The sequence below is a fragment of the Phreatobacter aquiterrae genome (genome assembly GCF_053471285.1).
This window is the reverse complement of record NZ_JBJPHW010000013.1, coordinates 1-54,930: the sequence shown is the minus strand read 5'-3', so window position 1 is coordinate 54,930 and position 54,930 is coordinate 1. Positions and strand designations below refer to the sequence as shown.

General features: G+C 67.5%; 55 protein-coding genes and 1 tRNA gene (1 of these 56 only partly in view). 25 read left to right on the top strand and 31 right to left on the bottom strand.

Annotated features, from left to right (window positions below; translation table 11 throughout):
* The 3 genes in view from secF to yajC are tightly spaced (at most 44 nt apart) and all read right to left on the bottom strand, a layout consistent with a single transcriptional unit that may run on beyond the window.
* Positions 1-540, bottom strand: the 5' portion of a protein-coding gene (gene secF, locus ACJ4V0_RS18135) for a protein translocase subunit SecF (protein ID WP_448301007.1). 423 nt of this gene lie to the left of the window's left edge; only the first 540 of its 963 coding nucleotides appear in the window; it begins with the start codon at positions 538-540; the stop codon falls past the left edge of the window.
* A gap of 25 nt (positions 541-565) precedes the next feature.
* Positions 566-2,182: a protein translocase subunit SecD gene (gene secD / locus ACJ4V0_RS18130; RefSeq protein WP_448301006.1), complete on the bottom strand. Its 1,617-nt coding sequence runs from the start codon at positions 2,180-2,182 to the stop codon at positions 566-568.
* Positions 2,183-2,226: 44 nt separating this feature from the next.
* Entirely contained in the window at positions 2,227-2,556 is a 330-nt protein-coding gene (yajC, locus tag ACJ4V0_RS18125) for a preprotein translocase subunit YajC (protein WP_448301005.1), read from the bottom strand.
* On the opposite strand from yajC, the gene ACJ4V0_RS18120 reads away from it, so the two are divergent.
* Entirely contained in the window at positions 2,549-2,758 is a 210-nt protein-coding gene (locus ACJ4V0_RS18120; protein ID WP_448301004.1) for a hypothetical protein, read from the top strand. The genes yajC and ACJ4V0_RS18120 overlap by 8 nt on opposite strands.
* Positions 2,731-3,639 carry an ATP-binding protein gene (locus ACJ4V0_RS18115; RefSeq protein ID WP_448301003.1) on the top strand — a complete coding sequence of 303 codons (909 nt, stop codon included), beginning with the start codon at positions 2,731-2,733 and terminating at the stop codon, positions 3,637-3,639. Before ACJ4V0_RS18120 ends, ACJ4V0_RS18115 begins: the two co-directional genes overlap by 28 nt.
* A 126-nt stretch (positions 3,640-3,765) precedes the next feature.
* On the opposite strand, the gene ACJ4V0_RS18110 is transcribed toward ACJ4V0_RS18115, so the two are convergent.
* The 6 genes from ACJ4V0_RS18110 to ACJ4V0_RS18085 form a co-directional block, all read right to left on the bottom strand.
* Entirely contained in the window at positions 3,766-5,361 is a 1,596-nt protein-coding gene (locus tag ACJ4V0_RS18110; protein WP_448301002.1) for a peptidoglycan DD-metalloendopeptidase family protein, read from the bottom strand.
* Positions 5,362-5,455: 94 nt separating this feature from the next.
* The gene (locus ACJ4V0_RS18105; RefSeq protein WP_448301001.1) at positions 5,456-6,103 is read right to left on the bottom strand and encodes a protein-L-isoaspartate O-methyltransferase family protein; all 648 of its coding nucleotides are present in this window, start codon (positions 6,101-6,103) and stop codon (positions 5,456-5,458) included.
* Positions 6,104-6,112: 9 nt separating this feature from the next.
* Positions 6,113-6,895: a 5'/3'-nucleotidase SurE gene (gene surE, locus ACJ4V0_RS18100; RefSeq protein ID WP_448301000.1), complete on the bottom strand. Its 783-nt coding sequence runs from the start codon at positions 6,893-6,895 to the stop codon at positions 6,113-6,115.
* Complete coding sequence (gene serS, locus ACJ4V0_RS18095) at positions 6,895-8,184, bottom strand: serine--tRNA ligase (protein WP_448301076.1); 1,290 nt, start codon at positions 8,182-8,184, stop codon at positions 6,895-6,897. Before serS ends, surE begins: the two co-directional genes overlap by 1 nt.
* A 117-nt stretch (positions 8,185-8,301) precedes the next feature.
* The gene (locus tag ACJ4V0_RS18090; RefSeq protein WP_448300999.1) at positions 8,302-8,991 is read right to left on the bottom strand and encodes a DUF1045 domain-containing protein; all 690 of its coding nucleotides are present in this window, start codon (positions 8,989-8,991) and stop codon (positions 8,302-8,304) included.
* A gap of 39 nt (positions 8,992-9,030) precedes the next feature.
* Positions 9,031-9,900, bottom strand: a complete 870-nt coding sequence (locus ACJ4V0_RS18085; protein WP_448300998.1) for a lysozyme inhibitor LprI family protein — start codon at positions 9,898-9,900, stop codon at positions 9,031-9,033.
* A gap of 162 nt (positions 9,901-10,062) precedes the next feature.
* On the opposite strand from ACJ4V0_RS18085, the gene mnmA reads away from it, so the two are divergent.
* Both mnmA and ACJ4V0_RS18075 read left to right on the top strand, forming a co-directional pair.
* A complete protein-coding gene (mnmA, locus tag ACJ4V0_RS18080; RefSeq protein ID WP_448300997.1) occupies positions 10,063-11,232 on the top strand; it encodes a tRNA 2-thiouridine(34) synthase MnmA in 1,170 nt (389 codons plus the stop codon).
* An 11-nt stretch (positions 11,233-11,243) separates the two neighbouring features.
* Positions 11,244-11,873, top strand: a complete 630-nt coding sequence (locus ACJ4V0_RS18075) for a class I SAM-dependent methyltransferase (RefSeq protein WP_448300996.1) — start codon at positions 11,244-11,246, stop codon at positions 11,871-11,873.
* A 9-nt stretch (positions 11,874-11,882) separates the two neighbouring features.
* Here ACJ4V0_RS18075 and ACJ4V0_RS18070 read toward each other — a convergent pair whose 3' ends face one another.
* Positions 11,883-12,209 carry a hypothetical protein gene (locus ACJ4V0_RS18070; protein ID WP_448300995.1) on the bottom strand — a complete coding sequence of 109 codons (327 nt, stop codon included), beginning with the start codon at positions 12,207-12,209 and terminating at the stop codon, positions 11,883-11,885.
* A gap of 202 nt (positions 12,210-12,411) precedes the next feature.
* Here ACJ4V0_RS18070 and ACJ4V0_RS18065 point away from each other — a divergent pair.
* Positions 12,412-12,488 (top strand) — tRNA-Met (locus tag ACJ4V0_RS18065).
* 58 nt (positions 12,489-12,546) lie between these two features.
* Here the strand turns inward: ACJ4V0_RS18065 and ACJ4V0_RS18060 are convergent.
* The gene (locus ACJ4V0_RS18060) at positions 12,547-13,809 is read right to left on the bottom strand and encodes a GGDEF domain-containing protein (protein WP_448300994.1); all 1,263 of its coding nucleotides are present in this window, start codon (positions 13,807-13,809) and stop codon (positions 12,547-12,549) included.
* 483 nt (positions 13,810-14,292) lie between these two features.
* On the opposite strand from ACJ4V0_RS18060, the gene ACJ4V0_RS18055 reads away from it, so the two are divergent.
* The 7 genes from ACJ4V0_RS18055 to ACJ4V0_RS18025 all read left to right on the top strand — a co-directional run bounded on the left by ACJ4V0_RS18055 (position 14,293) and on the right by ACJ4V0_RS18025 (position 23,409).
* On the top strand, positions 14,293-14,544 hold the full coding sequence (locus ACJ4V0_RS18055; protein ID WP_448300993.1) for an acyl carrier protein: 252 nt from the start codon (positions 14,293-14,295) through the stop codon (positions 14,542-14,544).
* A gap of 2 nt (positions 14,545-14,546) precedes the next feature.
* Positions 14,547-15,740: an acyl-CoA dehydrogenase family protein gene (locus ACJ4V0_RS18050; protein WP_448300992.1), complete on the top strand. Its 1,194-nt coding sequence runs from the start codon at positions 14,547-14,549 to the stop codon at positions 15,738-15,740.
* A 3-nt stretch (positions 15,741-15,743) separates the two neighbouring features.
* A complete protein-coding gene (locus ACJ4V0_RS18045) occupies positions 15,744-16,661 on the top strand; it encodes an amino acid--[acyl-carrier-protein] ligase (RefSeq protein ID WP_448300991.1) in 918 nt (305 codons plus the stop codon).
* A 2-nt stretch (positions 16,662-16,663) separates the two neighbouring features.
* A complete protein-coding gene (locus ACJ4V0_RS18040; protein ID WP_448300990.1) occupies positions 16,664-17,677 on the top strand; it encodes a DUF1839 family protein in 1,014 nt (337 codons plus the stop codon).
* An 8-nt stretch (positions 17,678-17,685) separates the two neighbouring features.
* On the top strand, positions 17,686-20,151 hold the full coding sequence (locus ACJ4V0_RS18035; RefSeq protein ID WP_448300989.1) for a glycoside hydrolase family 2 protein: 2,466 nt from the start codon (positions 17,686-17,688) through the stop codon (positions 20,149-20,151).
* The gene (locus ACJ4V0_RS18030; protein WP_448300988.1) at positions 20,148-21,857 is read left to right on the top strand and encodes an alpha/beta fold hydrolase; all 1,710 of its coding nucleotides are present in this window, start codon (positions 20,148-20,150) and stop codon (positions 21,855-21,857) included. The genes ACJ4V0_RS18035 and ACJ4V0_RS18030 overlap by 4 nt, the downstream gene beginning before the upstream one ends.
* A gap of 109 nt (positions 21,858-21,966) precedes the next feature.
* On the top strand, positions 21,967-23,409 hold the full coding sequence (locus ACJ4V0_RS18025) for an undecaprenyl-phosphate glucose phosphotransferase (protein WP_448300987.1): 1,443 nt from the start codon (positions 21,967-21,969) through the stop codon (positions 23,407-23,409).
* 134 nt (positions 23,410-23,543) lie between these two features.
* Here ACJ4V0_RS18025 and ACJ4V0_RS18020 read toward each other — a convergent pair whose 3' ends face one another.
* The 3 genes from ACJ4V0_RS18020 to ACJ4V0_RS18010 are packed head-to-tail and all read right to left on the bottom strand — an operon-like array spanning position 23,544 to position 26,909.
* Positions 23,544-24,620, bottom strand: a complete 1,077-nt coding sequence (locus tag ACJ4V0_RS18020; RefSeq protein ID WP_448300986.1) for a glycosyltransferase — start codon at positions 24,618-24,620, stop codon at positions 23,544-23,546.
* Positions 24,607-25,920, bottom strand: coding sequence for an O-antigen ligase family protein (locus tag ACJ4V0_RS18015; protein WP_448300985.1), 1,314 nt, complete (start codon positions 25,918-25,920; stop codon positions 24,607-24,609). Before ACJ4V0_RS18015 ends, ACJ4V0_RS18020 begins: the two co-directional genes overlap by 14 nt.
* Positions 25,917-26,909: a glycosyltransferase family 2 protein gene (locus tag ACJ4V0_RS18010; protein ID WP_448300984.1), complete on the bottom strand. Its 993-nt coding sequence runs from the start codon at positions 26,907-26,909 to the stop codon at positions 25,917-25,919. Before ACJ4V0_RS18010 ends, ACJ4V0_RS18015 begins: the two co-directional genes overlap by 4 nt.
* 187 nt (positions 26,910-27,096) lie before the next feature.
* On the opposite strand from ACJ4V0_RS18010, the gene ACJ4V0_RS18005 reads away from it, so the two are divergent.
* From ACJ4V0_RS18005 to ACJ4V0_RS17990, 4 genes are all read left to right on the top strand, one after another.
* The gene (locus tag ACJ4V0_RS18005; RefSeq protein WP_448300983.1) at positions 27,097-27,939 is read left to right on the top strand and encodes a polysaccharide deacetylase family protein; all 843 of its coding nucleotides are present in this window, start codon (positions 27,097-27,099) and stop codon (positions 27,937-27,939) included.
* A gap of 117 nt (positions 27,940-28,056) precedes the next feature.
* On the top strand, positions 28,057-29,541 hold the full coding sequence (locus ACJ4V0_RS18000) for a GumC family protein (protein WP_448300982.1): 1,485 nt from the start codon (positions 28,057-28,059) through the stop codon (positions 29,539-29,541).
* 4 nt (positions 29,542-29,545) lie between these two features.
* Positions 29,546-30,325, top strand: a complete 780-nt coding sequence (locus tag ACJ4V0_RS17995; RefSeq protein WP_448300981.1) for a WecB/TagA/CpsF family glycosyltransferase — start codon at positions 29,546-29,548, stop codon at positions 30,323-30,325.
* A gap of 74 nt (positions 30,326-30,399) precedes the next feature.
* On the top strand, positions 30,400-31,593 hold the full coding sequence (locus ACJ4V0_RS17990) for a hypothetical protein (RefSeq protein WP_448300980.1): 1,194 nt from the start codon (positions 30,400-30,402) through the stop codon (positions 31,591-31,593).
* A 52-nt stretch (positions 31,594-31,645) separates the two neighbouring features.
* Here the strand turns inward: ACJ4V0_RS17990 and ACJ4V0_RS17985 are convergent, their stop codons facing one another.
* A complete protein-coding gene (locus tag ACJ4V0_RS17985) occupies positions 31,646-33,079 on the bottom strand; it encodes a lipopolysaccharide biosynthesis protein (RefSeq protein WP_448300979.1) in 1,434 nt (477 codons plus the stop codon).
* Entirely contained in the window at positions 33,079-34,176 is a 1,098-nt protein-coding gene (locus ACJ4V0_RS17980) for an endo-1,4-beta-xylanase (protein WP_448300978.1), read from the bottom strand. Before ACJ4V0_RS17980 ends, ACJ4V0_RS17985 begins: the two co-directional genes overlap by 1 nt.
* Before the next feature lie 208 nt (positions 34,177-34,384).
* On the opposite strand from ACJ4V0_RS17980, the gene ACJ4V0_RS17975 reads away from it, so the two are divergent.
* Entirely contained in the window at positions 34,385-35,359 is a 975-nt protein-coding gene (locus ACJ4V0_RS17975) for a quinone oxidoreductase family protein (RefSeq protein ID WP_448300977.1), read from the top strand.
* Between the two features lie 76 nt (positions 35,360-35,435).
* Here ACJ4V0_RS17975 and ACJ4V0_RS17970 read toward each other — a convergent pair whose 3' ends face one another.
* The 3 genes from ACJ4V0_RS17970 to ACJ4V0_RS17960 form a co-directional block, all read right to left on the bottom strand.
* Positions 35,436-36,899 carry a TMEM43 family protein gene (locus ACJ4V0_RS17970; protein ID WP_448300976.1) on the bottom strand — a complete coding sequence of 488 codons (1,464 nt, stop codon included), beginning with the start codon at positions 36,897-36,899 and terminating at the stop codon, positions 35,436-35,438.
* A gap of 92 nt (positions 36,900-36,991) precedes the next feature.
* Entirely contained in the window at positions 36,992-37,714 is a 723-nt protein-coding gene (locus ACJ4V0_RS17965) for a response regulator (protein ID WP_448300975.1), read from the bottom strand.
* A 4-nt stretch (positions 37,715-37,718) separates the two neighbouring features.
* Complete coding sequence (locus ACJ4V0_RS17960; RefSeq protein WP_448300974.1) at positions 37,719-38,168, bottom strand: MarR family winged helix-turn-helix transcriptional regulator; 450 nt, start codon at positions 38,166-38,168, stop codon at positions 37,719-37,721.
* 297 nt (positions 38,169-38,465) lie between these two features.
* On the opposite strand from ACJ4V0_RS17960, the gene ACJ4V0_RS17955 reads away from it, so the two are divergent.
* Positions 38,466-39,353, top strand: coding sequence for a branched-chain amino acid aminotransferase (locus ACJ4V0_RS17955; protein ID WP_448300973.1), 888 nt, complete (start codon positions 38,466-38,468; stop codon positions 39,351-39,353).
* A gap of 190 nt (positions 39,354-39,543) precedes the next feature.
* Complete coding sequence (locus ACJ4V0_RS17950; RefSeq protein WP_448300972.1) at positions 39,544-40,578, top strand: amino acid ABC transporter substrate-binding protein; 1,035 nt, start codon at positions 39,544-39,546, stop codon at positions 40,576-40,578.
* A gap of 21 nt (positions 40,579-40,599) precedes the next feature.
* On the opposite strand, the gene ACJ4V0_RS17945 is transcribed toward ACJ4V0_RS17950, so the two are convergent.
* The 6 genes from ACJ4V0_RS17945 to ACJ4V0_RS17920 form a co-directional block, all read right to left on the bottom strand.
* Complete coding sequence (locus ACJ4V0_RS17945) at positions 40,600-40,956, bottom strand: tRNA-binding protein (RefSeq protein WP_448300971.1); 357 nt, start codon at positions 40,954-40,956, stop codon at positions 40,600-40,602.
* Between the two features lie 104 nt (positions 40,957-41,060).
* Positions 41,061-41,801 (bottom strand): TetR/AcrR family transcriptional regulator, encoded by a 741-nt coding sequence (locus ACJ4V0_RS17940; protein WP_448300970.1) that lies wholly within the window; start codon positions 41,799-41,801, stop codon positions 41,061-41,063.
* A 54-nt stretch (positions 41,802-41,855) separates the two neighbouring features.
* A complete protein-coding gene (proC, locus tag ACJ4V0_RS17935; RefSeq protein ID WP_448300969.1) occupies positions 41,856-42,704 on the bottom strand; it encodes a pyrroline-5-carboxylate reductase in 849 nt (282 codons plus the stop codon).
* A 52-nt stretch (positions 42,705-42,756) separates the two neighbouring features.
* Positions 42,757-43,260, bottom strand: coding sequence for a type III secretion system chaperone family protein (locus tag ACJ4V0_RS17930; RefSeq protein ID WP_448300968.1), 504 nt, complete (start codon positions 43,258-43,260; stop codon positions 42,757-42,759).
* 572 nt (positions 43,261-43,832) lie between these two features.
* Positions 43,833-45,878 carry an elongation factor G gene (locus ACJ4V0_RS17925; protein WP_448300967.1) on the bottom strand — a complete coding sequence of 682 codons (2,046 nt, stop codon included), beginning with the start codon at positions 45,876-45,878 and terminating at the stop codon, positions 43,833-43,835.
* Positions 45,879-46,034: 156 nt separating this feature from the next.
* On the bottom strand, positions 46,035-46,196 hold the full coding sequence (locus ACJ4V0_RS17920) for a hypothetical protein (protein WP_448300966.1): 162 nt from the start codon (positions 46,194-46,196) through the stop codon (positions 46,035-46,037).
* A 250-nt stretch (positions 46,197-46,446) separates the two neighbouring features.
* Here ACJ4V0_RS17920 and ACJ4V0_RS17915 point away from each other — a divergent pair, with 250 nt between their 5' ends.
* Both ACJ4V0_RS17915 and ACJ4V0_RS17910 read left to right on the top strand, forming a co-directional pair.
* Positions 46,447-46,761 carry a hypothetical protein gene (locus ACJ4V0_RS17915; RefSeq protein WP_448300965.1) on the top strand — a complete coding sequence of 105 codons (315 nt, stop codon included), beginning with the start codon at positions 46,447-46,449 and terminating at the stop codon, positions 46,759-46,761.
* A 150-nt stretch (positions 46,762-46,911) separates the two neighbouring features.
* Positions 46,912-47,943 carry a PQQ-dependent sugar dehydrogenase gene (locus ACJ4V0_RS17910; RefSeq protein ID WP_448300964.1) on the top strand — a complete coding sequence of 344 codons (1,032 nt, stop codon included), beginning with the start codon at positions 46,912-46,914 and terminating at the stop codon, positions 47,941-47,943.
* A gap of 5 nt (positions 47,944-47,948) precedes the next feature.
* Here ACJ4V0_RS17910 and ACJ4V0_RS17905 read toward each other — a convergent pair whose 3' ends face one another.
* The 3 genes from ACJ4V0_RS17905 to ACJ4V0_RS17895 all read right to left on the bottom strand — a co-directional run bounded on the left by ACJ4V0_RS17905 (position 47,949) and on the right by ACJ4V0_RS17895 (position 49,443).
* A complete protein-coding gene (locus tag ACJ4V0_RS17905) occupies positions 47,949-48,707 on the bottom strand; it encodes a class I SAM-dependent methyltransferase (RefSeq protein WP_448300963.1) in 759 nt (252 codons plus the stop codon).
* The gene (locus ACJ4V0_RS17900) at positions 48,704-49,063 is read right to left on the bottom strand and encodes a DMT family protein (protein ID WP_448300962.1); all 360 of its coding nucleotides are present in this window, start codon (positions 49,061-49,063) and stop codon (positions 48,704-48,706) included. The genes ACJ4V0_RS17905 and ACJ4V0_RS17900 overlap by 4 nt, the downstream gene beginning before the upstream one ends.
* Before the next feature lie 116 nt (positions 49,064-49,179).
* Positions 49,180-49,443, bottom strand: a complete 264-nt coding sequence (locus tag ACJ4V0_RS17895) for an SWEET family sugar transporter (protein WP_448300961.1) — start codon at positions 49,441-49,443, stop codon at positions 49,180-49,182.
* 98 nt (positions 49,444-49,541) lie between these two features.
* On the opposite strand from ACJ4V0_RS17895, the gene msrP reads away from it, so the two are divergent.
* A complete protein-coding gene (gene msrP, locus ACJ4V0_RS17890; protein WP_448300960.1) occupies positions 49,542-50,495 on the top strand; it encodes a protein-methionine-sulfoxide reductase catalytic subunit MsrP in 954 nt (317 codons plus the stop codon).
* A 3-nt stretch (positions 50,496-50,498) separates the two neighbouring features.
* Here the strand turns inward: msrP and ACJ4V0_RS17885 are convergent, their stop codons facing one another.
* On the bottom strand, positions 50,499-51,374 hold the full coding sequence (locus ACJ4V0_RS17885; protein WP_448300959.1) for an MBL fold metallo-hydrolase: 876 nt from the start codon (positions 51,372-51,374) through the stop codon (positions 50,499-50,501).
* A 274-nt stretch (positions 51,375-51,648) separates the two neighbouring features.
* Between ACJ4V0_RS17885 and ACJ4V0_RS17880 the strand changes: the two genes are divergently transcribed.
* On the top strand, positions 51,649-52,002 hold the full coding sequence (locus tag ACJ4V0_RS17880; RefSeq protein WP_448301075.1) for a septal ring lytic transglycosylase RlpA family protein: 354 nt from the start codon (positions 51,649-51,651) through the stop codon (positions 52,000-52,002).
* Positions 52,003-52,151: 149 nt separating this feature from the next.
* Here the strand turns inward: ACJ4V0_RS17880 and carA are convergent, their stop codons facing one another.
* Positions 52,152-53,342, bottom strand: coding sequence for a glutamine-hydrolyzing carbamoyl-phosphate synthase small subunit (gene carA / locus ACJ4V0_RS17875; RefSeq protein WP_448300958.1), 1,191 nt, complete (start codon positions 53,340-53,342; stop codon positions 52,152-52,154).
* Positions 53,343-53,506: 164 nt separating this feature from the next.
* Between carA and ACJ4V0_RS17870 the strand changes: the two genes are divergently transcribed.
* Entirely contained in the window at positions 53,507-53,959 is a 453-nt protein-coding gene (locus ACJ4V0_RS17870) for a GatB/YqeY domain-containing protein (protein ID WP_448301074.1), read from the top strand.
* Positions 53,960-53,963: 4 nt separating this feature from the next.
* On the top strand, positions 53,964-54,428 hold the full coding sequence (locus ACJ4V0_RS17865) for a DUF2214 domain-containing protein (RefSeq protein WP_448300957.1): 465 nt from the start codon (positions 53,964-53,966) through the stop codon (positions 54,426-54,428).
* Here the strand turns inward: ACJ4V0_RS17865 and ACJ4V0_RS17860 are convergent.
* On the bottom strand, positions 54,421-54,777 hold the full coding sequence (locus ACJ4V0_RS17860) for a DUF6152 family protein (RefSeq protein ID WP_448300956.1): 357 nt from the start codon (positions 54,775-54,777) through the stop codon (positions 54,421-54,423). The genes ACJ4V0_RS17865 and ACJ4V0_RS17860 overlap by 8 nt on opposite strands.
* Positions 54,778-54,930: the final 153 nt, after the last annotated feature.

The window sequence follows — 54,930 nt, the reverse complement described above, 5'->3', positions numbered from 1 at the left end:
GGCGATCATCGCCGTGACGTCGTGGAGCGTCGCGATCATGGCTCCCAGAGCGAACTGCCACTCGAAGCGGAACCACAGGTAGATGAGCACGACGAAGATGGAGATGAGGACGCCGATCACGGAATACTGGACGAGTTCGGCGGACACGGTCGGCCCGACGACCTCTGTGCGTCGCACCTCGTAGTCGGCATCGATCGTGGCGCGCACGCGCCGCAGCGCCGCCTGCTGGCCGGGCTCACCGCCCGGCTGCTCGCCATAGCGCACCAGGACGAGATTGGGCCCGCCGAATTCCTGCAACTGGACATCGCCGACATTGGCGCCTTGCAGCCGTGCACGCAGGTCGGCGATATTCGCCGCCCCCTGCTTGGTCTGCAGTTCCACCAGCGTTCCGCCCTTGAAATCGATGCCGACGTTGAGGCCGAGAATCAGGAACCCGACGACGGTCGCGGCGGCAATGAAGGCCGACAGCGCGAAGGCATACGGCCGGAACCGCATGAACCCGAAATTGGTGTCGTCCGGAATCAGTCTGAGCAGGCGCACGGTCAAAGTCTCCCAGTCGCCCGGATCACATCGGAATCCGCGCCGGTTTGAACCAGCGCAGCCAGAACACGACAATGAAGCGCGTGAACGTGATCGCCGTGAACATGGTGGTGATAATGCCGAGCCCCAGTGTCAGGGCGAAGCCCTTGACCGGTCCTGTCCCGAGGAAGAACAGCACCATTGCGGTGAGCAGACCGGTGACGTTGGCGTCCATGATGGTCCCCAACGCCTTGCTGAAGCCGCCATCGATGGATGCGATGACGCTTCGCCCGCTTCGCACCTCCTCGCGGATACGCTCGAAGATCAGGACGTTCGAATCCACCGCCATGCCGACCGTCAGCACGATGCCCGCGATGCCCGGAAGCGTCAGCGTCGCACCGATCAGGCTGAGCAAGCCGAACATCATCGTCACGTTGACCAGAACGGCGATGTTGGCGAACAGCCCGAACAGGCCATAGGTGGCGAAGATGTAGACCAGCACGAAGATCGATCCGATGATCGCCGCCCGCGTGCCCGAGGTGATCGAATCCTGGCCGAGCGAAGCGCCGACCGTCCGCTCCTCGACGACGGTGAGCGGTGCGGGAAGCGCGCCGGCGCGAAGCAGCAGGGCGAGATTGGCCGAACTCTCCGCCGTGAACCGGCCGGAAATCTGGCCCGAGCCGCCCAGGATGGGCTCGCGGATCACCGGCGCCGAGACCACCTTGTTGTCGAGGATGATGGCGAAGGGCCGGTTGACGTTCTCGGTCGTCGCCTGGGCGAACTTGCGGCCGCCGGAGGCGTTGAAGCGGAAGTTCACCACCCATTCGGCCTGCTGCGCGTTGAAGGCGGCCTGCGCGTCGATCAGTTCCTCGCCCGACACGATGACGCGGCGCTGGATGACGTAGGGAACCTGCTGGACGACGCGGTTCCCCTCCTTGACCTCCTCGTAGAGGATGACGCTGTCCGCGGGGGGCCGGCCACCCAGCGCCTCCTGCGGCGACATCGACTGGTCGACGAGGCGGAACTCAAGCTTGGCGGTCTGGCCGAGAATGGTCTTCAGCCGTTGCGGGTCCTTCTCGCCGGGCACCTGCAGGAGGATGCGGTCGATACCCTGCCGCTGGATCACCGGCTCGGTCGTGCCGAGCTGGTCGATGCGCCGGCGCACCACCTCGATCGACTGCGTCACGGCGCGCGAGATCTTGTCGCGGATGCCGGCATCGGTCGCCGCCACGGCGAACGTGTCACCCTGGCGCGACACCTCGAAATCATACTGCCCGGAGGTCGAGAAGGCGCCGCCGATCATCTGCGGGAGCTTGCGCAACTCGGTCAGCGCCAGTTCGCCGTTCTGCCCGTCGCGCAGCCGGACGACGACAGCGTTGCCTTGGAAGCCGAGATTCTGGACCTGCAGGCGGGAGTCACGCATGACGCGACGCACGTCGTCGCGCAGGTTCTCCAGCATCGCGCGCCGCACCTCGTCCGAATCAACCTGCAGCATCAGGTGAACGCCACCCTGCAGATCGAGGCCGAGCGTCATGTGCGTGCGCAGCGCCCGCGGCAGCTTGTCCACCCATGACTGCGGCAGCACGTTCGGCACGGCCAGCAGCATGGTGGCGAGCACCGTCATCAGAACCAGGGTCGCCTTCCAGCGCGTGAAGCTCAGCATCGATCGGTCGTCCTCGGGGGCGGGCCGTCAGCGGCCCGGATGCATCACTTCTCGTCGGCCGGTTCGCTCTTCGAGCGCAGGTCGGAAACGAACTGCTTGGCGGCGCGAATCCGCACGTTGTCGGCAATCTCCAGCTCGATCGTCGAATCGTCGATCACCTTGGTGATGCGGCCGATCACGCCGCCGGAGAGAGTAACCTGATCGCCGCGGCGCAGGCTCCCGATCATCTCCTGATGCGTCTTCACCTTCTTCTGCTGCGGGCGCAGGATCAGGAAATACATGATGATGAAGATCAGCACGAAGGGCAGCATCGACATCAGGATGTCGTTGGAGCCGCCCGCACCGGTCTGCGCGAAGGCCGGAGTGATGAACATGAAGGTTCCTCTTGGAGATTTCCCGTGGCGGAAGCGCAACGGAACGGATTTCGGCGCGGACTATAGCCAGCAAGGCGTCGAATGCAACGATGCCTTGGCCGGCGCGAAAAGCCATGTAAGCCGCGCGCGGCTTTTGTTCCAGTGGCCGGATTGCCTCATGCGGCACGCTGGTGCATGGGACGGGCAAAGTCCGCTGGAGTGACGCCTTTGTCCCAAGCCCTCGACCCGGTCGTGCTCGAACGTATCGCAGCCGCCCTCGAACGCCTGGCGCCGCCCGTGCCCCGCGTCCCCGATCTCGCCGCGGCCGATGCCTTCGTGTGGAACCCGCAGGAACCCCGCCTCGATCCCGTGCCGAAGGTCAATCGCGTCAAGATGGTCCTGCTGCGCGGCATCGACCGGGCCCGCGATACCCTGATCGAGAACACCCGACGTTTCGCCGAGGGCCTTCCCGCCAACAACGCCCTGCTGTGGGGCGCCCGCGGCATGGGCAAGTCGTCGCTGGTCAAGGCCGCCCACGCCACCGTCAACGCCGACCTTACCCGTGCCGGCAAGCCCGCGGTCCTGAAGCTCGTCGAGATCCACCGCGAGGATATCGAGAGCCTGCCGCAGCTCATGACCATGGTCCGCGCGACCGGATACCGCTTCATCGTCTTCTGCGACGACCTGTCCTTCGACCATGACGACACGTCCTACAAGTCGCTGAAGGCCGTGCTCGAAGGCGGCATCGAGGGCCGCCCGGACAATGTGATCTTCTACGCCACGTCGAACCGCCGGCACCTCCTGCCGCGCGACATGATGGAGAACGAGCGCTCGACCTCGATCAATCCCGGCGAGGCCGTCGAGGAAAAGGTGTCGCTCTCGGACCGGTTCGGTCTCTGGCTCGGCTTTCACAAATGCAGCCAGGACGAATACCTCGCCATGGTCTTCGGCTACGTCGACCATTTCCGCCTGACGGCCGACGGGGATGTGGTGCGCGCAGAGGCGCTTGAGTGGGCGACGACGCGCGGATCGCGCTCGGGCCGCGTCGCCTGGCAATTCGTCCAGGAACTGGCTGGCCGGCTTGGCGTCCGGCTCGACGGCTGATCGGAAAGGAAGTGGGGCGGCACCGCCGTGCCGCCCCTGAAATGACCGGTCCCTTGGAGGTCGCAGGAGAGGACCGATCGACTATCCGGCCCGGCAATACCGGGAAACTCGGGTGGTTGCGGGGCGTCAGTTCGCCCCGAGGAAGGTCATCGGATCGACCGGCGTTGCACCACGGCGGATCTCGAAATGCAGCTGCGGCGAGGACACGTTGCCGGTCTGGCCGGCCGCAGCGATCGTCTGCCCCCGCCTCACCTGCTCGCCGCGCCGGACCGCAATCGACGAATTGTGGGCATAGGCGGTGACGAAGCCGTTGGCATGGCGCACCAGGACGAGGTTGCCGTAGCCCCGGAGCTCGTTGCCGGCATAGGCGACGACACCGTCTTCCGCCGCCTTGATCGGGGTGCCCTGCGGCACCGACAGCTTGATGCCGTCATTGCTGCCGGCGCGGAAGCTGGAGACGACGCGCCCGCGGACGGGCCAGCGGAACTGCGGCTCGGCCGATGCGGCGCGTGCCGGCGCCTCGGCAGTTGCCGACGCTTCGGCAGCGGCCTGGACCGGCGCGGGCGCTGGAGTGCTCTGCTGCGCAGCCAGAGCCGGTTGCGCGGGCGGGATCGCCGCGGTCGGCTGCGGATCGGCCTGCCGGCCAGCCGGTGTCGACTGAGCCTGCGCCACGGCGCGCTGGGCCTGCTCGCGGCGAGCCGCAGGAGCGGGAGTGGCGGAGGGCTCGACCGAGAGCTGGCGCGACGATGTTGCGGCAGCCTGCGCCGACGGGATCTGCAGGATCTGTCCCGTGCGCAGTGACTGCGTCGGCTGGAGCCTGTTCGCGGTGGCGAGTTGCTGACGGGAAATGCCGTAGCGACGCGCGACACCTGCGAGCGTCTCGCCACCGGTGACGGTATGAGTGCCCGAGCGGGTCGCAGTGCGCGTCGGGACCGACGCGGGAGCCGGTGACGCTGCCGATGGCTGTGCGCCGGGCTGCCAGTTCATGCGACCTGGCTGCTGCGTCGGGGTCGCAGCGGCGGTGCGTTGCGGAGTTGAGGTTATGGCCTGAGTCTGCACGCGGCGCGGCTGGTCAGGAGTCGCAACCGGCTGCCGCACGAGGTCGGAACCACCGCTGCGGGCAGGCTGAGGCGCAGAAGCACCAGCGAGCGAGTAGGTCGGGATCACGACGTTCTGACCCGCCGAAAAGGGCTGGTTGCCACTGATGCCGTTGGCCTGCGCGATCGCATTCGCCGGTACGCCGTAGCGGCGGGAGAGAGCCTCGGGCGTGTCGCCCTGGGCTGCGCGGATCGTAGTGCCGCCGGTGGCCGACCAGCCGCCGCGACCGGAACCGGCCGGACCGCCGGACGTCGTCTGGCCCATGGCCATCTGCCGCACCGCGGGCGTGTTGGGGCTCGACGAGCCGAAGCCCTGTCGGGGCGTGACGGTGCCCGTCGTCAGGCCGGGGTCACCTCCCTGGCCGAACGGCGAGCCGCCGCCCTGCGCCGTCGCCGCGGGAGGCGGAGACGGTACGACGAAGTCGCGTGCCGGCAGAGGCTGCGAGTCCACCTGCGCGACGGGCGCGGCCTGAACCTGCTGCGGCGCCGAGGCGCTGGCAACCTGCCGGGTGCTGAAGGGATTGTCGTCGAAGCGCGCCACATCGGAGCTGCACGCAGCGCCAAGGCTCGAAACCGCGAAGACGAGGACTGCCCGGGACAAGCCGGAGAACGCACGAGGACGCATGGCTACTCTCACGCGGTACGCAACAAGTGACGACCCGATTTATGACCTGTTCAGGTTAAGGTTCGGTTGTCATCCCGCGAAAATATCGCGGAACTCAAAGACGCCGGGCCACCCCGTGAACGGCCGGATCGACTTGCGCGACGGCAAAGGCCGTCCGTCGTGCGGGGCTGTCCGCCTTGTCCGTCCGTACCACCACGCCGGCCGTCAGTGGGGTCACCATGATGCCGTCGGGCGCGAGTTGGGCGAGCAGATGCGGCGGCGGATCGGACACTGCGCAGGTCAGCAGGATGCGGTCATAAGGCGCGCGGGTCAGGTGTCCCTCATAGCCGTCCCCGAAGATCGTCTCCACCATGTCATAGCCGAGGGAGCGCAGGCGCGCGTGCGCGGCATCGGCGAGCGTCCGCCATCGCTCGACGGTGACGACGCTGGCCGCGAGCCGCCCGAGAACGGCGGCGGCATAGCCCGAACCCGTCCCGATATGGAGGACGCGATGCTCCGGCGCGACGTCCAGGGCCTCGATCATGGCCGCCTGCAGGGTCGGACGCAGGATGGTCTGCCCCATGCCGATCGGCAGCGCGACGTCCTCGTCGGCCAGGGGGAAATGGCGCTCCTCGAGGAACGGCACTCGCGGCACCTGTTCCATCGCCCGCAGGACGCGCCGGTCGCTGAGACCTGACTGGCGGAGCATCAGCACGAATTCCGCGGCCGCCAGGAAATGCTCCGGTCCGGGCGCGGCGTTCATGACCGGGCCTCAGGAGCCGGGTGCGCGGTCGCCGGCGAAAACGGCGGCGAGCCGGGTCATCGACGGTTCGTCGGTCATGTTGATCTCGAGCGGCGTCACCGAGATATAGCCCTCGGACAGGGCCCAAAGGTCGGTGCCGTTCTCGATCCGGTGGCGGTTCCGCACGAAGGCGATCCAGTAATAGGGATTGCCACGCCCGTCATGACGCGGATCGATCGTGAGAATCTCCTGGTCCCTGCGGCCCTGCGCCGTCACCTGGACGCCGCGCACCTGATCCGGGCTGCGATTGGGAAAGTTCAGATTGATCAGCGATCCTGAGCGGATTCCCTCCTCGAGGATAGTCCGGATGATGCCGGGCGCGTGGGCCTCGGCCGTCTCATAGGGCACCTGGTGGCGGCTCTCGGGACCATAGGCCTGAGACAGGGCGACGGAGGGAATGCCGAGGATCGTGCCTTCCATGGCACCGGCGATCGTCCCCGAATAGCCGACGTCCTCGGCGACGTTCTGGCCGCGGTTGACACCGGACAGCACCAGATCCGGCGGATCGCCGGCCATGATGTGCTTCACGGCCATGATCACGCAGTCTGTCGGCGTTCCCTTGACCGCAAAGCGCTGCTCGGACACCTCGCGCAGGCGCAGCGGGTCGTTCAGAGAGAGCGAGTGCGAAACGCCCGACTGATCGGTCTCGGGGGCCACCACCCAGACGTCGTCGGACAACGACCGGGCGATGCGTTCCGCCGCCAGCAGGCCCGGCGCGTGAATACCGTCGTCATTGGTGACCAGAATGCGCATCAGGCTTTCTCGATGAGGGTGAGGCCGCCCATGTAGGGCTGGAGGACGGACGGCACCGCGATGGCGCCGCCTTCCTGCTGATAGGTTTCCATGACCGCGATCAGCGCCCGGCCGACGGCCGTACCCGAGCCGTTCAGCGTGTGGACGAACTGCGGCGCCGGCTGCTTGCTGTCGGTCGCTTTCGGCCGGTAGCGCGCGTTCATGCGGCGCGCCTGGAAATCCCCGCAGACCGAGCAGGACGAAATCTCGCGGAAGGCCTTCTGTCCCGGCAGCCAGACTTCGATGTCGTAGGTCTTGCGCGCAGAGAAGCCCATGTCGCCGGTGCAGAGGGTGACGACCCTATAGTGCAGGTCGAGGCGCTTCAGCACCTCCTCGGCGCAGGCCAGCATGCGCTCATGCTCGTCGGCCGATTGCTCGGGCGCCGTGACGGAGACGAGTTCGACTTTGAGGAACTGGTGCTGGCGCAGCATGCCGCGGGTGTCGCGGCCGGCCGCTCCCGCCTCCGAGCGGAAGCACTGGGTGGCGGCGGTCAGGCGCAGCGGCAGGACGTCCTCGGCGACGATCTCCTGCGCGACGAGATTGGTCAGCGTCACCTCGGCCGTCGGGGTGAGCCAGAGCCCTTCACGGGTGACGAACATGTCCTCGGCCGCCTTGGGCAACTGCCCCGTGCCATAGACGGCGGCGTCCTTGACCAGCACCGGCGGATTAATCTCGCTATAGCCGTGGACGTCGGTGTGCAGGTCGAGCATGAACTGCGACAAGGCGCGCTCCATGCGGGCGAGACGCCTCTTGAGCACCACGAAACGGGCGCCGGAGAGCTTGGCCGCCACCTCGAAGTCCATCTCGCCCAGCGCTTCGCCGAGTTCAAAATGCTCCTTCGCACCGGCGATCACACGCGGCGCGCCGAAGCGGTGACGTTCGACATTGCCGCTCTCGTCCGGTCCGACGGGCACTTCGGCAAGCGGCAGGTTCGGGATGACCTCGAGCGCTACCGTCAGATCGGCGCTCGCCTTCTTCTCGGTCGCCTCGGCCTCAGCCATCCTGTCCTTCAGCGCCGCGACCTCAGCCTTCAGTGCATCGGCTCGGGGGCCGTCCTTGGCGGCCATGGCCTGGCCGATCTCCTTGGAGGCGGCGTTGCGCCGCTCCTGCGCCGACTGCAGCACGCCAACGGCGGCCTTTCGGGCATCGTCGAGCGCGATCAGCGTCGCGGACAGCGGATCGCGCCCGCGCGCTGCGAGCCCAGCGTCGAAGGCTTCGGCATTGTCCCGGATCCAGCGGATGTCATGCATGGTCGTCTCGCAGGCTGCGGCTGGAAGCTCCATGGTGGAGCAACCGCCCCAGCGGCTTAAGCGAGGGGCATCGGCAAGGCAAGACGCGATGGAGGCACGCCTCGCGACCGGCGCACGTCACGCGTCGAAAGCGAACCGCGCCAGCACCTCGAAACGGGTGGAACGATCCTTCTGGCGGAACACGCAGAGCCCGTCTATGGGCAGCGGTGCAGCCACCTCTTTATAGGCCGCCGCCAGCCCCGCGCGCACGGCCTCCCGCCGCTCCTCCGGCAGCGAACCGGTCAGGGTCATGTGGAACCGGAAATCCTCGAACACATAGGGGTAGCCCCAGGCGTCGAGTTGGGCGACCTGCCGGTCGCTGAGCGGAGCCTTCAGGCGGCGCGCGCGATCGGCTTCGGTGAGCGAGGCTCGGAAGGCGTCGAAATCGCGCACGCAGCCGGCGGCGAGCGCCGTCAGTTCTGGCGATGCCACCCCCGGCACGAGGGCGACGAACCGCCCGAGAAGCACCACCTCGAGAGCTGGAACGGCGAAGGCCTGCCGCCGCTCGGCAAAGAGCATCGCCGCTTCGAGGAGATCACCCTCCTCCATACCCGCGGCGAGGGAGAACGGTGCCTTGAGCGTGCCGTGGAACCCGTAGCGGCGCGGGTCGTGCGTCAGATCGGCCCAGTCGGCGGCGTCGCAGGGGGGATGGGACGGAAACGGCAGCGCGCGGCCGGCCGCGGCATCATAGCCGATGACGGATGAACCGAAGTGCCAGAGGCGGCTGTCCGGTGACGGGGCGGCATAGAGCGCATAGCGGACTGTCATGCCGCGCGTGTAATGCGGCGGGATGACCGGCTCAAGACATCATTGCAGGCGGTAGCGCGTCCGCAGCCAGCGAATACGCGCCTCGGTCTCGACAACAAGACAGGGACCAACGATGCCGGAATAGATGGAGTTGGCGAAGCGGTTGGGCGTCTCATAGGCCTCGAGAGCGCAGGTCTTGTCGCGCAGGTTCCGCCAGATATCCTGCAGGGCGACGGCCTGCGCCGACCAGTCCGCCCGCTCCGCCGGCGCAAGGTCCGCCCGCCTGCCGATGGCGCCGAGGACGGCGGTAAGGAGTGCTGCAAGTTCGCGGTCGAGCCGGACGACGTGGCGTTCATAGCAAGCCGTCAGCGGCTGGTAGTCGCCCCCTCGGCCCGGATGGCGGCAGAGCGGCTGCGCGCCTTCCGCGGCGATGACCTCGCGGCGGTTCGTCCCGCGCCCTCCTGCGGTGAAGCTCGCTCGCGGAACACCCCCCTCACCGCCGAAGCGGTGGTCGAGGTCCGCGACAATGACGGCGCCAATGGACAGCCGGCAGTCAAGCGCGGCAATCTCGACGGCCGCGGCAGCCATGCGCCGCTCGCGGCCGATGAGTTGTGGCGAGCAAAGGCGTTCGCGCAGGGCGAGCCAGAGATCCAGCACCTTGCCGAGAGATGTCGTCCATTCGGCACGGTCGCCGGCTTCGAGATTGCCGTCCCACCCGGCCACGGCTTGCATGGACCGAGCGCGAACCGCCGCCAGGGCGCCCGTCATGGCGGCATCCGCCGCGGCGAGACACTCCCGGCGCGGCTCAGGGGCAATGCTCGCCGCGCAGGCATGCCCCGCCGCCTGGTTCGGCAGGGACTGCGCCCGCGCGCCGGTCGTCACGCCCGCCAGGAGCAGGCCGATCACCAACAGAATTAGCCGCGGTCGCATGGAAACCCCTCGTCGCTTCACGGAGCGGACGAATGCCGGCTGCAGGTTTCGTTCCGATGCCGGCCGGTGCGCCGTGTCCTTCAAGCGTTGCGGTCCCGAGGGAGCTTTGCGCCAGCGATGCGCCGGCCTATATAGCCCTTGCCAGACGAGAACCCCGCCCAGATGCTGAACAGTCTCGACATCGCCAAGCCGCCGTCGGAAACCCGCGTGGTCGTCGCCATGTCGGGTGGCGTCGATTCGTCGGTGGTCGCGGGCCTCATGGCCGAGCAGGGCTATGATGTCGTCGGCGTGACGCTGCAGCTCTACGACCACGGCGAGGCGATTCACCGCAAGGGCGCCTGCTGCGCCGGCCAGGATATCCACGACGCTCGGCGCGTCGCCGAGCGGCTTGGCATCCCGCACTACGTGCTCGACTACGAGGAGCGCTTCCGCAAGGCGGTGATCGACCGTTTCGCCCAGTCCTATGCCGAGGGCGAGACGCCGATCCCGTGCATCGACTGCAATCGACACGTGAAGTTCACGGACCTTCTCGACACCGCCCGCGACCTCGGCGCCGACGTGCTGGCCACCGGCCACTACGTGTCGAGCCGCCTCGTTCCGTCGGGCAGGCGCGCCCTCTACCGGCCGGCGGACGCCGATCGGGACCAGAGCTATTTCCTCTTCGCCACGACGCCCGACCAACTCGGCCTGCTGCGCTTCCCGCTCGGCGCCATGACCAAGCCGGAGACGCGTGAGCACGCCCGCCGCTTCGGCTTGTCCATCGCCGACAAGGCCGACAGCCAGGATATTTGCTTCGTGCCGACCGGGCGCTACACCGCCATCGTCGAGAAGCTGAAGCCGGAGGCGGCCGAGGCGGGAGACATCGTCCATGTCGACGGACGGGTACTCGGACGCCACGAGGGCGTCATGCGCTTTACTGTCGGCCAGCGGCGGGGCATCGGCATCGCCGCCCATGAGCCGCTCTACGTCGTGGGCCTCGACGCCCGCCGGCGCCAGGTGATCGTCGGTCCGCGCGAGGCGCTCGCAACCCACACCATCACCCTGCGCGATTTCAACTGGCTCGGTGACGCCCTGCCGGCCGACGGCGAGCCCCTCGCCTGCTTCGCCAAGGTGCGATCGACCCGCCCGCCGCGGCCTGCGGTCCTCCGCATCGTCGATGGCGCAGCGGAGATGGAACTCCTCGACGGCGAGGAGGGGGTCGCGCCCGGCCAGGCCTGCGTTCTCTACGACAGCGCGCACGGACCCGCGCGCGTCCTCGGCGGCGGCTTCATCCGCCGCCGCCTTTCACAGGCCGGGGCCGGACCTGCGTCCCGCCTGCAGGCCGCGATCTGAACGGAGTTCCCATGCCGGCTGCCGAGCTCGACGCCCGATCCATCCAGAAGGCCTATGCCCGCTGGGCGCCCATCTACGACCCGCTTTTCGGGCGCATCACCACGACAGGCCGCAAGGCGGCGGTCGCAGCGGCCTCGCGGGTCGGAGGCCGCATCCTGGAGGTCGGCGTCGGCACCGGCATCGCCCTCCCCGACTACGGCGACAACTGCCGCGTCATCGGCCTCGACCTGTCGTACGACATGCTGAAGATCGCCCGCAAGCGCGTCGACGACGGCCTCGCCAATGTCGAGGGCATCCTGCAGATGGATGCCGGCCGCCTCGCCTTCGGCGACACCTCGTTCGACTGCGTCGTGGCCATGTACCTGATCACCGTCGTCCCCGACCCCGAGGGCGTGATGGCGGAGCTCAACCGCGTCTGCAAACCGGGTGGCGAGGTCATCCTCGTCAATCATTTCGCCGCCGAGGGCGGCATCCGCTCCTGGATCGAGAAGGCCGCCGCCCCGTTCGGCGACAAGCTCGGCTGGCACCCGGACTTCTCCTTCGACCGCGTCATGGGCGAAAAGGAGCTGACCATGATCGAGAAGAAACCGGCCGGATTCGGCGGGCTTTTCACGCTGGTGCGGTTCAGGAAAGCCGCCTGACCCCCGATCCTATCGCCGGCGCTGCTGCTGGCGGCGCTGCAGCCACATGAGATAGGCGAGAACGTCCTGCTTCTCATGCTCGAAGAGCCGGAAGGTGGTCATGGGGAAATGGTCCTCGTGCAGCAGGCGGTTGAAATAGGCCTCGTCCCGCCCCGGCCGCCTGACGATCTCCTCGTAGGACGCCGCCATGCCCCGGCGCGGCGGCTGGCCCGCCCTGAGATGGCAGAGGCGGCACCACTCGTCGACCACACGCCGCCCGCGGCTCGGGGCGTCCGTTGCGCCCGCCGGCGCGATCGCCAGCACCAGCACCCCGAGAGCCAGCATCTTCGCGTTCATCGCGTATCCTCCGCGTCATCAGCGACGACACTGCCCGATGTGGGGCATGGGGCCCTTGAGGCGCCTCAAGTCCACGGTCGCACCATCCGCCATGCTCTTTCGCGCCGACGTCGGCGATCTTGCGGAGTGCTTGACACCCCTTTGGCCGGGACCTTATATCCGCGCTCTCGCGGGCCGGTTCGCCGGGTCGCGGCCCTTTTGGGGCGGGGTAGCTCAGTTGGTGAGAGCGCAGGATTCATAACCCTGAGGTCGGCAGTTCGACTCTGCCTCCCGCTACCAAATGGACGACATTCGTTGACCATCCCGCGCGTGCTCCAGCCGCTGTGGGAACGCATGGTCAGGGTTGCGCCAGCTCTGCATCCTCCCCCACCACCCGGTTCCGCCCTTCCCGCTTGGCGACGTAGAGCCGCGCGTCGGCCTTCGCCACGAGGTCGCGGACCCCGGTTCCGTCCTGCGGCGATGCCGCGACGCCGATACTGATGGTCGGCGCCGCATCGAACTCCAGCGCCAGCCGCTGATGGACGGCGAGGCGCATGCGCTCCGCGGCTGCGAGAGCCGCCGCAGGCCCCGTATTCTCGCAGAGAACGACGAACTCCTCGCCGCCATAGCGGAAGATGCGGTCCTCGCCGCGAATCTCCGATCGCACGCAATCGACCACGCGCCGCAGCACCTCGTCGCCGACGACGTGGCCGTAGCGATCGTTGATGCTCTTGAAGTGGTCGATGTCGAGAATCAGCAGGCTGGTTTCCATTCCCGCCGACAGCCCCCGGGCCAGGGTCGGCGCGCCCAGCGCCTCGAAGCGCTCGCGCGTTAGGGCTCCGGTGAGCGCGTCTTGGCTGCTCTTGCCCAGCAGTTCCTCGTATTTGTGCCGGTAGGTGAGCTTGTGGAAGATATCGGACAGGGGTTGCGGCACGGGCTCCGCCGCGTTGCGCTCGAACAGGGTGAGATAGACCCCGATGAGCACCGCATAGGTCGCCGCGGCCCCCATCTTGGCGACCCAGCCGCCGAACAGCGCACTGAGCGGCGTACCCGTTACCAGATGCAGCCCGATGAAGAAGCCCAGTTGGTCGAAGCTCAGGATAACGGCCAGACCCAGAAATGATCGCAGCACGACGGAACGGGGAAACAGACCGCGCAGCTTCTCGTAGAGGAGGATCAGCGCGATGGCGTCGATGAAGAGCAGCGTCGTGCCCCAGACCATCAGCGCGCCCATCTGGTCGATGAGGGCGAGGTCCGGATTGTAGCCGGACAGGGCAACGGGCGGACCGTAGAGGCGCAGCATCGCGACCAGCGCCACCATCAGGAAATTGCCGATCAGCAGGCCGTAGATCGGCTGGCGCACCGTCTCGGCGTCCTCCCGGATGTAGAACATCAGGATGATGGCGAGCTTGCCGGAGAACAGGACCGTCGATCCCGGCGACAACAGACCGAAAGGAAGTTCGATGAAGAAGACCGCGGCCAGATAGGTCTCGAGGAAGTGCATGACGCCGAGCGCGCACAGGAAGGCGCCCAGCCCCATGAGGTGGCGCAGCCTGAACAGGGTCGCCATGACCCCGAAATAGAGGAGCGACTGGGAGAGAAGAAGAACGGTGCCGGACATGGAATGACCAAAAGATCGAGACGTCAGTTGCAAAAGGACAAGGCCAAACGCGGACCTGCTGGCCGACTGCGTGACGACACGGGGGTGGCCCGAACGATCGACGACGACCGGGACTGCCATGCGGTGAGCCGCACCCGTTTTGGCACAGCATGTCCTTAGCAAATGGTTATCCGGGTGTCAGTTGCGGGCGGACCTGCCCCGCAACTGCCGAAAAGCCAACCGATCGCGGCCTCGATCAGGGCCGTTCGGCCTCCTCGCAGCGCGGCACTGTTCCTGCACGACAGGATACCGACATCGCCCTGATGTCCCGGCCGGAGACATCGGCACCGCATCCTTCACGCAGATGAAGTCTTGTGGAGCCAGAACTGCATCCACCGTTACGTCAGGCGGTTAACGCTATCGGTAATCAAACATTGATTGCCTTGGTCAAATGCAACACAAAGATCCTCGGGAACGGGGATCGTCTCAGCTGGAGCGATCCACATGCATAGCGAGATTCGAGAGATCATCGCCCGGACAGTTGAACTGCCGGGGGGGATCGCCGAACTGTCCGACACGGGCGACCTCTACGAGGCCGGGATGACCTCCTTCGGCTCGGTCCAGCTCATGCTGGCCCTGGAAGAGGCCTTCGACGTCGAGTTCCCCGAGCGGATGCTCAACCGCCGCCTGTTCTCCTCCATCGCGACCATCAACGCCGCCCTGGAAGAACTGCGCTCCGAGAAGGTCGGGGGCTGATCATGCTGGACCGGTCGGAACTGGGCGGAGCCTCGCGCACCGCAAACCTCGTTGCCCGCGCCAAAAAGGTGGCGGACGTCGCTGTCGCCCACGCCGATGCCGTGGACCGCGAGGCGCGCTTTCCCCTGGAGGCCGTCAACGCCATGCGGGCAGAGCGCCTGCTCGGCATCATGATTCCGACCCACCTGGGGGGCGAGGGCGCCGACTTCGGCGAGATCGCCCAGCTCTGCGCCACGCTCGGCGCCGCCTGCTCGGCCGCTGGCATGGTCTTCGCCATGCACCAGATCAAGGTGTCCAGCCTCGTGCATCACGGGCAAGACAGCGACTGGCACCGCGACTTCATGCAGCGGCTCGCCGGCGACCAGCTTCTGCTCGGCTCCGCCACCACCGAGGCGGGCATCGGCGGCGACCTGCGCAACTCGATCTGCTCCATCGTGCCGGACGGCGACCTGGTCTCGATCGAGAAAGACGCGACCGTCATCTCCTACGGGCTCGATGCCGACGCCATCCTCGCCACCGCCCGCCGCGCGCCGGACGCTGCATCCTCCGACCAGATGATGATCGTCATCGAGAAAGCGCAGGCCGGCCTCGTCCAGACGTCGGTCTGGGACACGCTCGGCATGCGCGGCACCACCTCGCACGGCTTCAAGCTGTCGGCGAAGGTGCCGGCAGCGCAGGTTTTCCCCAAGCCCTTCGCCGAGATCGCCGCGCAGTCCATGCTGGCAAGCTCGCACCTCTTCTGGGCCTCGCTCTGGTTCGGCATCGCCGGCTCCGCGCTGTCCAAGGCGCAGGCGAGCGTGCGCGCCGCCGCCCGCCGCATGCCGAACGCCGTGCCGCCCGGCGCCGCACGCCTCGCTGCGGCTGCCGCCGAACTGGCGGCGCTCAAGACGATTGTCCGCGACGGCATCGCCCGCTTCGAGGCCGCGCGCCATGACGAGGAAGCCATCAACGCCATGGCCTTCGCCGTCGCCATGAACGCGGTGAAGGTCGAGGCCTCGCGCCGCGCCGTTGCCATCGTCCAGGAGGCGCTGACCATCATCGGCATCCAGGGCTACAAGAACGACAATCCGCTCTCCGTCGGCCGCCAGCTGCGCGACATCCTGTCGGCGCCGCTGATGATCGCCAACGACCGCATCCTCGCCAACACCGCGACCATGCTCCTCATGTCGCGTCTCGACACCGACCTGGAGGACTGAGACATGCTCGCCAAGACCGGCACCACGACCTTCCTCGACGAACTCTTCGACCAGGGCCTGCTGATCGAGACCGGTGTCGACGGCCTCTATGGCCGCTCCGGCCTGTTCGAGGCCATCGGCGACGGCTTCCAGAATCTCGTGACGCGTTATGGCGCGGCCGACGAGCCGGAAGTGGTGCGCTTTCCCCCGGCCATGTCGCGGTCGGTCTTCGAGCAGTCGGGCTACATGAAGAGCTTCCCGCAGCTCGCAGGCACCGTGCATTGCTTCTGCGGCAGCCCGGCCGATCACGTCAGCCTGCTGCAGACCATCGAGCAGAAGGGCGACTGGACCGAGGGCCAGAAGGCGAGCGAGATCGTCCTCACCCCGGCCGCCTGCTATCCGCTCTATCCCACCGCTGCGAAGCGCGGCACTCTGCCCGCCGAGGGCCGCCTCTTCGACCTCCTCTCCTACTGCTTCCGTCATGAGCCGTCGAAGGATCCTGCCCGCCAGCAATTCTTCCGCATGCGCGAGTTCGTCCGCATGGGCACGCCGGATCAGGTGACCGAATTCCGCGCCGCCTGGCTGGAGCGCGGCCAAGCCATGGTCGGCGAACTCGGCCTGCCCTTCGCCGTGGACGTTGCCAACGATCCCTTCTTCGGCCGGACGGGCAAGATGCTGGCCGTGAACCAGCGCGACCAGCGCCTGAAGTTCGAGTTGCTCATCGCCATTGAGAGCGAGGAGAACCCGACGGCCTGCCTGTCGTTCAACTATCACCAGGACCATTTCGGCAAGACCTTCGGCTTGACCACCGAGGGCGACGAGGTGGCGCACACCGCCTGCGTCGGCTTCGGCCACGAGCGGGTGATTCTGGCGCTGCTGAAGCACTACGGCACCAACGTGAAGCGCTGGCCGGCCTCGGTGCGCCAGTCGCTGGGGCTCTGACCATGGCCGCTGTCTTCCCGAATCTCGACGCCGCGACCTATCCGCGCCATGCCCTGCATGATGCGGAACGGGCCTGGCCGGAGACCAACTGCCACACGGATCTCTTCATCGAGCTCCTGCATACGCTCGGCCGCGAGCCGGCGGCAGCTCTCGGGATGACGCTGGCACAGGACTTCGAGGGCGACCAGTTCACCTTTTTCAAGATCCCGAACGGCGACCTCGACGCCCTGTTCGGCCTCGACCTGCAGGAACTGTCGATCTACCGGCCGCTCGTCGATCATCTCGACGAGCAGATCGCCCGCGACCGCATCGTCCTCGTCGAGGTCGACGCCCACTTCCTGCCGGACACGCAGGGCGTGACCTACCGCACCGACCATTCCAAGACGACGATCGCGGTCAATCTCTTCGACCGCGCCACGGCGAGGCTCGGCTACTTCCACAATGCCGGGTACTTTGAGATGCAGGGCGCCGACGTCGAGCATCTGCTCGGCTTCGGCTCCGTCCCGACGCCCGTCCTGCCGCCCTACACCGAATTCGTGAAGGTCGTCGGACCCGGCCTGTCGGGCCGCGCCCTGAAGGATGCGGCCCTTGCGCGCCTTGCGGCGCACTGGGCCCGCAGACCCGAGCGCAACCCGGTCCTCGCCTATCGCGATGCCCTGCAGAAGCACCTCGACTGGCTGGCGACGCAGCCGCCCTGCTCCTTCCACCCCTATGCCTTCAACACGGCGCGCCAGTTCGGGGCCAATATCGCCCTGCTCGGCGATCACCTCACCTGGCTTGGTCGCCAGGGGGTCGCCGGGCTCGAGTCGGCGGTGGCGCTGTGCGAGGCGATGTCGAACGGCATGAAGACCTTCCAGTTCCTCCTCGCCCGCGCCCTCGCGCGCAAGAAGACGGACGCCCTCGCCTCCGCCCTCGACGAGACCGCGCGCAACTATGATGCGCTCATGGACGAACTGGCGCAGGTCCTGCGCTTTCCCTCCGCCGACACCCGGACGCTCGTTCGGGCAGCATCCTGAGACTGCGCATGTCCCTGGTTCGCAACGATACGGACGAGACGATCGTCCCGCTCGATGCGGGCTGGGAGCTGACCGTGACGGAGCCCGGAGCGATCCTAGAACCGACTGCCCTCGCGGACTGCACGCACTGGATCCCTGCGCCTGTTCCCGGGACCGCGGAGGAGGCGCTGATCGCGGCCGAACGGCTTGCCCCCGGCGCGACATCCGGGCTGCACGACAAGGACGTCTGGTATCGCTGCGCCGTCACCGCCGGGGGCCCGTCGACGCTGCGCTTCGAGGGATTGGCGGGACATGCCGATGTCTTCCTCGATGGCCGTCCGGTGCTCCAGGCGCGCTCCATGTTCCGCGCCTACGAGGTCGACATGACCGGCGAAGCGCGTCACGAACTCGCCATCCGCTTTCACGCCCTGAACCCGATCCTGGCTGCGGCGAAGGGACCGCGCCAGCGCTGGCGGCCGATGATGATCCAGCCGGGATCGCTCAGGCTCGTGCGCACAACTCCCCTCGGTCACATGCCGGGCTGGTCGCCGGAGGTGGCCGTCGTCGGCCCCTGGCAGGGTGTCTCCCTGATCCACCACGACACCGGACCGCGTCTCGACACCTTGACCCTGGCGGCGCGACTCGACGGCGAGGACGGCGTCCTCGACATCTCGGTTCGTTTTGCCGGCTCAGTGGATGCGGCGGTTGAGGTGACCTGCGCCGGCCATGCTCATGCTCTCCATCCAGGCCCCGATGGCATCCAAGCCGGGCGAATGGTGCTGCCGGGCATCGCCCCGTGGTGGCCGCACACCCATGGCGAGCCGGCGCTGCATGCGGTTTCCCTGCGAATCGGCACCCGCAACATCGATCTCGGCCGGGTCGGCTTTCGCGCGCTCGACATCGATCGCAGCCCGGACGGCAAGGGCTTTGCGTTGCGCATCAATAGCGAACGCATCTTCTGCCGTGGCGCCTCCTGGATGCCGCAAGATCCGGTGTCGCCGGGCAAGACCGACCCGCGGCCCCTGCTGACGCTCGCCCGCGACGCCGGCATGAACATGATCCGCATCTCCGGAACGACATCGCCGGAGAGCCGCGCCTTCCATGAGGCCTGCGACGCGCTGGGTCTCCTCGTCTGGCACGACTTGCCCTTCGCCAACTTCGACTATCCGGCCGACGATCCCGCATTCCGGTGCGAGGTCGAGGCGGAAGCGTGTTCGTTGCTCGGGCGCCTCCAGGGCTCGCCCTCTCTCGCCATTGTCTGCGGCGGCAGCGAAATGGCCCAGCAGGCCACGATGCTCGGCCTGAAGCCGGCGCAGGCGGCGATGCCGCTGTTCGAAACCGTGCTGCCCGACATCGTCGCCGTGGTTGCGCCGCAGGCGGTCTATGTGCCCCACACGCCCTGGGGCGGTCCCCTGCCCTTCGTGACGAATGAGGGTGTCACCCACTATTTCGGCGTCGGCGCCTATTGTCGCCCGGTCGAGGACGCTCGCCGCGCCAACGTACGGTTCGCCTCCGAATGCCTCGCCTTCGCCAACGTTCCCACGGCGGCAACGCTGGCGAGCGAGAACCTGACCTCACCTGCCGACCCGCGCTGGAAGGATGGCGTGCCGCGCGATGCCGGTGCGTCCTGGGATTTCGAGGACGTGCGCGACCATTATGCCCGCGCCCTGTTCGGCGTCGATCCGGAGGCGCTGCGCGGCAGCGATCCCGACCGCTATCTCGCTCTCGGCCGCGCCGCGCCTGCCGAACTGATGGAAGCCGTCTTCGCCGAATGGCGCCGGTCCGGATCGCCGTGCGGCGGCGGGCTGGTCTGGTTCCTGAACGACATGAAGCCGGGAGCCGGCTGGGGTGTCATCGACCGTCTCGGCGCGCCGAAGACGGTCTACCACGCCCTCAGGCGCGCCTTCCATCCGGTCCATCTCGGCATCACGGACGAAGGGCTGAACGGGCTCGGGATCCACGCCGTCAACGAGACGACCCAAACGAGGCGGCTGCGGCTCTTGCTCGCCACCTATGGCGAAGGGTCGCACCCGCTCTCGCGCGCCGAGGCTGACGTCACCCTTGCCCCCCGGGCGTCCCAAAGCTGGTCGAGCTTTGCGCTCACAGGGCACTTCTTCGACGTCTCCCACGCCTACCGCTTCGGCGCCCTAGCCCATGACGCGACGCTTGCCCGGCTTCATGACCCGGAAACGGGTGAGCTCCTCGCCGAAGCCTGCCATGTCGTTGCCGGGCGCGCCTGCACGCCGCGAGACATCGGCCTGTCGGTGACCGCCGCGAACCATGGCGAGACCCCCACCCTGTCGATCACCGCATCGCGATTGGCCAGGTTCGTCACGATCGAGGACACAGGCTTCCGGGCTGCCGACGAAGGCTTCAGCCTGGCGCCCGGCGAAACCCGCGTCGTGCCTCTCATCCGCCGAACCGGACAGGCCGTACCGCGCGGAACCGTCTCGGCGCTCAACAGCCATCCCGTGCCCTACGAGTTCGCAGCATGATCCCCGTCACGTTCAACGGCCTGATGGGCAAGCTGCACCTGCCGGACGGCGTCGCGCCATCGGGCATCGGCGTGGTCATCGTGCCGCCGCACGGCGTTGAAGCGCTCGCGGCAACGAAGAGCCTGCGCGTGCTGGCCGATGCCCTCGCTGCGGCGGGGCACGCCGCGCTGCGGTTCGACCTGCCGGGAACGGCGGATTCCCTCGGAGATGACACCGATCCCGAGCGCCTCACCGCCTGGACTGCCTCGGTCGGCCAGGCCGCCGAGGTCCTGCGGCGACATGCGGGCGTGTCCGCCATCGTCTTCGCCGGATTGCGCTTCGGCGCGACGATCGCCACCCTCGCGGCACAATCGGATCCGGCGCCGGCCGGGCTTCTGCTTCTCGACCCCATCGTCAAGGGACGCAGCTACGCGCGCGAACTGGCGATGACGGCCCGTGCGGTCGCCGAGGGCGCCCGGCTGAACCCGGACGACACGGTGACCGACGACGGCCTGCTCATCGCCGGCCTCCCGACGACGAACGAGTCGCTGGATGCCATCCGCAAGATCGATCTCTGCAGGCTGGAGACGACGCCCGTCCCGACCCTGCTGCTGCATCGCAGGAACTCGGCCGAGGCGCGCATCCTCGCGGAGGCCTGGCGGGCCCGTCACGGGCTCACCGTCATGGAGGCGCAGGATTTCGAGGCGATCTCGCTGAGCCCTACTATGGCCGCGACCCCCTCCGACGTCATCGCCCGGAGCGTTGCCTGGGTGTCGGGGTTGCCGCGAGGAGATCTCGTCGCTCCGGTCCCGTCAGCGGCCGCCATGCTGGACGGGCCGCATTTCCGCGAGGAGGCCATGACGTTCGGCGAGGGCAACCGCCTGTTCGGCGTCATCTGCCAGCCGCGCGCAGCCGCTCCGGGAAAGCCCGTGCTGCTGATCGTCAATGCCGGTCGCAATTCGCATGTCGGATGGGCCCGGTCCAGCGTCCTGCTGGCGCGTGAACTCGCAGCCGAAGGCATCGCCTCGCTCCGCATGGACCTTGCCGGTATCGGCGACGGCCAAGACCGGCCCGGCGCGGATGATACGGTGGACGCCGTGCTCTACCATCCGGCCAACGACGCCCAGATGGCCGATGCCGTCGATCTCCTCGCCGCCCGCGGCTTCGGCCAGGTGACGGTGCTCGGCGCCTGCAGCGGCGCTTATCTGGCGCTGCACCATGCGGCCCGCGACCCGCGCATCACCGGTCTGATCCTCGTCAACATCCAGCGCTTTGTCTGGCGGCCGGGGGAGACGGTGGAACAGGCCATCGCATCCGCCTACCCGCTCGCCGCCAGCTACGCCGCCAAAGTGCTTGAAGCCCGGGCCTGGAAGAGACTCCTCACCGGCGAACGCAAGATCGGACCGCTGATCCGCGAGTTCGGCCGGCGATTCGGGGCGCGACTGCGCGCCGTCGCGCCCTCGGAACAGACGAAGGTGGCGCGCGACATGGTGCGGAAGCTCGCCGAGCGCAGGGTTCCCGTCGAACTGATGTTCAGCGAGAACGATGCAGGGCTCGGCGATATGGCGCTTCATTTCGGTGCGAACGGCCGCTGGCTGACGGCGCGGGACAATCTCCACCTCACCATCATCCCCGGAGCGGATCACGACCTCACGCCGCCGGCGGCGCGGCGCACGCTGGTCGCACGCGCGCTCGCGGCCGCGCGCGGGAAGCCCCAGGGCGACTGACCGGTGCCGAGGCTCTGGTTGCGGCACGGGTTCTGCAACACCTCCGGCATGTGAGCCATTTCGTCCCCGTTCGGGACAGGCGTTGTCGATCGGCCTGCGAGTCAAAGCCATGACCCTGAAAGAACTCGACATTCCGGCAGGAGCCCTGGCCCGGCGCAGCCGTGGCGGCTATGCATGGATGCGTCTGGCGGTAAAACTGTCGACGGCACTCCTCGACTGGACCGTCATCGCTCTCACCTCCTATCTGGGTTCAATCCTCTACAGCCGCATCGCCAGCGGCGAATGGTGGACCGCCCAGCCCCAGGCCACGCTGGCGCTGCTGATCGCCAGCACCTTCGTGCTGCTCAGCGCGGTGCGCGGCCAGTACCAGATCGGGAACTATGTCGGCGTCCAGCGCGCCTTCGGCACCACGCTGACGCTGTGGGGAGCAGCATTTCTCGTGCTGATGGCCTTCGCCTTCGCCACCAAGACGACCGACGCCTTCTCGCGCGTCGCCGTCATCCTCACATTCGTCACCGGCTTTCCCGCCGTCCTTGTGGCCCGCAGGACGGCCGGCAGGCTCATGACGCTCGGCTCCAAGCTCGGCGTCATTCCTGCCCGCCGCGTCATGCTGGTCGGCCGCGAGGAGGACGTGACGGCCTTCGCGCTGCGCCACCAGCCGTGGAATGCCGGCATGCACATCGCGGGAACCGGTCTCCTGTCGCCCGGAGGCGGGTCGGTCGGTCGCGACGACATCGCCCGGATCGCCACGCAGGCCCGCGAGATGCAGCTGGACGACGTGCTGATCATCGTGCCCTGGTCCGACACCGAGACGATCGACCGTCTCGTCGACGGCTTCATGCGCATTCCCGTGACGATCCACCTCGGTCCGGAGCGCATCTTCGACCGGTTCCAGGACATCCACATCGCCAAAGCCGGCGGCATCGCCAGCCTCCAGCTCGGCCGCCCGCCGCTGACCGCCGGCGAGGTCATGATCAAGCGTGTGCTCGACCTCGCGCTCAGCTCCTTCGCACTCTTCCTGTTCACGCCGGTGCTGCTGCTCGTCGCGATCGCCATCAAGCTCGACAGCCCGGGGCCGATCCTGTTCCGCCAGCGCCGCCTCGGCTTCAACCAGCGTGCCTTCCAGATCGTCAAGTTCCGTACGATGACGGTGACGGAGGATGGCGACGTGGTTCGCCAGGCCACCCGCGACGACCAGCGGATCACCCGCGTCGGGCGCTTCCTGCGGCGCTGGAACCTCGACGAACTGCCGCAACTCCTCAACGTCCTGGCGGGACAGATGTCGCTCGTCGGGCCGCGCCCACACGCCATCGCCCATGATCGCGAATTCGACGAGCGGATCGCGCTCTATGCCCGCCGCCACAACGTCAAGCCCGGCATCACCGGCTGGGCGCAGGTTCACGGCCTGCGCGGCGAGACCGACACCGACGCCAAGATGAAGGCGAGGGTCGAGCACGACCTCTACTACATCGACAACTGGTCGATCCTCCTCGACATCGAGATCCTGTTCCGGACCGTCTTCTCGCGGAAGGCCTACGACAACGCCTTCTAGAGAAGCGGGCCGAGTTCGCGATCCATCGACGGCGACCTGAAGCCGCGAGTGCCGGGAGGTGCCGCGGCTTTCGTCTGTGAGAGCGTGGATGGAGGCAAGTGTTGGGTTGGCAAGGCCAGCCGTGTTGTGGATCGTCAGTCGGCCAGAACCGCGTCGATCGCGGACAGGGCATCCCGCCAGGCCGCATCGACATCGAGGCGGGCCGACCCGCCGGGCGCCCGCGCGGCCTCCTCGACGGCCGCGGCGACATCATCGATGCCGGCATGGGTCGGTACCAGCCGCAGCCGGCCTTCGGCCAGCAGCCGCAGATAGGTCGGATGATGGTTGAAGGCCCCCGCCCCCTCCGGCGCGTTGACCACCACCGGCCGCCCGGACATGGCGCAGGCGAGGACGCTGCCGCGCCGGCTGGTGAGACCTTCCGCGAAAAGGTAGGTGAAGACATCCACCTCGGCGAAGAGGGCAAAGAGCTCGGGCTCGCTCGCCACATAGCCGGTCACCAGCACGCGGTCTTCGATCCCGAGCTGACGGGCCCTGGCGACAAAGTCCTCCTCGACCCTGTCCTGTCCCTTCACGAAGGAGCCGATGAAGACGGCGAAGGGATCGCCGCCGCGCTGTTTCAGCGCTGCGGTGAGGTCGAGGATCTGCGTCGACTGCTTGCGCGGATAGATCGATCCGAAATGGCCGATGACCAGCCGGTCCTGCGCGCGCTCCGCGGCGAGCCGCTTGGACAGGGCGGTCGGTGGACATTCCGCAGGCAGGATCAGATTGGGCGGGATCGGAACGATGCCCCTGCGCCTCGGCGCGACGGCGGCCAGCGGGCTTGCGGCGAACTGGTCGGCGACCTCGGGTGAGGAAAAGACGATGGCCGATGCGAGCGGCAGGAGCGGGGCGTAACTCGCCCGCCGCTTCCAGTCGAGGTCGGCCCACTCGTGCAGGACGACCAGAACCTTGCGGCCCTTGGCCCGCGCCCGCGCCGCCTCCACTACCGGGTCGACGAGCTGGCGCTTCCAGGCGACGACCGGCAGGTTGATGACGAGCACCGCGTCACCCGCTCCTGTGCCGGCGCTGCCGAGGACGCGCGTTCCGCCCCTCGGCCCCGCCGTCGCCGCCAGTCGTCGGGCGAAGGCCTCGACGCCGCAGGGGGCAGTTGCATCCGAGATCAGGATATCCAGCGGTCGTTCGGGCGCCCGCGACCCGTCACGCCGCGACATGGGGGCGCCGCGCGAGGAAATGCAGCCCGAAGGCCGCGAAAAGGAAGGTGATCCAGATGGGATCGAAGCGGACGAACAGAAAGCTCTCCATCACCGACAGATAGATGCCGAACAGCCAGATCTGCAGAAGCAGCATGAGAAGCGCCGGGTCTGCGCCGCCCCGGCGCGCGGCGAGATAGTTGCGGATCGGCCAGAACACGAACACGACCACCGTCAGCAGCAGGCCCGGAAAGCCCATGTTCAACGCCGCATCGATATAGCCGTTATGGGCATGCGCGGCATTGCCGCCCCACTGGGTCGTATCCTCCTGCCCGAACCGGGTCGATTCCAGCGCCCAGTACGCCGAATAGCCGAAGCCGGTGAGCGGTCGCTCGGCGATCTTCTCGAGCGCCAGTTCCCACACGTCCGCGCGACCCGTGAAGGTCACGTCGACGGGAAGCATTCGGACGACGCCGGCGATGGCCTCGCTGACAACCGTTCCGGGGCCGAGGATCATCAGGGTGACGAGCGGCGTCAGGGCCAGCACCGAGACCAGCCATCCGTTCCGGATGCGCGACACGACGAGGGACATCGCGACGGCGACCACCAGCAACATGGTCGAACTCTTCGCGCCCGACATCGCGACCATCAGCGCACACAGGACGAGCAGGACGGAGCCGCTCGCCGCGAGGCCGGCGCGGATGGCATAGATCATCATGAAGATGGTGATGGCGAAGACGGCACCGGCCGTATTCTTGTGGGCGAAGACGCCGCGCCAGTCCCCCGCCAGTTGCGGCTCGCTGAGATCGGCCGCCTGGTGGATCGCATACTCGGGAAACAGCGCGATGCCGACAAGCGACAGGCCCACCAGAACGGCCACGGCGACGACCAGAAGCCGCGCCAGATCCCGCCTGCCGCGCGGCATCAGGAACAGCGAGGCGCAGAGCGCCGCCAGAAGGCCGAAGAGGATGAGGCGGCGGAGCGACAGCGACACATCGGCCGAGGTGACCACCGTAACGCACAGCCAGACGCCGAGTACGATCCACAAGGGATGGAAGAGCGTGGCGAGCGCCCGCGGCTGCGTCACGAAGGCGACCGCGACGGCCAATGCCGCGAGAATGCCGAACGCGGCATAGGTCGCACCCTCCCGACCGAACGCAAGTTCCAGCGCCACCGCATTGGTCAGATCGGCATAGGGCTCGAGGGTCACCCAGGCGAGCAGGAACGCACCAACGAAGACGACGGCCCGCGCATAGAGCATGAGTTCGGCCAGATCGCCCGCGGGAAGGCTGCCGGCCGGCTGAGAGGCCCCCGTCGTCATGACGACGCACCCGCCCTGTAGGGCTGTTGCTCCAGCCCTGCCCAGGCGCCGATCCGGCCGGCCGAGACGGCCAGGGGATGGGCAGCGATCACCGGATTGCCCGTGCGCACCAGCGCGAGAAACGCCCGCACCAGCGCAATCGGGACAATGGCGAGGTCCTTTGCAAAAACCTTCAGGCGGGCGCGACGGTCGTTGGCCTGTTTGACCTCGACGGCGCGGTTGATCGAGCCGATGCGCATGCCACGCCGCAGCACCCAGCCGATCCGCGCCCGATCCGCCGGCACCGTCTCGGTGATCAGCGCCTCCTGCACCCAGAACGACGTCAGGCCTGCATGACGGCAGCGGGTGAAGAAGTCGAGGTCGCCTCCACCGAGAAAATTGAAGCGGGGATCGAGCGGCCGGGGACCCATGCGTTCGAAGACGTGTCGTCGGATCAGGCAATTGCCGGTGCCGTAGATCATCGGAACCGGGCCCGTCGCGTCGTGGCTCGGCCAGAAAACCGGATGGCGCGCGAGAAGCGCCGGAGCCTCCTCGAGAAACTGGGGAATGACGGGGCCGCCGACGACGTCGGCATCCATCCGCCCGGCCGCGGCGACCATGAGCGCCAGCCAGTCGGGCGAGGCCCGTTCGTCGTCGTCGATCATCAGGATGCAATCCGCCGCCGGGAAGGCCTTCAGGGCGAAAGCGAAGCCGGCATTGATGGCATGGACATTTCCCTGAGCCGGCTCGACGATGGCTATTCCAGGCACTGTTCCGCGCGACAGCCAGTCTGTTGCGACGGACAGGCCCTCGCGCCGGACAGCATCATTCTCCACCACGACCACGGCGAAGGCGACGTCCGTCCGCTGGGCTGCGACCGAGGCCAGCGTCTCCGCCAGCATGGCCGGACGCCGGAACGTGGCGATCACGACAGCGGCCTTCACGCGATCGGCATCGAGGCCGGCACTGCGGGCGGCAATGCCGGCATCTGCCGTCTCGCGGCGGGACATGTCGGGGCTCATTGTTTCAACCTGGTTCAAGATCAGGCTCCATCGCGGGGACGGCAAGCGCTTTGCCCTTCATAGAGCAAGGCCCTTGCCGCATCCTGTGTGGCGCGGGTCTTGCCAGTTTCTCCCCCGATGCATCGACTGGAACTGGTTCTGTCCGAAAACAGGCCAGCGGAACGAGGTGACCGGTTTGGCCGAGAACGACACGCAGGGCGCCCCCCGCCCCCGCTTCCCGACGCCGCGACGGGCCGATAGCCTCGCACAGGCCGACGATGGCGCCGACATGCGCTTCGGCAGCCTGCCGGCGCGACTCGATCACATGATCGGGCGGCGCTGGCCGTTCCGGACCGCGCGTGTCGCGCTGCAAAAGCCCGTCGTCTCGATCAGCTTCGACGATTTTCCGGTCTCGGCCTATACCCACGGCGCCCCGATCCTGGAGGATCGCGGTGTCAGGGGGACATACTATGTCGCCTCGGGACTATCGGGCCTGACGACACCCCACTGGATCGTGGCCGGAGACGCGGAAACCGTCGACCTGCATCGGCGCGGCCACGAAATCGGCCTCCACGGCCATTGCCATCGCGCGGCCTCCTCCATGCGGCCGGCAGCCTTCGCCGCCGATCTCGCCGCCAATAGGGCGCGGCTGCGCCGGCTCCTGCCCGACCTCCGGCGTGAGACCTACGCCTATCCCTACGGTCTCTGTGGCCTGATGCAGAAACGCCATCTGGCGGCGACTGTCCGCGCGAGCCGTTCTGTCCAGGAGGGCATCAATGCCGGCCGGATGGACCTCGACTTCGTGAAGTCCGTCGAGATCAGCGAGCGCGCCCTGAATGCCGACAGTCTGGATCGGCTGCTCGATCAGGTGGAAGCCGCATGCGGCTGGCTGGTCTTCTTCACCCACGACGTGTGCGACACGCCATCGGCCTATGGCACCTCCATCGCGATGCTCACGCGTGTCGTCGAGAGAACGCAGGAGCGCGGCATCGACATCCTGCCGGTGGGTGCGGCGCTCGACCGGATCGGCGTGTCCTGAACCGATACGCCGGCCTCTGGCCCCGGCCTTGCGGGTCTGAGCACGAATGGATTTTCGTGTTCCAATCCGGGACGGCGCGGTTGCGGCGGACCGGACAGGCCAGGAAGGGCTCCGCCCATGTATGACGATGGTCGTTCCGAACGCCGCGAGACGTCACCCGCGCGCCGCGCCGATGACGCTTCGCAAGCCGCGGGTCTCCTGGCGGCCGTCTGGCCCCACTGGATGGCGATCCTCATCCTGGCTCTCGCCTGTGCTGTAACCGCCTATGGCGCATCGCGGCTGATGACCCCGCGCTTCATGGCGACCGCGCAGATCTTCATCGACCCGCGCGGCCTCCAGGTCTTCGACAACGAACTGACCCCGCGCCAGCAGGATTCAAATACGGCGATCAACTTCGTCGAGAGCCAGGCGCGCATCGTGACCTCGCAGAGCGTGCTGTCGCGCGTCGTCGACAGCGAGCGCCTGACCGAGGACCCGGAGTTCAACGGCAAGGGCGGTGCCTCCTGGGCGGTCGCGCTGCTCGACCGGCTCGGCATGGCACGGGGCGCCGAGGAGAGCCTCGAGGCCCGCGAGCGCCTCGCCCTCAATTCCCTCTACGACCGCGTCATCGTCCGCCGCCCCGAGCGCACCTTCGTCATCGAGGTGACGGTGCGCGCCGCCGATGCGGAGAAGGCGGCTCGCCTCGCCAATGCCGTCTCGCACGCCTATATCGACAGCCAGACCGCCGCCCGCGCCGACGCGGCCCGCCGGGCCACCCAGTCACTGACCAACCGCCTCGACGAATTGCGGGCGCGCGTCCGGTCCGCGGAGGAGCGCGCCGAGGACTACCGTCGCCAGAACGGCCTCGTCGGCACCCGCACCCAACTCGTCAGCGAGCAGCAGCTCACCGACGCGAATACCCAGCTGGGACAGGCGCAGGCGCGTGTCGCCGAGGCCCAGGCCCGTCACGAGCAGATCCAGATCTCGCTGCGCACCACCAGCCAGGCCGGCGCCCTGCCCGAGGCTGTCATGTCGCCGACCATCGCGGCGCTGCGCGGGCAGCAGGCCGAGGCCCGCCGTCGCCTCGCCGATGCCCAGACCGAATTCGGTCCTCGCCACCCGACCGTCCGCAACGGGCAGGCGCAGGTCGCCGATCTCGACCGGGCCATCGCCGACGAACTCGGACGCATCGCCCAGGCAGCGCGCGCCGATCTCGACCGCGCCCGCGCCGCCGAGGCGACGCAGCGCCGCACCGTCGAGCAGCTCACCACCCAGGCCTCGACCGCCGGCCAGGCCTTCGTTCAGCTGCGCGAGTTGCAGCGGGAGGTCGACGTCAACCGGAACCTGCTCAATACCTTCCTGTCCCGCTCCCGCGAGACGAGCGAGCTCGAGCGTGTCGACACGAGCAACGCCCGCATCATCACGGTGGCGCAGCCGCCGCGCGACCGTGTGTTCCCGCCCCGCGGCGTCGTGATGGCAGCCGCCGGCTTCATCTTCGGGGCAGGGCTCGGCATCGGCCTCGCGATCCTGCTCACCCTTCTGAGGCCGGGCAGCGGCATGGCGCCGCCGCAGAGCCAGGCCCCCGCCATGCCCCGCAATCCGGTCGCCCGTCTGGTGCAGTGACGCCATGTCCACCGATTTCGACACGGCCTTTCGCGCCATCCCGACCGTCCAGGTCGGCGGCCTGCCCATCGCAGTGCTCGACCGCGCCGCGACCGCCGACTGGATGATCCGCGCGGCACGTGAGCGCCCGCGTGGGCAACGCCCCCTTTATCTGACCTCGGCCAATGGCGAGGTTCTGGCACGGGCGGCATCCGATGCCGAACTGGCGGCGCTGATCGGCGATGCCGACCAGATCGTCGCGGACGGTCAGCCTCTGGTGCTGGCTTCGCGCTACCGCTGCCGCATCGCCCTGCCGGAGCGCGTGGCCACCACCGACCTCTTCCATGATGTGGCCCGACGGGCCGAGCAGGAAGGCGTGACCTTCTACATGTTCGGCGCGACACCCGAGGAGAACGACAGGGCCGTCGCCAGCGTGCGCCGGTCCTATCCCGGGCTCAGGCTCGTCGGGCATTGCCACGGCTTCCTCAAGGGCGAGGCCCTCGACGCCAAGGTCGCAGAAATCGACGCCCTCGCACCGGACATCCTCTGGCTCGCCATGGGGGTTCCGCACGAACAGCGTTTCGTTGCGCGCCATGCCGACAGGCTGACCCATGTCGGCATGATCAAGACCTCGGGCGGGCTCTTCAATTTTCTCTCGGGCACCAACCGGCGGGCCCCCGAGTGGATGCAGAAGGCTTCGCTCGAGTGGCTCTACCGCATCTGGCTGGAGCCGCGCCGCCTGTTCTGGCGCTATGCGGTGACCAACCCCAAGGCCATTTACCTGATGGCGACGCGGTCGGCCTGATCATGCGGCGTTCAGCCTCCATACCGCGTGCTGATGCCGACGCCGGTCAGGGCGATGTCGACAGGAGTTCACCCGTGAGCCGCCCCCTCGCCGCCCATGTCGAGATCATGCGGCTGCATCCGACGATCCTGACGGACTTCACCGACGCGCGCCGGCTGCCGCCGCGTCCGGCCGCGGCGCGGGACGCCGATTACGACGAACGTTTCGATGCCGACACCCTGTTCTACGACGCCTTCGTTGGAACACGGGGCCGGATCGTCCTGGCCGGCCCGCCCTTCCTCAATCTGAAGAACGATCTCGCGCGGGCGCGCATCACCGCCCTGCCCTCCGGAGCCGACTGCCGGTTCGAAGTCAGGGAGATGGACCGCCACGGCCAGATTCATGTCGAGGCCCCGGACGGTACGCAATTCCTGCGCCTCCAATGTCCGCTCGGGACGGTGGAGGTCGCGGTGCAGCCGAGCGAGGTCGACATCTTCGCCGGTAGGCGCGTGCTGTTCACCCAATCGCGCAACAACGATCTCGCCTGGATCCAGGACTGGGTGCGCTTCTCCCGCGACATTCACGGCGCCGACGCGGTGCTCATCTACGACAACGGTTCGATCCGCTACACCCCGGAGGAACTGGCCGAGGCGCTTGCAGGTCTCTCCGGCATCGCCGCGATCATGGTCGTCGACTGGCCGTACAAGTTCGGCCCCCAGGGCATCGACGCACGGCGCTACTGGGATTCCGATTTTGGTCAGCACGGCGTCTGGGAACATGCACGCCGCCGCTTCCTCGAGGCTGCCGCCAGCGTCCAGGGCTCCGACGTCGACGAGTTCATCCTCACCCCCTCTGGCCGCAGCATCTTCGAGGCGGTCGAGGCCGAGCCCTTCGGCGTGCTGCGCTATGAAGGCCGGTGGACGATCGGCATGGAGGGCCGCGATCCGCCCCCCGGCATGGCCGGACGGCGCCATCGCGACTACACGGTGACGCGGCGCGAGCGGCCGGTGAAACGCTTCGGTCTCGTGACCGTGGACGCAGACCGCTGCCCGCCGAAATGGACTCTCGTACCCTCGCGCATCCCCGACCGCGCCCAGTGGAAGATCCACTCCATCGGCGGGCATATCCCGTCACGCTGGATGACGAAGGACTTCGCCTACCGCCATTTCCGCGAGATCAGCGACAGCTGGAAATATGAGCGCATGGGGCGGGAAGCCTTCGACCCGGCACGCCACGAGGTGGATGCACTGCTGGCGGAACACATCGCGGCCGTCCGCTGGGACGTCTGACCCGCCCGCTCTCCACGCCGCACCAGGAACATGCCTTGGTGCATGCCGCGCCTCAGCCTCTCACCACGCCCTCCTCCGGCCTCAGGCGTGCCATGAGGGCCGAGCGGGTGCCGGCGAGATCGAGGGCGAAGGCGGCCACGGCATAGGTTGCGACACCGGCCGCGACGGTGACCGCCAGCGGCCAGATCCCCTCGCCCGGCAGGCTCCACTCCAGCAGCGCCGTCGGCACCGCCATGACGGCGACGGCGAGCACCACCTTCGCGATGGGCCGCCAGGCCAGTGGCAAGGGATGGGCGCGCTGCGACAGGAGATAGCCGGCCACGACGCCGGCGGCCTCGGCGATCACCAGCGACCAGGCCGCGCCCTTCAGGCCGAAGGGGCGCACGAGCAGCGCCATGGCGATGACGTTGACGATGAGGATGGCTGTGCCGTGCGCGACCATGAGCGACGGCTTCTTGGCGAGGTGAAAGCTCACCTGGACGAATTGCTGCGAGATGGTCTGGAACAGCCAGGCGAAGACGAGGATCGGAATGAGCGCCGCAGCCGTGTCGCGGAAGTCCGGACCGAGAATGAGGGCGGCGAAATGCGGCGCGACGATCGCGAGGCCGACAACCGCAGGCAGAACCACGGCGAGCAGCAGTTCGCCGCTGCGCGTCAGGTGGGCATCGGCTGCAGCCGGCCCCTCCTCCGCCAGCGAGCGGATGGCGAGCGGCACGACGGCCGAGGCGACCGACAGGGCCGGAAACAGAATGATCTGCCGGACGAGGTCGGCAGAGGCGCCATAGACGCCGGCCGCGGCATCGCCGAGGAGATAGGCGACCAGCAGGCGGTCGAGGGCCGAGTGGAAGGCGAAGACGCCTCCCGACATCGCCATCGGGATGCCGAAGCCGAGCATGGTGCGGAAGGTCACGCGGTCGAAGGGCTTGCGCGGCCCCTTCCAGGTCGCCCCCGAGAACGCCACGGCGGCGATGACATAGGCTCCGGCGACGCCGGCGACGAGGCCGTAGCCGCCCCATCCCATCTGGACGAGGCCGTAGGAGATACCGATCGCGGCGAAGGCGCGGATGACGGTCGCGCGCATGTAGGAGGTGGAATCGAGCCGCGCCCTGAGAATCTCCTGTCCGAGTTCGAAGAGACCGAGAGCGGCGGCCAGCACGATCGCCGCCAGCGCCTTGTCGAACGGCACCGCGAGCGCCCAGACCGTGACGCCGAGCGCCGCCGGCAAGGTCACGACGGAGACGAGATAGGCCGCCAGCGCCGTTAGCCGGATGTCGGTGCGCTCCCCCTCGGATTCGAAGCGGAGCACCGAGAGGCGCACCCAGGTGAAGAGCAGCGCCGAGATGATGCCCGCGACGCTGAGCGCCACGACATAGATGCCGTATTCGGCGGGCGTCAGCAGCCGCGTGAACAGGACCACCGACAGGAACCCGAGCGCGGCCGACGTGCCGTGGGCGACCATGTAGGTCGAGGTCTGGCGGATCAGCATCAACGACGCTCCCGCAGGAAATGTTCGATGACGCGCATCATCGGCTTCGGCCGGTAGTCGGCATCGAGAGGAAGCGGCCGGTTGACGAAGCCATCGGTGCGCTTGAAGTAGATGGGCACCCAGGTGTGCCGGTCGGTGATCCCCCAGGTGAGGATGGCATCGATCGGCGAGGACACCCGGATGGCGTCGAGAAAGTCGTAGACGCGCGAGGCGACGAGGATATCGCGCACCTCCGGCGGGCCGGGAAGCTTGTCGTCGATCACGTCGAGTTCCGTCACCAGCACCTTGAGACCCATGGACCGGCATTCGGCGATGAAGGCCGAGAGGCCCTCCCTGTCGATGGGGAGTTCGCCGCGCAGGTGTCCCTGCAGCCCAATGGCATGCAGGGGAACGTTGCGCAGCTTCAGGTCGCGGATGAGCCGGAGAAAGGCCTCGCGCTTGCGCCGGAAACGCGCACCGACGAACTCGATGTCATATTCGTTCATGACGAGCTGCGCATCCGGATCGGCGCGCGCCGCCGTGCGCAGGGCCAGCGCGATGTGGCTCTCGCCCATCCGCTGCTGCCAGATCGACGGGCGGATATCGGAGCGGCTGGCCGGATCGTCCGGGATCGGCTCGTTGACCACGTCCCAGCTCTTGATCCGGCCGCGATAGCGGCCCACCACCGTCTCGATGTGCCCGACGAGTTCGTGCTCGGCTTCTGACGCTGAGGCGATCGACTTGGTCCAGTCCGGCATGGCGCCGTACCAGACGAGCGTGTGTCCGCGCAGCGTCATGCCGTTGCTCGTGGCGAAGTCGATCTGCTTGTCCGGGAGGTCATAGACGAAACGCTCGCGCGAGGGGCGCAGATCGTACCATTTGAGCCCCCCCTCGCCGACGAGTTGGCGGCAATGGCGGACCAGCGCGGCGCGGTAGTCGGCCTCCGCGGCGAGGGGCCCGTCCCGCACGGCGGCGCCGAAGGGCACGCCGTCGGGCGTCACCCTGCCCTGAGCCTGGACGGGCGACGAGAGCAGAGTCCCCAAGGGAGACGATGCGGCGATCGCGACGCCGGTCGCGGCCTTGAGCGAGGTCAGAATCGTATCGCGACGGGACAGCATGGGGGCTCCTCGGCCTCGCCTCGCAAGAGCTGTTCCCACGACACCACGGCGCAACCATGTCCATGTCGGCATTGCTTCGCCGGCAAGAATGGCTGTCGACGAACGCCGTTCCGTCGCTTTACAACAGTCCGCAACAATCGGTTCGCGCGTTGCAGGCCGGACGTCCAGGAACGCAGCGGCGGCGCGGCATGGCAAAGGGGACAGCGACATGGTGAAGGCGATCCGCATCCACAAGCCGGGCGGACCGGATGCGATGGTCTATGAGGATGTGCAGATCAAGCCTCCAGGACCTGGCGAGGCCTACATCCGCCAGACGGCCATCGGCGTGAACTACATCGACATCTACCAGCGCAGCGGCGCCTATACCCTGCCGACCCTGCCTCACGGCATCGGCATGGAGGCGGCCGGCGTCGTCGAGGCCATCGGTCCCGGCGTCACCGAAGTCGCCTTCGGCGACCGCGTGGCCTATGCCGGCGGGCCGCCCGGCGCCTATGCCGAGAAGCGGCTCATCCCGGCCGCCTCGCTGGTCAAGCTGCCGAAGGCGATCGACGACAAGACGGCCGCCGCGATCATGCTGCAGGGCATGACGGCGCGTTACCTCCTGAAAGAGACCTATCCGGTCAGGAAGGGCGATGTCATCCTCGTCCATGCGGCCGCCGGGGGCATGGGGCTGTGGCTCTGCCAATGGGCCAAAGCGCTCGGTGCGACGGTGATCGGCACGACCTCGACCGAGGAGAAGGCCGCGCTCGCGAAGAAGAACGGCTGCAAGTTCCCGATCCTCTATACCAAGGATGATTTCGTCGCGCGGGTGAAGGACATCACCGGCGGCAAGGGCGTCCAGGTCGTCTATGACGGCGTAGGCAAGGATACGTTCCTCAAGTCAATCGAGTGCCTGGCCGTCCGCGGCCATCTGGTGTTGTTCGGGGCAGCCTCCGGTCCGCCGGACCCGGTCGCACCCTCCATCCTCCAGCCGAAATCGGCATCGCTGACCCGGCCGACGCTGTTCCACTATGTCTCGACGCGGAAGGACCTCCTCGCCAATGCGAAGGACGTCTTCGAGGTCGTCAAGAACGGCACCGTGAAGATCCAGAAGCCGGCGGAATATGCGCTGAAGGATGTGGCCAGAGCCCACAAGGACCTGACCGGCCGCAAGACCACCGGCTCGATCATCCTGATCCCCTGATCGTGCATCAGGGTCCACACGGAAACGCCCGGCCTCATCGGCCGGGCGTTCTTCGTTCAGCGTGCCGTCCCGTGGCTCAGTTCCGTTGTCCTGGCCTCAGCGTCGGCGGTACGTTGAGAAACCCTCCGGCCCGCGGCGGCGGCGGTGCCTGTTGCCCCGGATCCTGCGGCCACCCCTGCGGTGGATAGCCGGGCTGGGGCTGTCCATAGGCCTGCTCGGCGGCATAGCCTCCCGGTGCCTGGCCCTGCGGATAGGCCGGCTGGCCCTGCCAGCCCTGGGGTCCTGGCGCGCCGCCATAGGCGGCAGCCGCCGTCGGCTGGGACGGCTGGCCACCGGCCGGAGCCTTCCCGGCACGGCGACGTTCACCGAGCATCTTCAGACCATAGGCTCCCGCCAGGCCCGCGGCGATCAGGCCGATTGACATGATCGGACGGTGCCAGAACCAGGCGATGGCGAAGGCCGGCAGGGCGACCACCAGGGTGAGCGCCAGAGCGACGATGCCGGCGCCGGCGGCCATGGCCGATCCGAACAGCGGGATCACGTCGGCCAGCACCACGAACGGCCGCAGCATCATGTTGAAGCCGATCCACATGGCGACGATGGCCACGATGCGCAGGATCCAGGTCAGGATGCGGTTTGATTCATGGGCGTGGGCGTAGAGTTCCTGCGCCGTCTTGCTTCCCGTTTCGCCGAGAAAGACCTCGCGGCCGTTCGACGCCTGATAGGGGCCGAAGCCCTGGCCGACCTGGCGCGCAACGACCGTGGCCGGCCCTTCGGGCAGGATGGAATAGGTGACGCGCACGTCGCCCACCGCCGGGTTGGCGGCGTCGTAACCGACATAGACCCCGCCGTCGTTCAGCCGGGCTTGCGACCCGAAGCGGGTGGTGAAGGCCCGCAACTGCGCATCGGTCACGTCCAGACGCCGCTCGGAACCCGATCCGAACAAGCCGATCACGCGGCTGTCGGCACGGAAGGCGCCGAGCGTCGCATTCGGGGCCGTCTGGGTGCGGCCGGTAGCGGGCATGGCCGGATTCTCGTGGCCGTCGCGGCGACGGAAGCGCGAGGAGTCGATGGGCCGGTCGGACCAGACGCGCGTGTAATTGTAGGTCGTTGTCCGGGTTTGCGAACCGCCGGCATTGCTGCGCGTCTCGGTCTTCTGCTCCTCCTTCCACTGATACATCTCGACCTTGCGGACGAGACGGACCGCCTGGGTCGATATCTGGAAGTCGGCGTCCGTCAGTGTTCCGCCGGACCGAAGGTCGCCGGCGACATGGACGAGCTTGCCCTCGTTGGCCGCGTCGACGCGCGCGGGCGGCACCGTCACGGTGACGCCGGCGCCCTCGTTCAGGGCCCGGGTGGTGCCGATGGCCCGGCCCTCGTTCCAGAAGATGCCCCAGACCGTGCCCCCGACGAGGGCGAGACCGACCAAGATCCCGGTGATCGACTTCCACAGGCGTTCGAGAAACCCGACATGCTCCGTGGTCGTATCACCATCACCGCCAGGCCCGGCGCTCCAGCCGCCATCCGAATCCATCGTCATGCCGAATCCCCCTCACGATCAGTGCGGCTAATCGGTCATGACCATGTTTCAACGCTTCCGCGCAGGTCCCGGCGACTGTTTCAGGCACGCAATCAGGGCGTGGCGATCAGCCGGTATCCGATGCCCCGCACCGTCTGAAGATGCAGCGGATTGGCGGGGTCGATCTCGATCTTGCGCCTCAGGCGATTGACCTGAACGTCGACGGTCCGCTCGTTGATCTCGCCGCCCGGCGCAGCCAGATCGTAGCGCGGCACGGTCTCCCCCGGCTTCACCGCCAGCACCCGCAGCATCTCCTTCTCGCGGTCGGTCAGGCGCACGACCTCCTCGCCCTTCTTCAGTTCCAGCCGCGACAGGTGGAAATGGAAATCGCCGAACTTCACCGCCTCGACCACCGGCTGCGGCACCGGCATGGCCCGGCGCAGGATGCCGCCGATGCGGAGGAGGAGTTCCCTCGGCTCGAAAGGTTTCGGCAGGTAGTCGTCGGCACCGATCTCGAGCCCGGTCAGGCGGTCCGACAGGTCCGAGCGTGCGGTGAGCATGAGGATCGGCAGTTCCGGCGTCGGCCCGGCGCTGCCGCCGCGGATGGCGCGCGCCAGTTCAAATCCGGTCTCGCCGGGCATCATCACGTCGAGGATGACGAGGTCGAAGGTCAGGCCTTCCAGCCGCTTGCGCGCCGCCGCCGCGTGGCCCGCAGTCGTCACGCGGTAGCCGTTGTTGGTGAGATAGCGCGCCAGCGTCTGCCGGATCACCCGGTCATCATCGACGATGAGCAGGTGGGCGGCATCGTCCTCCGGGGGTCTGGCGGGCACCGTCATCCTCTCACCGATCCTTGGTTCGCTGCAGGGCGCGATCCGCCTGGGTGATCATCCGCGTCACGTCCTCGCGTCCCTCCGGATCGATCATCGCATAAAGGAAGCGCACCGCCTGGTCGCGCGTCGTGCCTGACTGGGCGATGGCGCGGGCGAAGCGTTCCGTCTGCAGCTTGGCGAGTTCGAGCGCCAGCGCGCGCCCCGTGTCGGTGACGGTGAGCAGGCGCTGACGCCGGTCGACCTGCCCCTCCTTCTGCAGGATGAAACCCTGCTCGACCAGTTCCTTGAGGACGCGGGCGAGGCTCTGCTTGGTGATCTTGAGGATATCCAAGAGGTCGGCGACGCGGATTTCCGGATGGCGGAAGACGAAGTGGAGGACACGGTGATGCGCACGGCCGAACTGATACCGCTCAAGAACGTGATCGGGGTCTCCCACGAAGTCGCGGTAGGCGAAAAACATGAGTTCGATCAATTCGTAAGCCGGATCGCGCAGGGCGGCGTCGGACGAAGCTCCCGCTCCACCCGACCCGGGCCTGCGCTGTGCCGGTGAGACATTTATGTCAGTCATGTTGACATATTCGATGCCGATTGTTACTCATCTGCCCGCATTCACGAAACGATCGTACCCAAAGGCTGCTCGCCACATCGGGAATCGTCGCCCAGCGCCGTCTCTCGCATGACAAGGTTAGCCGGACCCGGCCCTTTCGCACAATCGCGGTGGGGCGAGCCGAAAGCCGGGGGCGTACAGGAGGAAGACATGTCTCTGGTCCCGTTCCACGACCGCGATGGCTTTATCTGGATGGACGGCAAGCTCGTTCCCTGGCGGGACGCGCAGGTTCACGTCCTGACCCACGGCCTGCACTATGGCTCCGCGGTGTTCGAGGGCGAGCGGGCCTATGGCGGCGTCATCTACAAGTCGACCGAGCACTCGGCCCGCCTGAAGAAATCCGGAGAACTGCTCGACTTCGAGATTCCCTTCTCGGTGGAGGAGATCGACGCGGCGAAGATGGCGACGCTGAAGGCCAACGGCCAGACCGACGCCTATGTGCGTCCGGTCGCCTGGCGCGGCTCGGAGATGATGGGTGTGTCGGCTCAGCACAACACCATCCACCTCGCCATCACCACCTGGGAATGGCCGAGCTACTTCGATCCGGCGACCAAGATGAAGGGCATTCGCCTCGACATCGCCGAGTTCCGCCGCCCCGACCCGGCGACAGCACCGTCGACCTCGAAGGCCGCGGGTCTCTACATGATCTGCACCATCTCCAAGCACAAGGCGGAGAAGAAGGGCTATGCCGACGCGCTGATGTTCGACTGGCAGGGCCGCGTCGCCGAATGCACCGGCGCCAATGTCTTCTTCATCAAGGACGGCCAAGTTCACACGCCGATCGCCGACTGCTTCCTCGACGGCATCACCCGCCGCACCGTCATCGACCTTTGCAGGAAGCGGGGCTTCGAGGTGATCGAGAGGCGGATCATGCCGGAGGAACTCGCCTCCTTCAACGAGTGCTTCATCACCGGCACCGCCGCCGAGGTAACGCCCGTGTCGGAGATCGGTCCCTACCGCTACACGCCGGGCAACATGTCGAAGACGATCATGGACGACTACACCACCGAGGTGACGCCCAAGGCGGCTGCGGCCTGATCGCAGAGCACCGATCCTGACGACCAGATGGCCGGGCTCGTCCCGGCCATTTTCTTGGGCGCCACAATGTCGCGCGATACCGGCTTGCCATGCCCGCCGGCTCCCCTGCTAGATTGCCTCCTGCGTGCCCTGATCGACCGGATGGCAAGGGTGCGGTGAAACAACCATCCAGAGCGGGAAGTCAGCCACCATGAAACGGATCGTCTCAACCCTTGCCCTCGGGGCGGCCATCGGTCTTGGCGCCGGCCTTGCGCCGGCCATGGCCCAGACGGGCGGCAATACGCTGCGCAACATCCAGAGCGCCGGTTACGTCAAATGCGGCGTCAGCCCCAGCCTTGCCGGGTTCTCCCAGCCGGACAGCGCCGGCAACTGGACCGGCATCGACGTCGACCTGTGCCGGGCGCTCGCCGCCGCCATCTTCAACGACCCGACAAAGGTGCGCTTCTCGCCGCTGTCGGCCAAGGACCGCTTCACGGCCCTGCAGTCCGGCGAGGTGGACCTGCTCTCCCGCGTCACGACCTGGACCATCCAGCGCGACACCGCGCTCGGCCTGAACTTCGCCGGCGTCAACTACTATGACGGCCAGGGCTTCATGGTCCGCAAGTCGCTCAACATCAAGAGCGCGCGCGAACTGTCCGGCGCCTCGGTCTGCGTCCAGACCGGCACGACGACCGAGCTCAACGTCGCCGACTACTTCCGGGCCAATAACCTGAAATACGAGCCGGTCGTATTCAACACCGCCGACGAGGTGCTCAAGGCCTATGATTCCGGCCGCTGCGACGTGTTCACCACCGACGCATCGGGCGTCTATTCCCAGCGCCTCAGCCTCGCGAAGCCCGACGACCACATGGTCCTGCCGGAGATCATTTCGAAAGAGCCGCTCGGCCCGGTGGTCCGCCATGGTGACGATCAGTGGTTCGACATCGTCAAGTGGACCCACTTCGCCATGATCACGGCGGAGGAACTCTCCATCTCCAAGGCCAACCTCGACCAGATGCTGCAGTCGGCCAATCCCGAAATCCGCCGCGTGCTCGGCGTCGAGGGCAATGCCGGCGAGGCCCTGGGTCTCACCAAGGACTGGGTCGTCCGCATCGTCCGCCATGTCGGCAACTACGGTGAGATGTTCGACCGCCATCTCGGCGCCGGTTCTCGCCTCGGCATCGCCCGCGGTCTCAATGCGCTGTGGACCAAGGGCGGTTTGCAGTACGCCCCGCCGATCCGCTGATCGGACCTGGGAGGCGGGCGGTCAGAACAGCCGCCCGCCTTCCGGCACATCCTGGCCGGGACCGATGAGGACCACCTCGCCGGTCTCGTCCGGGACGCCGAGGGTCAGCACCTCGGACATGAACTTGCCGATCTGGCGCGGCGGAAAATTCACCACCGCCAGTACCTGTCGCCCGATCAGGGCATCCAGCGTGTAGTGTTTGGTGATCTGGGCCGACGACTTTTTCCGGCCGATCTCGCCGCCGAAATCAATCACGAGCTTGATGGCCGGCTTGCGCGCCTCGGGAAAAGGCTGCGCCTCGACGATCCGTCCGACGCGGATGTCCACCTTCAGAAAATCATCGAAGCCGATGACAGGGCTCAGGGACGTCTCGATCATGCCGGCCTCGCTGGAAGGTGCGATCCGGCGTGCATGAGCCGGGACACGCGGGCGTATCCATCGAACGCCCCTCGCCGGTCAAGACCGTCGGCGCCGCTCGGTCCTCAGACCGGCGTGACTTTGGGATCGCGGAAATCATCGCCGCGCCAGCCGCGCTCCGTCCCGCTTGCTGCATCGCGGTCCGTTCGCTCGCTGCGGCGTCGAGAAAACGGCGCGCACAGGAGACCGAGAATGGGGCCTGCCACGCGCTCGACCGCCTTCAGGGCGCCCGCCGCCCTCCCCGCCCGGACGAGTTGCTCGTCGAGAACGCGCATGGTCCTCGCGAGCGCCGGGTCGTCGTCGTCGTCGTCGAGCCATGCCCTGACGACCTTGGCGAAGGCGATAGCCAGTCCTTGGGCGCGGATGGCGCCCCCTGCCCCCGGGACCTCGACGCCGGCAGCGGCCAGCATCCAGCGCTGCGACTGCACCGCCAGCCCATTGAGCGCCAGGGCAAGGCCCGGGTCGCACATTGCGGCGGCCGAGAGCCGGCGAACGGCCTCCCTATGGGGCGCCAGGAGATCGAGCCGGCGCATCAGCACGTCGAACAGCCGCTCCTTGATATCCTGATCGGCGAGATCCGCATCGATCCCGTCGAGCACCGCCTTGTCGATGGAGGCGACGAAGGCGGCGATGATCTCGAAGCGGGAGCCGAACACCGCCCGCACCTGACCGAGCGACAGGCCGGCGCGCTCCGCCGTATCCACCAGCGTCACCTCGCCAAGCGGTCGCTCGGCAAGCAGCCCCATGAAGGCCGAAACGATGGCCTCGCGGTGGTTCATTTCCGACGCTGTTGCAGTTCCGGTCATCGAACGCTCCCTCGTGCGCGGTCATCGCATAAATGAGAGATAGGCAGGCCCGTGTCAGCCTGCCAGTTCCCGCGAGCGTTTCGCCGCAGCGGCGACAGCCTGAACGAACAGCGGATCGACGCCATTGGCGGCCATCAGCACCTGCAGGGCGGCATGGGTCGTGCCGTTGGGCGAGGTCACGTTCTGCCGCAGGGTCGCAGGATCGATGTCGGGTGACCGGAACATGAGTTCCCCCGCCCCTTCCACGGTGGCGCGGGCGAGCCGCAGCGCCAGATCCGGCGGCAGACCGGCGGCGACGCCCGCCTTGGCCAGCGTCTCGGCCAGCAGGAAGACATAGGCCGGACCCGACCCAGATACGGCGGTGACAATGTCGATCCAGTCCTCGCGCGCCAGCCATTCGACGCGGCCGACCGCCGACATCAGCGTCTCCACCGCCTGATGCTGGGCGGCGGTGACATGCGGGTTTGCGGCCGCTCCGGTGATGCCGCGGCCAACCGCCGCAGGCGTGTTCGGGATGGTCCGCACCACGGCCGTCCCGCGTCCGAACACCGCTTCCAGCCGGTCGATGGTCTTGCCAGCCATGACCGAGACGACGACGGTCGAGGGGCCGACCAGATGCCGGACCAGCGGCAGGACATCGTCGGCGATCTGCGGCTTGACGGCGACGACGAGGACGTCGGCAACCGCCGGATCGATCGGATCGATGGCGATGCCATTGGCGTCGATGATGGCCTGGACGTTGGCCGGCGGCCGCGGATCGATCACGGTGACGCGGGACGCCGGCAGGCCGTGCTTCAGCCAGCCGCGAAGAAGCGCGCCACCCATCTGTCCGGCCCCGACCAGCACGACATGCCCGGCATATGCGGCAAGGCGCGTGGAATCGTCGTCGTTCACATGGGTCATGGCGTCCTCGGAAGCTGTCGGCGAAGACCGATAGCCGCCCCGAAGGCCGCTGTCACGCCTCGCCGGCCGTCTCGAAGAGGGCGGAGTCCATGGCCTCGCGCGCTGTCTTGCCAGCCCATACGACGAACTGGAACGCCTGATAGTAGCGGTCGCAGGCCTCCATGGCGGCATCCAGTTGCGCCTCGCACTGGCGACCCGAGGCCTCCGCCCCGCCGGCGAGCAGCAGCGCATGCCGGAACATGACGACGCCCTCCTGCGGCCAGAGGTCGAAATGCCCGAGCCAGAGCTGCTCGTTGATAAGCTGGATGAGGTCCTTGACCTCGGAACGCCGCCGGTCCGGCACCTTCAGGTCGAAGGCACAGGCGAGGTGCAGCGATTCGATGTCGTCCATCCATGTGAAGGACGCATGATAGTCAGACCAACGGCCGGTGACCGAGAGGGTGATCTCGTCATCTCCCGAACGGTCGAAGGACCACTCGTTGAGGGCCGCCAGGTTCTCCACCAGATCGACGGGATTGACCTGCCGGTCGGTGCTTTCGATATCGGTCAAGGACATTCCGCCCCCGTGCGGTTCGCTCGGTTGTCGGACAGACGCGACGGGACGCAACTGGACAGGAGACCGACACGCAGGCTGCCGAGGCACTCACCTGCAAGCTTTTGATTCGACTTGTCGAATCGATCTCTGATCCAGACCCTAACGCAGGATGGCGGCGCTGCCTACTGACCCGACAAGCGATCTTGGATTCGTCACGCGGGTGCAATCGCGCCGCCACCCTTATCCACACGCGAGGGGAGTTTCCCCCGGCGATCATTCGCCGCAGCGTGGCAATGGCGGCGATTTGCAACCAGGCGATTTTGCTCAAATTGGCAGCATGATGCCGAGGCGTGCGGCACGGGAAGTCCTGCCATGCAGGCATTCCGGTTGTGCGCTGCACACGAAGGCGCCATCTTCGGTTTTGTCGATAGCATTTTGGGATCACGTCCTCCCTGTGATCTTCGCGTCGCTGTCGGCGTTCCCCTCTGGAAGGCGGCTTCCAGATGTTCGTCATCGGAAGCCGAAACTTAAACGGCCGGGCTCCTGGAGCCCGGCCTTTTTTTTGCCCGGTGGTGTTTCGCGGCGCTGCGCGGTCACGCCGCCCGCGACTGGACGATCTTCTCGGCCTCCCGGCCCGTCAGTTCGGCCAGGTGATCGAAGCCGTAGGTGAAGGATCCGACGCCGGCGGTAGCAGACCGGATCTCGACGATCAGGTCGCCGATCTCGGATTCGGGCATGAGCGCCGCCACCACATCCCATCCCGGCCAGCCATCGCGGGAATCGAAGCCCAGGATCTGTCCGCGTCTTGCCGAGACGATGGCGTTGATCCGGGCCGTGGCGTCGGAAGGGATCGCCACCTCCACGCGGTGGATCGGCTCCAGCAGCACCGGATGGCACGTGGGCAGCGCGTCCTGGATGGCGATGCGGCCAGCCTGCTGGAACGCCATGTCGGAGCTGTCCACCGTGTGATAGCTGCCGTCGGTGAGCGTCACGGCGATGTCGACGACGGGAAATCCGAGCGGCCCCCGGCGCAAGGTCTCCTCGATCCCGTCCTTCACGGCCGGGATGTACTGCTTCGGCACGACGCCGCCGGCGATCGTGTCGCCGAACAGGAATCCCGCCCCGCGGTCGACGGGCCTGACGTCGATCACCACGTCACCGAACTGGCCATGCCCGCCCGACTGCTTGCGGTGCCGGCCGCGAACACCGGTGGCGGCCTTCTTGATCGTCTCGCGGTAGCCGACGGAAGGCTTGGCCTGGTTCACCTGCACGCCGTAGCGGTTGGCGAGTTTCGACACCGCCACGCGCAGATGCATCTCGCCCTGTCCCGACAGGACGATCTCGCCCGTCTCGCCGAGATGGGTGACGGTGAGCGAGGGGTCCTCGTCGTGCAGCTTGCCGAGGGCGAGACCCAGCTTGACGTCGTCCTTGCGGTCCCGGGCCGATAGCGCCACGGACAGGACGGCCTGCGGCGGCGACGCGCCGGCGATCTGCCGTGGGGCCGCCTTGCCCGTGGTCACGGTTTCTCCGGTGGCGACGTGGTCGAGCTTGCCGAGAGCCACGGTGTCGCCGGCGCTGGCCTCGCGCATCTTCTCGACGCCAGGCCCGAACAGCCTGAAGAGGCCGGAGGTGCGCTCCGCCACGCCAGCGGTTCCGGTCAGGATGGCGCCTTCGCCCAGCGAGCCATGCAGCAGGCGGGCGACCGACAGCTTGCCGCCATGGGCGGTGTGGATGGTCTTCATGACATGGGCGACCGGATCGCCGCCGGTCACACCGAGCCGCTTCGCCGCAGCGCCGACGGCCGGCACGTCGTGGCGCAATGTCTTCAACAGGCGCAGCACGCCGTTGGTATGAAGGGCCGAACCGAACAGCACGGGCACCACATGCCCCTCCGCCAGTTCGCGGCCGAGATCGTCGAAGACGCGATCCTTCGGCGGTTCGAGGTCGGACAGGAGGGTTTCCATCAATTCGTCGTCGTGGTCGGCAAGCGTCTCCAGCATGGTGAAGCGCGCCTCCTTCTCGCGGTCGAGATCCTCGCCAGCCAGCGGCACGACCTCGGATGGCGCGTGCTCGCGGTAGACGAAGGCCCGCTCAAGGGCGAGGTCGACGAAGCCCGAGACGATGCCGTTCGACCAGATCGGAATCTGCCGCAGCAGCAGCGGGACGCGCGAGGCCGGCCGGAGGATCTGCAGCGTCTCGCGGATGCGCCTGTCGGCCTTGTCGATCTTGTTGATGAACAGGATGCGCGGGATACCGTGGTCCTCGAGCTCCCTGAGAATGACGCCGAGGGCGGGGATCTTCTTCTCGTCCGCCTCGCAGACGACGACGGCCGCATCGACCGCCGGGATGACGTTGCGCATCTCATGCAGGAAGTCGACCGAGCCGGGGCAGTCGACGAAGGTGTAGGCATCACCCATGAAGGTCGTGGTGGCGAAGCTCGCCTCGACGCTCATCTTGAACTGGTGCGCTTCCGCGCTGGAATCGGAGACCGTGGTCCCGGTCTCCACCGACCCCATCCGCTGGATCGCGCCGTTTCGCTCGAGCAGCGCCTCCAGCAAGGTCGTCTTGCCGCTCTGGAACGGGCCCACCAGCGCAATGCACCGTGGACCCGCCTGCCTTCTGCCGCCTTGATCACCCATGTCGTCGTCCCCTCGTGTCGGGGCCCGGGCGAGAAGGTCGACCCGGAAGTGACAGGTCAAACGGAGGGTCTTGTTGCGGGACCTCGCGTGGAATCATCGTCGCGCCGCGCGCGCCTGGGCGCAAGTCCGCCGTCTCGCGATGCAGCGTGGCGGGTTCTAGCGCTGCGACGGGCGGCGGATCGTGCCGGTCTGGATGGCGTCGTCGGCGGTGCCGCGCGCCCATTGCCGGGTCTCGGCAAGTTCCTTCGATCCCCGGTCGACGAACTGGGCCGTGACGACGGCCGCCACGGCGACAAGAAACAGCAGCCAGCGCGACATGGCATCCTCGGACAGAGTGAGACGTCAGAGTGTCGCAGGGTCATGGTTAAGTTCGGGTTGCCGGGATCGCATTCTGCCTAGCCGCAAGGCCGGATCTCTCACGCAAGCGTGACGGACCGCCGCAATTTTGCCGGAAACGGACGTCGGAGCGACATTGTTTCAGCACTTGGCGTTCCCATCTTGCTGGTGTCGGGCTTCGTGATCGGTTGCGGTGCCCCTGGGTCTAACCTCGAATGGAAGGAGGTGCTGAATGCGGCATTCGCGTCATTCCTTTCGCATCGGCGCAGGGCGCGCCGGCTTCGGGCGCGGATATCCGCGGGTTCCCACCATCATTTCCGTCGGCGTCGTCGCCGCACTGATCCTCGCGCTGCTCATCGCCGGGCTCTCGCTGACTCGCGAGTTGATCGATCCCGCGACCATCGAGGAAGGCGCCGATCCGGAGACCTTGGCCTTGTCCGGTACGGTGCTCGTCGCGATCATCGGCCTTGCCGGATTGCTCTTCGCCATGCTGCGCCGACTGTTCACCAGCGGAGAGGCGCCGAAGGACCCGCCGGTCGCCGTCTGACCGCTCTGGAGCATTCAGCCAATGAACCCCCGGATCGGAATAGCGTCATGGATTGTGCTGGTGGCATTGGCTGCCGGCCTGGCGAGTGTAGCTGCGCGCGCGCAAAGCACAGCGTCCACCTCCCCTGACCAGGCCGTCACCGTCACGACCGTGGCGACCGGCCTTGAGAACCCCTGGGGGATAGCCTTCCTGCCCGACGGCCGCATGCTGGTCACGGAACGCCCCGGACGTCTCCGCGTGGTAACGCGGGACGGCGCGGTCTCCCCGCCCGTCGCCGGTGTGCCCGAGGTCCAGGCCGTCGGCCAGGGCGGCCTGCTCGGCATCGCGCTCGACCCCGATTTTCCCGGCAACCGCCGCGTCTATCTGAGCTTTTCCGAACCCCGCGGCAGGGACACCAACGCGACGGCGGTGTTCCGCGCCCGGCTGAGCGAGGCCGGGGACCGGCTCGAGGAGGGCCTCGTCATCTGGCGCCAGGACCCGCCCATCGCCAGCCGCCTCCATTTCGGCTCGCGCCTCGTCTTCGACCGGACGGGACACCTGTTCGTCACGACCGGCGACCGGTTCGGCCAGATGGATCAGAGCCAGAACCCGGCGAATACCCTCGCCAAGATCGTGCGCATCACGACCGACGGTCAGCCGGCGCCGGACAACGGCGCCGCGACGGGGCAGAGCGGCTGGAGCCCGGCCATCTGGGCCATCGGCCTGCGCAACGTTCAAGGCGCCGCGTTGCACCCCGAGACCGGCCGCCTGTGGATCAGCAACCACGGTCCGCGCGGCGGCGACGGCCTCTATGCCGTGCGTCCCGGCGAGAACTACGGCTGGCCGCTCATCTCCTGGGGTACCCACTATGACGGCCGGGCGATCAACGGTGGCCTGCGGCAGCGCGACGGCCTCGTCCAGCCCCTTGTCCACTGGACGCCGTCCATCGCCCCCTCGGGCCTGACCTTCTACACGGCGGACCTGATACCCGCCTGGACGGGTAGTGCCTTCTCGGGCGCCCTTGCCGGCCGGATGCTGGTTCGCATCGTCCTCGACGGGGAAAAGGTCGTCCGGCAGGAGCGGCTTCTGACCGATCTCGGCCATCGTTTCCGCGACGTCCAGCAGGGTCCCGATGGCGCCCTGTGGCTCCTCACCGACGCCCGCGACGGCGCCCTCCTGCGCCTCGCACCGCCGGGTCGCTGACGCTCTCAAACGTCCGCGAGCCGCGGGTTCGGCGTCAGCACGACGCAGTGGTGCCCCATAGCGTCGCCACCCAGGACGAAATGCTGCTCGGGGAAGCTCTGCATGAGGTCGGTCTCGTAGAGCGCCACGGCATCGCGCCGGCAGATGAGGAACTTCGGCGCCGCGACGATGTCCTCGCGGTCGATGACACACATCAGCACCATATCCGGATGCGCCGTCAGATAGGCATGCACCGTCACCACCAGGAAGGGGTAGCCGGGGTGGAGCATGTCGTCGAGGCAGATCAGGCCCTGCGGGTGCAGCCGCGCATGGGCCAGCGCCAGATCGTGCATCAGCGGCTCGGGCGAATGATCCCCGTCGATGTGGATGAACCGCAGGGGACCCCTCCCTGTCAGGCCGGCGAACTCGTCGACCGTCAGCTTGCCGGTGTCGAACGGCCGCGGCGTGAACCGGGAGCTGTCGAGACCATGCCGCTCGGCATTGGCGACGAATCGGTCGAGAACACGGTCGTCGGGCCAGGTGAAGACGTCGAAGCCATAGGCATGCTCGCCGGGCGCCAGGGCATGGCCCATGGCGATGAGAAAACGTCCCTCGAAGGCGCCGATCTCGGCCACCGAGCCGCGAATGCCCATTTCGTTCTGGCGGCGCAAGAGGTGCCCGCAGATCGTCGCCGAGAATCGCGACGACATGCCCGGCACCGTCTCGAAGCCTTCCGCCAGATAGGCGTCGAGCGCGGGAATGCCGCTGATGAATGGCCTGTTCAAGCGCCTCTCCCCTGGAACACGAAGAATGCCCCGGCCGCGATGAGCGCAAACCCGATCGCATGATTCCACGACAATTGTTCCTTGAGGAATACGACCGAGAACACGGCGAAGACCAGCAGCGTGATCACCTCCTGGATCGTCTTCAACTCGGCGGCGCTGTAGACCCCGTGGCCGATGCGGTTGGCCGGCACCGCCAGGCAATATTCGAACAGGGCGATGCCCCAGCTCACGAGGATGACGACGATGAGGGGCGTCGCCTTGAACTTCAGGTGTCCATACCAGGCGAAGGTCATGAAGACGTTGGAGGCGACGAGCAGCAGGATCGGCGAGACGGCGGGCGATGTCAGGGCGGCCATGGAAGTCTCCGGCAGGGGCTCCTCGATGGCTAGCATGCGGCAGCCCATCCATCACCAGCGGCGGCGCCGACATTTTCCCACTCAGACGTTGGCTTTGGACGAACCACCCGCTCCCGTCATCCGTATCTGAGCTTGAGGCCAACGATCGTGAGCTGCAGGGCCAGCGTCACCGTGTTGGAGAGGATGAGCGGGAGGTCGCCGAGCGCGATGCCATAGACCAGCCACAGCGCGATGCCGAGCGCGAAGGCGCTGTAGGCGGACAGGGAGATGGCGCGCGTGTCGCGGGTGCGGATGATGCGGATGGCCTGCGGCAGCCAGCAGAAGGTCGTAACGAAAGCAGCGGCCAGGCCGATATAGGAAACGAGGGTCTGCGGCAGCACGTTGGCCTCCAGGGCGGGGCGGGATGCGACTCGCCATAGCGTGATTTGGTGACGGGCGGAGCGCCCTATAGCCTCTTGGAAAGTCGAAGGGAGCCCCCATGCTGATCAGGTCGAAGCGCGGGTGGGAATTGCCGGAGAGCGCGGCCACTCCCGAATCCATCTTCATGTCGCGCCGCACGATGATGGCGGCCGGCGCCGGCATTGCCGCAACCGCGCTGGCCGGGCGGGTCGAGGCTCAAGGAACCGATCCGACCGCCGACCTCTATCCGGCCCCCCGGAATGCGACCTACACGGTCGAGCGGCCCCTGACGGCCGAGAACGTTGCCGGAAATTACAACAATTTCTACGAGTTCGGCGGCTCCAAGCAGATCGCCCGCGCCGCCCAGGCGCTGCCGATCCGCCCCTGGACCGTCAAGATCGACGGGCTGGTGGAAAAGCCGCAGACGATCGACATCGACAAGCTGATCCGCGCCATGCCGCTGGAGGAGCGGGTCTATCGCTTCCGCTGCGTCGAGGCCTGGGGCATGACCGTGCCCTGGACCGGCTTCCCCATCAAGGCGCTGATGGACATGGTCCAGCCGCTCGGCTCGGCCAAATATGTGCGGATGGAGACCTTCGACACACAGAGCTGGGCGCCGGGCATGCGCTCGCCCTGGTATTCCTGGCCCTATGTCGAGGGGCTGACCATCGATGAAGCCGCCCACGACCTCGCCATTCTCGTCACCGGCATCTACGGCAAGCCGGTGCCGCGCCAGCATGGCGCGCCGCTCCGCCTCATCGTGCCGTGGAAGTACGGGTTCAAGTCGGTGAAGTCGATCGTCCGCATCTCCTTCACCGAACAGCGTCCGCAGTCGTTCTGGGAGCGCCTGCAGGGCGGCGAATACGGCTTCTGGGCCAACGTGAACCCGGCCGTCGCCCATCCGCGCTGGAGCCAGGCGACGGAGGAACTGATCGGCGGCGGGGGGCGCGTGCCGACAAAGCTGTTCAACGGCTATGGCGAGTATGTCGCGCCGCTCTATCGCGGCCGCGAACAGGAGCGCCTCTGGGCCTGAGGCTCACTCCGCGACCGGCCTGCATACGAACCCCTCGCCGCGGCGCGCGATGCGCCCGACCGATGGCGACGGAAAATGCGCCATGCAGCACAGCGTCTCGGTATCGCAGTAGCGCTCGAGGAAGGCGCTCCGCGTGCGGACCGCCTCCTGCCTGTCGACATCGAACTTGGTGGACAGCTCCGGCCAGAGGGCCTGCACGGGCGAATGGATGAGGTCGCCGGGCGCCACCGCCTCGTCGCGACCCTTGCCGAACAGGATGGAGACGTGCCCGGGCGTGTGGCCCGGTGTCGCCATCAGCCTGAGATGATCGCCGATGGCATGGTCGCCGGCGACGAGGTCGGCCCGGCCCGCCTCCACCACCGGCAGGACGCTGTCCTGGAAGGGCAAGACCGGCGCCCTGGCGTCTATGGCCTGCCAGTGTTCGAACTCGCGGGCGCCGAAGACATAGCGCGCCTTCGGAAAGGTTGGCACCCAGCGGCCATTCTCCAGCCGCGTGTTCCAGCCGACATGATCGGCATGGAGGTGAGTGCACATCACGTAGTCGATGTCGCTCAGGCCGAGCCCGGCCGCGGCCAGTCCCGACATGAACCGGTCATCGGTCTTCTCGTGCCAGTCCGGACGGGTCGGGTGCTGCTTGCCGTTTCCGATGCAACTGTCGACCAGGATCACATGATGCGGCGTGCGCACCACATAGCTCTGGAAGGCCATGATCAGCCGGCCGTCGGCCCCGATCGCCCCCGTGCGCGACAGCCATTCCCGTTCCGTGTCGAGTTGCCCGTCCGTCAGGTCCGGCAGCATGTCGAAGGCATCGAGGAACCCGCCCTCCTGCTCGACGATACGATGAATGGTGAGGTCGCCGGTGCGAAAGACGTCGGTCATGGGAACTCCGGTGAACGCGAGGCCCTTAGGATCGTGCCTGCCTCCGCGAGAGACAATCGCGAATCCCTGATGGTTGCCATCACGGCGCCCGCGCGTCGACGGTCAGCCGGACCGGCCGTCAGATCGTTGTCCACCGCCCGGGCCGCATTCCGGACTCATTTCGCCTCTACTCCCAGCCCATCGCTTGGCGGCAGGCGTGACATTTCCGCTGTCGCTCAAACCCATCCGCGCCGTGCCGATTCCGCACCTGCGCGAGAGCCCGGGAACCCACAAGATGACGTCTTCGCTTCGCTTCGCCGCGATCAGCGCTGCATTTTTCGCCGCTTCGCCGGCTCTTCCCGCGGCAGCAGCCGATGCGGTCGGCCTCGCCTCCTGGTATCAACTGCCCGGTCGGACCGCATGCGGCGGTCGCCACAATCCCGAGGCCATGACAGCGGCTCATCGCAGCCTTCCCTGCGGATCCAGGATCAGGGTGACGAACATGGCCAATGGCCGCTCGGCAGTGGTGACGATCGTTGATCGGGGACCCTTCATCCGCGGACGCATCGTCGACGTCTCGCGCGGCGTCGCCCGACAGATCGGCCTTATCCAGCGCGGCGTCGGCCGGGTCAGCGTCGCGCGGCTCTGACGCCAGCCGATATCTCGCAACTCACATGAAGAAGGCGCCGCAACATTCTGCGACGGCTTTCATTTTAACCTGCGTTGAAGGCCGCTGGGGCTGACGGGCACTCAGCTACCGGCCTGTGGACAACGAGGATAATCCCGCGACGCCGCCGGTCAGGCGGCCCTGGCCTTTTCCATCATCGCCACGAAGCGGTCGAAGAGATAATGGCTGTCCATCGGTCCCGGGCTCGCCTCGGGATGGTATTGCACCGAGAAGGCCGGGCGGTCCGTCAGGGCGATGCCGGCGTTGGAGCCGTCGAACAGGCTGATGTGCGTCGGGCGCGCGTTGGCCGGCAGGGTCGCCTCGTCCACGGCAAAGCCGTGGTTCATCGAGGTGATCTCCACCTTGCCCGTGTCCATGTCCTTCACTGGGTGGTTCGCCCCGTGATGGCCCTGGTGCATCTTCAGGGTCTTCGCGCCCACGGCGAGACCCAGCATCTGGTGGCCGAGGCAGATGCCGAAGGTCGGGATCTGTTTGTCGAGCACGGCCCGGATCACCGGCACGGCATATTGTCCCGTCGCGGCCGGATCGCCCGGGCCGTTCGACAGGAAGACCCCGTCAGGCTTCAGCGCCATGACGTCCTCGACGGAGGCATGGGCGGGCACGACGGTCACCTTGCATCCGGCATTGGCGAGCAAACGCAGGATGTTGCGCTTCACGCCATAGTCGAGCGCGACGACGTGGAAGCGCGGCTCGCCGGCTTCGCCATAGCCCTCGTTCCACTCCCAGACCGTCTCGGACCAGGGATAGCGCTGCGACGAGGTGACGCCGGGCACGAGATCGAGGCCATCCATCGACGGCAGGCCGGCGGCGCGCGCCTTCAGCGCCTCGACGTCGAACGTGCCCCTGGCCGAATGGGCGATGACCGCGTTGGGCATGCCCTTCTCGCGGATCAGCGCGGTCAGCGCACGCGTGTCGACGCCGCAGAGGCCGACGATGCCGCGCCGCTTCAGCCACTGGTCGAAATGGCTCCCCGAGCGGTAGTTCGACGGCTGGGTGATCGCCGCCTTCAGCACGACGCCGCGCACGCCCGAGGCTCCGGCCATGTTGACCGTTTCGATGTCTTCGTCGTTGGCGCCGACATTGCCGATGTGCGGAAAGGTGAAGGTGATGATCTGGCCGGCATAAGAGGGATCGGTGAGGATCTCCTGATAGCCGGTCATGGCGGTGTTGAAGCAGACCTCGCCATCGGCGACGCCCTCCGCTCCGAGGCCGAAGCCTTCGATCACCGTGCCGTCGGCGAGCACGAGCAGGGCCGTCGGCGTGGGATCAGTCCAGCCGGATTCGTCTTGTTTGTGTGTCATAAGGCGCCTACATAGCGACGACTTGGCAGGCGGTCAAAGGATGCGGGACCAAAATCCCGTGAAATCCCCGCCCCCCGCCCGGCCATCATTCTCCCATGGCCCTGCCCGCCCCCGGTGAGCCCCGGCCGATGCCTGCGACCAACCGTGTCGAGGAGACGAAGACCATGCTGCGCGACAGGTTCATGAGCGATCTGAAGGAGGCCATGAAGGCCGGCGACAAGCCGCGCCTCGGCACCATCCGCCTCATGCAGGCGGCGCTCAAGGACAAGGACATCGAGGCGCGTGGCGCCGGCAAGGGTCCGCTATCCGACGACGAGATCCTCCAGCTTCTCCAGAAGATGGTGAAGCAGCGGCAGGAGAGCGCGAAGATGTATGCCGACGGCGGCCGCCCCGAGCTCGCCGACCAGGAGACCGCCGAGATCGCCGTCATCACCGCCTATCTGCCCAAGCAGATGGACGAGGCCGAGGCAAAGGCGGCGATTGCCGCCGTCATCGCCGAGACGGGCGCTGCCGGCGTCAAGGACATGGGCAAGGTGATGGGCGAGTTGAAGGCCCGCTATGCCGGCCAGATGGACTTCGGCAGGGCGAGCCCGCTGGTGAAGCAGCTCCTCGGCTGAGCCCATGGAGACCCTGACCGGCCTCCTCGATGCCATCGGCCGGTTGAGTGGTGTCACCCTGTCGACGCCGGTCTACGGCGTCGTCTCGGTCCTGCACATCCTCGGCATCGCCCTGCTGATCGGCGGTATCCTTCTGGTTGACCTCCGCCTCGCCGGTCTTCTGCGCCATCTCGACGACGGCGCGGCGCGCCTTCTCCGCATCTTGGCGCGCGTTGGCGCAGGGCTGGCCGTCGTGACTGGCGTTCTGCTGCTCTCGGCGCGGCCGGGCGAGTATCTGGCCAACCGGATCTTTCTCGCCAAAATGGTCGTCGTCGGGCTGGCGCTCATCAACGCCCTCGCCTTCGAGTGGTTGGCGCGCCGTCGCACGGACGTATGGCCCGCCGGGCCTTACGCCCGGACTGCCGGGCTGGTGTCCCTGACCGGCTGGCTCGCCGCCCTCATGCTCGGCCGATGGATCGCCTTTACCTGAGCTCGATGCGGCGGCCAACCACCTCGACCCATTCGGCGCGATAGACATTCGGGTTGCCGCGGTTCTGATAGGCATAAACGCGGAGCGTCTTGCCCGGCGCCACGTCCTCGGCCGACAGGCCGCGAGCCTGCAGGCGCGAGGTCGGCGCGAGCTCGATGGTCAGCTCCTGACCGTCCTTGACCATGTAGAGCGTCCCATGCGGGTTGGCATAGGTCGACCGCGCCACCGGACCGGTATGGTCGAGGACTTTCTCGCGGTCGAAGCCGCCCCAGCCATGATGGGCCTGTGCCGCCATGGGAACGGCACTGAGAGCGCCGGCTGCGGCGAGGAAATGACGCCTGGTGAACATCGCAACGCTCCATGTCGTGACCGATGCTGTGAAATCGCGTGCAAGAACCACCCCCTGCTGGGCTGGTTTCGCGTCCAATAACCACCCCTGCTGAGGCCATAGCGCACGATCCTTTCCGTTTTCGGGAAGGGTCCAGGGATGACGGGTGTGGAG

Excerpts from the sequence above, each read along its gene's own strand:
- ACJ4V0_RS18020 (WP_448300986.1), bottom strand. The coding sequence starts at position 24,620 with ATGTCGCGGCGTGACGGGTCGCGGGCGCCCGAACGACCGCTGGATATC.
- ACJ4V0_RS18045 (WP_448300991.1), top strand. The coding sequence starts at position 15,744 with ATGCTCGCCAAGACCGGCACCACGACCTTCCTCGACGAACTCTTCGAC.
- ACJ4V0_RS17965 (WP_448300975.1), bottom strand. The coding sequence starts at position 37,714 with ATGACGGTGCCCGCCAGACCCCCGGAGGACGATGCCGCCCACCTGCTC.
- ACJ4V0_RS17945 (WP_448300971.1), bottom strand. The coding sequence starts at position 40,956 with ATGATCGAGACGTCCCTGAGCCCTGTCATCGGCTTCGATGATTTTCTG.
- ACJ4V0_RS17950 (WP_448300972.1), top strand. The coding sequence starts at position 39,544 with ATGAAACGGATCGTCTCAACCCTTGCCCTCGGGGCGGCCATCGGTCTT.
- ACJ4V0_RS17985 (WP_448300979.1), bottom strand. The coding sequence starts at position 33,079 with ATGCTGATCCGCCAGACCTCGACCTACATGGTCGCCCACGGCACGTCG.
- ACJ4V0_RS18015 (WP_448300985.1), bottom strand. The coding sequence starts at position 25,920 with ATGACGACGGGGGCCTCTCAGCCGGCCGGCAGCCTTCCCGCGGGCGAT.
- ACJ4V0_RS17870 (WP_448301074.1), top strand. The coding sequence starts at position 53,507 with ATGCTGCGCGACAGGTTCATGAGCGATCTGAAGGAGGCCATGAAGGCC.
- secD (WP_448301006.1), bottom strand. The coding sequence starts at position 2,182 with ATGCTGAGCTTCACGCGCTGGAAGGCGACCCTGGTTCTGATGACGGTG.
- ACJ4V0_RS18075 (WP_448300996.1), top strand. The coding sequence starts at position 11,244 with ATGCCGGCTGCCGAGCTCGACGCCCGATCCATCCAGAAGGCCTATGCC.
- ACJ4V0_RS18110 (WP_448301002.1), bottom strand. The coding sequence starts at position 5,361 with ATGCGTCCTCGTGCGTTCTCCGGCTTGTCCCGGGCAGTCCTCGTCTTC.
- ACJ4V0_RS18070 (WP_448300995.1), bottom strand. The coding sequence starts at position 12,209 with ATGAACGCGAAGATGCTGGCTCTCGGGGTGCTGGTGCTGGCGATCGCG.
- ACJ4V0_RS17880 (WP_448301075.1), top strand. The coding sequence starts at position 51,649 with ATGACGTCTTCGCTTCGCTTCGCCGCGATCAGCGCTGCATTTTTCGCC.
- ACJ4V0_RS18085 (WP_448300998.1), bottom strand. The coding sequence starts at position 9,900 with ATGCGACCGCGGCTAATTCTGTTGGTGATCGGCCTGCTCCTGGCGGGC.
- ACJ4V0_RS17925 (WP_448300967.1), bottom strand. The coding sequence starts at position 45,878 with ATGGGTGATCAAGGCGGCAGAAGGCAGGCGGGTCCACGGTGCATTGCG.
- ACJ4V0_RS18105 (WP_448301001.1), bottom strand. The coding sequence starts at position 6,103 with ATGAACGCCGCGCCCGGACCGGAGCATTTCCTGGCGGCCGCGGAATTC.
- ACJ4V0_RS18010 (WP_448300984.1), bottom strand. The coding sequence starts at position 26,909 with ATGTCCCGCCGCGAGACGGCAGATGCCGGCATTGCCGCCCGCAGTGCC.
- yajC (WP_448301005.1), bottom strand. The coding sequence starts at position 2,556 with ATGTTCATCACTCCGGCCTTCGCGCAGACCGGTGCGGGCGGCTCCAAC.
- ACJ4V0_RS17920 (WP_448300966.1), bottom strand. The coding sequence starts at position 46,196 with ATGTCGCGCTGGCTGCTGTTTCTTGTCGCCGTGGCGGCCGTCGTCACG.
- ACJ4V0_RS17860 (WP_448300956.1), bottom strand. The coding sequence starts at position 54,777 with ATGTTCACCAGGCGTCATTTCCTCGCCGCAGCCGGCGCTCTCAGTGCC.
- ACJ4V0_RS17955 (WP_448300973.1), top strand. The coding sequence starts at position 38,466 with ATGTCTCTGGTCCCGTTCCACGACCGCGATGGCTTTATCTGGATGGAC.
- ACJ4V0_RS18035 (WP_448300989.1), top strand. The coding sequence starts at position 17,686 with ATGTCCCTGGTTCGCAACGATACGGACGAGACGATCGTCCCGCTCGAT.
- ACJ4V0_RS18050 (WP_448300992.1), top strand. The coding sequence starts at position 14,547 with ATGCTGGACCGGTCGGAACTGGGCGGAGCCTCGCGCACCGCAAACCTC.
- msrP (WP_448300960.1), top strand. The coding sequence starts at position 49,542 with ATGCTGATCAGGTCGAAGCGCGGGTGGGAATTGCCGGAGAGCGCGGCC.
- ACJ4V0_RS17975 (WP_448300977.1), top strand. The coding sequence starts at position 34,385 with ATGGTGAAGGCGATCCGCATCCACAAGCCGGGCGGACCGGATGCGATG.
- ACJ4V0_RS17940 (WP_448300970.1), bottom strand. The coding sequence starts at position 41,801 with ATGACCGGAACTGCAACAGCGTCGGAAATGAACCACCGCGAGGCCATC.
- carA (WP_448300958.1), bottom strand. The coding sequence starts at position 53,342 with ATGACACACAAACAAGACGAATCCGGCTGGACTGATCCCACGCCGACG.
- ACJ4V0_RS17865 (WP_448300957.1), top strand. The coding sequence starts at position 53,964 with ATGGAGACCCTGACCGGCCTCCTCGATGCCATCGGCCGGTTGAGTGGT.
- ACJ4V0_RS18120 (WP_448301004.1), top strand. The coding sequence starts at position 2,549 with ATGAACATGAAGGTTCCTCTTGGAGATTTCCCGTGGCGGAAGCGCAAC.
- ACJ4V0_RS17970 (WP_448300976.1), bottom strand. The coding sequence starts at position 36,899 with ATGACGATGGATTCGGATGGCGGCTGGAGCGCCGGGCCTGGCGGTGAT.
- ACJ4V0_RS17930 (WP_448300968.1), bottom strand. The coding sequence starts at position 43,260 with ATGTCCTTGACCGATATCGAAAGCACCGACCGGCAGGTCAATCCCGTC.
- ACJ4V0_RS17980 (WP_448300978.1), bottom strand. The coding sequence starts at position 34,176 with ATGCTGTCCCGTCGCGATACGATTCTGACCTCGCTCAAGGCCGCGACC.
- ACJ4V0_RS18030 (WP_448300988.1), top strand. The coding sequence starts at position 20,148 with ATGATCCCCGTCACGTTCAACGGCCTGATGGGCAAGCTGCACCTGCCG.
- ACJ4V0_RS18000 (WP_448300982.1), top strand. The coding sequence starts at position 28,057 with ATGTATGACGATGGTCGTTCCGAACGCCGCGAGACGTCACCCGCGCGC.
- ACJ4V0_RS18060 (WP_448300994.1), bottom strand. The coding sequence starts at position 13,809 with ATGTCCGGCACCGTTCTTCTTCTCTCCCAGTCGCTCCTCTATTTCGGG.
- ACJ4V0_RS17885 (WP_448300959.1), bottom strand. The coding sequence starts at position 51,374 with ATGACCGACGTCTTTCGCACCGGCGACCTCACCATTCATCGTATCGTC.
- ACJ4V0_RS18115 (WP_448301003.1), top strand. The coding sequence starts at position 2,731 with ATGGGACGGGCAAAGTCCGCTGGAGTGACGCCTTTGTCCCAAGCCCTC.
- ACJ4V0_RS18090 (WP_448300999.1), bottom strand. The coding sequence starts at position 8,991 with ATGACAGTCCGCTATGCGCTCTATGCCGCCCCGTCACCGGACAGCCGC.
- mnmA (WP_448300997.1), top strand. The coding sequence starts at position 10,063 with ATGCTGAACAGTCTCGACATCGCCAAGCCGCCGTCGGAAACCCGCGTG.
- ACJ4V0_RS17960 (WP_448300974.1), bottom strand. The coding sequence starts at position 38,168 with ATGTTTTTCGCCTACCGCGACTTCGTGGGAGACCCCGATCACGTTCTT.
- ACJ4V0_RS17995 (WP_448300981.1), top strand. The coding sequence starts at position 29,546 with ATGTCCACCGATTTCGACACGGCCTTTCGCGCCATCCCGACCGTCCAG.
- ACJ4V0_RS18025 (WP_448300987.1), top strand. The coding sequence starts at position 21,967 with ATGACCCTGAAAGAACTCGACATTCCGGCAGGAGCCCTGGCCCGGCGC.
- ACJ4V0_RS18040 (WP_448300990.1), top strand. The coding sequence starts at position 16,664 with ATGGCCGCTGTCTTCCCGAATCTCGACGCCGCGACCTATCCGCGCCAT.
- ACJ4V0_RS18055 (WP_448300993.1), top strand. The coding sequence starts at position 14,293 with ATGCATAGCGAGATTCGAGAGATCATCGCCCGGACAGTTGAACTGCCG.
- ACJ4V0_RS17915 (WP_448300965.1), top strand. The coding sequence starts at position 46,447 with ATGCGGCATTCGCGTCATTCCTTTCGCATCGGCGCAGGGCGCGCCGGC.
- surE (WP_448301000.1), bottom strand. The coding sequence starts at position 6,895 with ATGCGCATTCTGGTCACCAATGACGACGGTATTCACGCGCCGGGCCTG.
- ACJ4V0_RS17900 (WP_448300962.1), bottom strand. The coding sequence starts at position 49,063 with ATGGCCGCCCTGACATCGCCCGCCGTCTCGCCGATCCTGCTGCTCGTC.
- serS (WP_448301076.1), bottom strand. The coding sequence starts at position 8,184 with ATGCATGACATCCGCTGGATCCGGGACAATGCCGAAGCCTTCGACGCT.
- proC (WP_448300969.1), bottom strand. The coding sequence starts at position 42,704 with ATGACCCATGTGAACGACGACGATTCCACGCGCCTTGCCGCATATGCC.